The sequence below is a fragment of the Flavobacterium beibuense F44-8 genome (assembly GCF_000769915.1).
In the GTDB taxonomy this organism is placed as follows: Bacteria; Bacteroidota; Bacteroidia; order Flavobacteriales; family Flavobacteriaceae; genus Flavobacterium; species Flavobacterium beibuense.
In genome coordinates this window covers 173,015-230,685 of sequence record NZ_JRLV01000004.1, presented here as the reverse complement: position 1 = coordinate 230,685, position 57,671 = coordinate 173,015, and the positions used below count along the sequence as shown (strand labels likewise).

The 57,671-nt window shown below is 36.4% G+C and carries 58 protein-coding genes and 1 tRNA gene (2 of these 59 running past the window's edge); 50 read left to right on the top strand and 9 right to left on the bottom strand.

Going from position 1 to position 57,671, the window contains the following annotated elements; genetic code table 11:
* Both folB and Q763_RS04700 read left to right on the top strand, forming a co-directional pair.
* Positions 1 to 278, top strand: the 3' portion of a protein-coding gene (folB, locus tag Q763_RS04705; RefSeq protein ID WP_035131715.1) for a dihydroneopterin aldolase. 82 nt of this gene lie to the left of the window's left edge; 278 of the gene's 360 nt are visible here — the last part of the coding sequence; the start codon falls outside the window, past its left edge; the stop codon is at positions 276 to 278.
* 135 nt (positions 279 to 413) lie between these two features.
* Positions 414 to 488, top strand: a tRNA-Cys gene (locus tag Q763_RS04700).
* A gap of 57 nt (positions 489 to 545) precedes the next feature.
* On the opposite strand, the gene Q763_RS04695 is transcribed toward Q763_RS04700, so the two are convergent.
* The 4 genes from Q763_RS04695 to rnr all read right to left on the bottom strand — a co-directional run bounded on the left by Q763_RS04695 (position 546) and on the right by rnr (position 4,978).
* The gene (locus Q763_RS04695) at positions 546 to 1,232 is read right to left on the bottom strand and encodes a LysE family translocator (protein WP_035131714.1); all 687 of its coding nucleotides are present in this window, start codon (positions 1,230 to 1,232) and stop codon (positions 546 to 548) included.
* Positions 1,233 to 1,323: 91 nt separating this feature from the next.
* Positions 1,324 to 1,974, bottom strand: a complete 651-nt coding sequence (locus Q763_RS04690; protein ID WP_035131713.1) for a head GIN domain-containing protein — start codon at positions 1,972 to 1,974, stop codon at positions 1,324 to 1,326.
* 130 nt (positions 1,975 to 2,104) lie between these two features.
* A complete protein-coding gene (locus Q763_RS04685; protein ID WP_035131712.1) occupies positions 2,105 to 2,767 on the bottom strand; it encodes a head GIN domain-containing protein in 663 nt (220 codons plus the stop codon).
* 21 nt (positions 2,768 to 2,788) lie between these two features.
* Positions 2,789 to 4,978 carry a ribonuclease R gene (gene rnr / locus Q763_RS04680; RefSeq protein ID WP_035131711.1) on the bottom strand — a complete coding sequence of 730 codons (2,190 nt, stop codon included), beginning with the start codon at positions 4,976 to 4,978 and terminating at the stop codon, positions 2,789 to 2,791.
* A 118-nt stretch (positions 4,979 to 5,096) separates the two neighbouring features.
* Between rnr and Q763_RS04675 the strand changes: the two genes are divergently transcribed.
* From Q763_RS04675 to Q763_RS04665, 3 genes are all read left to right on the top strand, one after another.
* The gene (locus Q763_RS04675) at positions 5,097 to 5,336 is read left to right on the top strand and encodes a DUF2007 domain-containing protein (RefSeq protein WP_035131710.1); all 240 of its coding nucleotides are present in this window, start codon (positions 5,097 to 5,099) and stop codon (positions 5,334 to 5,336) included.
* A 626-nt stretch (positions 5,337 to 5,962) separates the two neighbouring features.
* The gene (gene rpiB, locus Q763_RS04670; RefSeq protein ID WP_035131708.1) at positions 5,963 to 6,391 is read left to right on the top strand and encodes a ribose 5-phosphate isomerase B; all 429 of its coding nucleotides are present in this window, start codon (positions 5,963 to 5,965) and stop codon (positions 6,389 to 6,391) included.
* 15 nt (positions 6,392 to 6,406) lie between these two features.
* Positions 6,407 to 7,321 carry a cation diffusion facilitator family transporter gene (locus tag Q763_RS04665; RefSeq protein ID WP_035131706.1) on the top strand — a complete coding sequence of 305 codons (915 nt, stop codon included), beginning with the start codon at positions 6,407 to 6,409 and terminating at the stop codon, positions 7,319 to 7,321.
* Position 7,322: 1 nt separating this feature from the next.
* Here Q763_RS04665 and Q763_RS04660 read toward each other — a convergent pair whose 3' ends face one another.
* The gene (locus Q763_RS04660; RefSeq protein WP_035131704.1) at positions 7,323 to 9,116 is read right to left on the bottom strand and encodes a DUF6119 family protein; all 1,794 of its coding nucleotides are present in this window, start codon (positions 9,114 to 9,116) and stop codon (positions 7,323 to 7,325) included.
* Between the two features lie 207 nt (positions 9,117 to 9,323).
* Here Q763_RS04660 and Q763_RS04655 point away from each other — a divergent pair, with 207 nt between their 5' ends.
* Both Q763_RS04655 and Q763_RS04650 read left to right on the top strand, forming a co-directional pair.
* The gene (locus Q763_RS04655; RefSeq protein WP_035131702.1) at positions 9,324 to 9,890 is read left to right on the top strand and encodes a helix-turn-helix domain-containing protein; all 567 of its coding nucleotides are present in this window, start codon (positions 9,324 to 9,326) and stop codon (positions 9,888 to 9,890) included.
* Between the two features lie 33 nt (positions 9,891 to 9,923).
* Positions 9,924 to 12,044, top strand: coding sequence for a Tex family protein (locus Q763_RS04650; RefSeq protein ID WP_035131699.1), 2,121 nt, complete (start codon positions 9,924 to 9,926; stop codon positions 12,042 to 12,044).
* Between the two features lie 58 nt (positions 12,045 to 12,102).
* Here the strand turns inward: Q763_RS04650 and tatA are convergent, their stop codons facing one another.
* The gene (tatA, locus tag Q763_RS04645; protein WP_084596007.1) at positions 12,103 to 12,309 is read right to left on the bottom strand and encodes a twin-arginine translocase TatA/TatE family subunit; all 207 of its coding nucleotides are present in this window, start codon (positions 12,307 to 12,309) and stop codon (positions 12,103 to 12,105) included.
* Between the two features lie 187 nt (positions 12,310 to 12,496).
* Between tatA and Q763_RS04640 the strand changes: the two genes are divergently transcribed.
* From Q763_RS04640 to purD, 19 genes are all read left to right on the top strand, one after another.
* Positions 12,497 to 13,363 carry a M23 family metallopeptidase gene (locus tag Q763_RS04640; protein WP_035131696.1) on the top strand — a complete coding sequence of 289 codons (867 nt, stop codon included), beginning with the start codon at positions 12,497 to 12,499 and terminating at the stop codon, positions 13,361 to 13,363.
* A gap of 6 nt (positions 13,364 to 13,369) precedes the next feature.
* The gene (locus tag Q763_RS04635; protein WP_035131695.1) at positions 13,370 to 14,848 is read left to right on the top strand and encodes a GH3 family domain-containing protein; all 1,479 of its coding nucleotides are present in this window, start codon (positions 13,370 to 13,372) and stop codon (positions 14,846 to 14,848) included.
* A gap of 85 nt (positions 14,849 to 14,933) precedes the next feature.
* Positions 14,934 to 16,625: a DUF6909 family protein gene (locus Q763_RS04630; RefSeq protein WP_035131694.1), complete on the top strand. Its 1,692-nt coding sequence runs from the start codon at positions 14,934 to 14,936 to the stop codon at positions 16,623 to 16,625.
* A 3-nt stretch (positions 16,626 to 16,628) separates the two neighbouring features.
* A complete protein-coding gene (locus Q763_RS04625) occupies positions 16,629 to 17,609 on the top strand; it encodes a hypothetical protein (RefSeq protein ID WP_035131693.1) in 981 nt (326 codons plus the stop codon).
* On the top strand, positions 17,602 to 18,618 hold the full coding sequence (gene rfbB / locus Q763_RS04620; RefSeq protein ID WP_035131692.1) for a dTDP-glucose 4,6-dehydratase: 1,017 nt from the start codon (positions 17,602 to 17,604) through the stop codon (positions 18,616 to 18,618). Before Q763_RS04625 ends, rfbB begins: the two co-directional genes overlap by 8 nt.
* 6 nt (positions 18,619 to 18,624) lie before the next feature.
* Positions 18,625 to 19,485 carry a glucose-1-phosphate thymidylyltransferase RfbA gene (gene rfbA / locus Q763_RS04615; RefSeq protein WP_035131691.1) on the top strand — a complete coding sequence of 287 codons (861 nt, stop codon included), beginning with the start codon at positions 18,625 to 18,627 and terminating at the stop codon, positions 19,483 to 19,485.
* A 4-nt stretch (positions 19,486 to 19,489) separates the two neighbouring features.
* Complete coding sequence (gene rfbC, locus Q763_RS04610) at positions 19,490 to 20,041, top strand: dTDP-4-dehydrorhamnose 3,5-epimerase (protein WP_035131690.1); 552 nt, start codon at positions 19,490 to 19,492, stop codon at positions 20,039 to 20,041.
* Positions 20,035 to 20,874 (top strand): dTDP-4-dehydrorhamnose reductase, encoded by an 840-nt coding sequence (gene rfbD / locus Q763_RS04605; protein WP_035131688.1) that lies wholly within the window; start codon positions 20,035 to 20,037, stop codon positions 20,872 to 20,874. The genes rfbC and rfbD overlap by 7 nt, the downstream gene beginning before the upstream one ends.
* A 6-nt stretch (positions 20,875 to 20,880) precedes the next feature.
* Complete coding sequence (locus Q763_RS04600; protein ID WP_035131686.1) at positions 20,881 to 21,807, top strand: glycosyltransferase; 927 nt, start codon at positions 20,881 to 20,883, stop codon at positions 21,805 to 21,807.
* A 33-nt stretch (positions 21,808 to 21,840) separates the two neighbouring features.
* Positions 21,841 to 23,685, top strand: coding sequence for a glycosyltransferase family 39 protein (locus Q763_RS04595; protein WP_035131684.1), 1,845 nt, complete (start codon positions 21,841 to 21,843; stop codon positions 23,683 to 23,685).
* A 1-nt stretch (position 23,686) separates the two neighbouring features.
* On the top strand, positions 23,687 to 24,940 hold the full coding sequence (locus tag Q763_RS04590; protein ID WP_035131682.1) for an oligosaccharide flippase family protein: 1,254 nt from the start codon (positions 23,687 to 23,689) through the stop codon (positions 24,938 to 24,940).
* Between the two features lie 39 nt (positions 24,941 to 24,979).
* Positions 24,980 to 25,657, top strand: coding sequence for an acyltransferase (locus Q763_RS04585; protein WP_035131680.1), 678 nt, complete (start codon positions 24,980 to 24,982; stop codon positions 25,655 to 25,657).
* A 3-nt stretch (positions 25,658 to 25,660) separates the two neighbouring features.
* On the top strand, positions 25,661 to 26,899 hold the full coding sequence (locus tag Q763_RS04580) for a hypothetical protein (RefSeq protein ID WP_035131678.1): 1,239 nt from the start codon (positions 25,661 to 25,663) through the stop codon (positions 26,897 to 26,899).
* Positions 26,899 to 28,041: a glycosyltransferase family 4 protein gene (locus Q763_RS04575; protein WP_035131676.1), complete on the top strand. Its 1,143-nt coding sequence runs from the start codon at positions 26,899 to 26,901 to the stop codon at positions 28,039 to 28,041. Before Q763_RS04580 ends, Q763_RS04575 begins: the two co-directional genes overlap by 1 nt.
* A 55-nt stretch (positions 28,042 to 28,096) precedes the next feature.
* Positions 28,097 to 29,191: a DUF1972 domain-containing protein gene (locus Q763_RS04570; protein ID WP_035131674.1), complete on the top strand. Its 1,095-nt coding sequence runs from the start codon at positions 28,097 to 28,099 to the stop codon at positions 29,189 to 29,191.
* A complete protein-coding gene (locus Q763_RS04565) occupies positions 29,145 to 30,461 on the top strand; it encodes an O-antigen ligase family protein (protein WP_084596004.1) in 1,317 nt (438 codons plus the stop codon). The genes Q763_RS04570 and Q763_RS04565 overlap by 47 nt, the downstream gene beginning before the upstream one ends.
* A 2-nt stretch (positions 30,462 to 30,463) precedes the next feature.
* On the top strand, positions 30,464 to 31,447 hold the full coding sequence (locus Q763_RS04560; protein ID WP_035131670.1) for a UDP-glucuronic acid decarboxylase family protein: 984 nt from the start codon (positions 30,464 to 30,466) through the stop codon (positions 31,445 to 31,447).
* 3 nt (positions 31,448 to 31,450) lie between these two features.
* Positions 31,451 to 32,818, top strand: a complete 1,368-nt coding sequence (locus tag Q763_RS04555) for an undecaprenyl-phosphate glucose phosphotransferase (RefSeq protein WP_035131668.1) — start codon at positions 31,451 to 31,453, stop codon at positions 32,816 to 32,818.
* Positions 32,819 to 32,847: 29 nt separating this feature from the next.
* Complete coding sequence (purD, locus tag Q763_RS04550) at positions 32,848 to 34,119, top strand: phosphoribosylamine--glycine ligase (RefSeq protein WP_035131666.1); 1,272 nt, start codon at positions 32,848 to 32,850, stop codon at positions 34,117 to 34,119.
* On the opposite strand, the gene Q763_RS04545 is transcribed toward purD, so the two are convergent.
* Positions 34,114 to 34,344 (bottom strand): DUF6341 family protein, encoded by a 231-nt coding sequence (locus Q763_RS04545; protein WP_035131664.1) that lies wholly within the window; start codon positions 34,342 to 34,344, stop codon positions 34,114 to 34,116. The two genes, purD and Q763_RS04545, sit on opposite strands and share 6 nt — an antisense overlap.
* 48 nt (positions 34,345 to 34,392) lie before the next feature.
* Between Q763_RS04545 and Q763_RS04540 the strand changes: the two genes are divergently transcribed.
* A complete protein-coding gene (locus Q763_RS04540; protein WP_035131662.1) occupies positions 34,393 to 35,322 on the top strand; it encodes a DUF6427 family protein in 930 nt (309 codons plus the stop codon).
* On the opposite strand, the gene upp is transcribed toward Q763_RS04540, so the two are convergent.
* On the bottom strand, positions 35,317 to 35,970 hold the full coding sequence (upp, locus tag Q763_RS04535) for a uracil phosphoribosyltransferase (protein WP_035131660.1): 654 nt from the start codon (positions 35,968 to 35,970) through the stop codon (positions 35,317 to 35,319). The two genes, Q763_RS04540 and upp, sit on opposite strands and share 6 nt — an antisense overlap.
* A gap of 69 nt (positions 35,971 to 36,039) precedes the next feature.
* Here upp and Q763_RS04530 point away from each other — a divergent pair, with 69 nt between their 5' ends.
* Both Q763_RS04530 and Q763_RS04525 read left to right on the top strand, forming a co-directional pair.
* Positions 36,040 to 36,645: a DUF4254 domain-containing protein gene (locus Q763_RS04530; RefSeq protein WP_035131658.1), complete on the top strand. Its 606-nt coding sequence runs from the start codon at positions 36,040 to 36,042 to the stop codon at positions 36,643 to 36,645.
* Positions 36,646 to 36,657: 12 nt separating this feature from the next.
* The gene (locus Q763_RS04525; RefSeq protein ID WP_035131656.1) at positions 36,658 to 37,704 is read left to right on the top strand and encodes a glycosyltransferase family 9 protein; all 1,047 of its coding nucleotides are present in this window, start codon (positions 36,658 to 36,660) and stop codon (positions 37,702 to 37,704) included.
* 33 nt (positions 37,705 to 37,737) lie between these two features.
* On the opposite strand, the gene Q763_RS04520 is transcribed toward Q763_RS04525, so the two are convergent.
* Entirely contained in the window at positions 37,738 to 38,790 is a 1,053-nt protein-coding gene (locus Q763_RS04520) for a ferredoxin--NADP reductase (RefSeq protein ID WP_035131654.1), read from the bottom strand.
* A gap of 128 nt (positions 38,791 to 38,918) precedes the next feature.
* Here Q763_RS04520 and Q763_RS04515 point away from each other — a divergent pair, with 128 nt between their 5' ends.
* The 21 genes from Q763_RS04515 to Q763_RS04415 all read left to right on the top strand — a co-directional run.
* Positions 38,919 to 39,266 (top strand): PadR family transcriptional regulator, encoded by a 348-nt coding sequence (locus Q763_RS04515; RefSeq protein WP_035131652.1) that lies wholly within the window; start codon positions 38,919 to 38,921, stop codon positions 39,264 to 39,266.
* A gap of 2 nt (positions 39,267 to 39,268) precedes the next feature.
* Positions 39,269 to 39,898: a hypothetical protein gene (locus tag Q763_RS04510; RefSeq protein WP_035131650.1), complete on the top strand. Its 630-nt coding sequence runs from the start codon at positions 39,269 to 39,271 to the stop codon at positions 39,896 to 39,898.
* Complete coding sequence (locus Q763_RS04505; RefSeq protein ID WP_035131648.1) at positions 39,888 to 40,595, top strand: hypothetical protein; 708 nt, start codon at positions 39,888 to 39,890, stop codon at positions 40,593 to 40,595. Before Q763_RS04510 ends, Q763_RS04505 begins: the two co-directional genes overlap by 11 nt.
* A 58-nt stretch (positions 40,596 to 40,653) precedes the next feature.
* Complete coding sequence (locus tag Q763_RS04500; RefSeq protein WP_035131646.1) at positions 40,654 to 42,126, top strand: DUF5687 family protein; 1,473 nt, start codon at positions 40,654 to 40,656, stop codon at positions 42,124 to 42,126.
* Between the two features lie 25 nt (positions 42,127 to 42,151).
* The gene (locus tag Q763_RS04495) at positions 42,152 to 42,847 is read left to right on the top strand and encodes an ABC transporter ATP-binding protein (protein WP_035131644.1); all 696 of its coding nucleotides are present in this window, start codon (positions 42,152 to 42,154) and stop codon (positions 42,845 to 42,847) included.
* Positions 42,848 to 42,973: 126 nt separating this feature from the next.
* Positions 42,974 to 45,706, top strand: coding sequence for a type IX secretion system periplasmic lipoprotein PorW/SprE (gene porW, locus Q763_RS04490; RefSeq protein WP_052123220.1), 2,733 nt, complete (start codon positions 42,974 to 42,976; stop codon positions 45,704 to 45,706).
* A gap of 2 nt (positions 45,707 to 45,708) precedes the next feature.
* Complete coding sequence (locus Q763_RS04485; protein WP_035131642.1) at positions 45,709 to 46,104, top strand: bactofilin family protein; 396 nt, start codon at positions 45,709 to 45,711, stop codon at positions 46,102 to 46,104.
* Positions 46,082 to 46,306: an AtpZ/AtpI family protein gene (locus Q763_RS04480; protein ID WP_035131640.1), complete on the top strand. Its 225-nt coding sequence runs from the start codon at positions 46,082 to 46,084 to the stop codon at positions 46,304 to 46,306. Before Q763_RS04485 ends, Q763_RS04480 begins: the two co-directional genes overlap by 23 nt.
* On the top strand, positions 46,306 to 46,698 hold the full coding sequence (locus tag Q763_RS17345) for a hypothetical protein (protein ID WP_052123219.1): 393 nt from the start codon (positions 46,306 to 46,308) through the stop codon (positions 46,696 to 46,698). Before Q763_RS04480 ends, Q763_RS17345 begins: the two co-directional genes overlap by 1 nt.
* A gap of 119 nt (positions 46,699 to 46,817) precedes the next feature.
* Positions 46,818 to 47,993: a F0F1 ATP synthase subunit A gene (atpB, locus tag Q763_RS04470; RefSeq protein WP_035131826.1), complete on the top strand. Its 1,176-nt coding sequence runs from the start codon at positions 46,818 to 46,820 to the stop codon at positions 47,991 to 47,993.
* 34 nt (positions 47,994 to 48,027) lie between these two features.
* Entirely contained in the window at positions 48,028 to 48,228 is a 201-nt protein-coding gene (gene atpE, locus Q763_RS04465; protein ID WP_026727281.1) for an ATP synthase F0 subunit C, read from the top strand.
* A gap of 101 nt (positions 48,229 to 48,329) precedes the next feature.
* Positions 48,330 to 48,830: a F0F1 ATP synthase subunit B gene (locus Q763_RS04460; RefSeq protein ID WP_035131638.1), complete on the top strand. Its 501-nt coding sequence runs from the start codon at positions 48,330 to 48,332 to the stop codon at positions 48,828 to 48,830.
* Positions 48,831 to 48,834: 4 nt separating this feature from the next.
* Positions 48,835 to 49,368: an ATP synthase F1 subunit delta gene (gene atpH, locus Q763_RS04455; protein WP_035131636.1), complete on the top strand. Its 534-nt coding sequence runs from the start codon at positions 48,835 to 48,837 to the stop codon at positions 49,366 to 49,368.
* Between the two features lie 38 nt (positions 49,369 to 49,406).
* Positions 49,407 to 50,981 carry a F0F1 ATP synthase subunit alpha gene (gene atpA, locus Q763_RS04450; protein WP_035131634.1) on the top strand — a complete coding sequence of 525 codons (1,575 nt, stop codon included), beginning with the start codon at positions 49,407 to 49,409 and terminating at the stop codon, positions 50,979 to 50,981.
* 75 nt (positions 50,982 to 51,056) lie between these two features.
* On the top strand, positions 51,057 to 51,923 hold the full coding sequence (atpG, locus tag Q763_RS04445) for an ATP synthase F1 subunit gamma (RefSeq protein WP_035131632.1): 867 nt from the start codon (positions 51,057 to 51,059) through the stop codon (positions 51,921 to 51,923).
* 154 nt (positions 51,924 to 52,077) lie between these two features.
* The gene (locus tag Q763_RS04440; RefSeq protein ID WP_035131630.1) at positions 52,078 to 53,535 is read left to right on the top strand and encodes a lipopolysaccharide biosynthesis protein; all 1,458 of its coding nucleotides are present in this window, start codon (positions 52,078 to 52,080) and stop codon (positions 53,533 to 53,535) included.
* Between the two features lie 66 nt (positions 53,536 to 53,601).
* Positions 53,602 to 54,036, top strand: a complete 435-nt coding sequence (gene dut, locus Q763_RS04435; RefSeq protein WP_035131628.1) for a dUTP diphosphatase — start codon at positions 53,602 to 53,604, stop codon at positions 54,034 to 54,036.
* Between the two features lie 106 nt (positions 54,037 to 54,142).
* Positions 54,143 to 55,153, top strand: coding sequence for a sugar phosphate nucleotidyltransferase (locus Q763_RS04430; protein WP_035131627.1), 1,011 nt, complete (start codon positions 54,143 to 54,145; stop codon positions 55,151 to 55,153).
* A gap of 3 nt (positions 55,154 to 55,156) precedes the next feature.
* On the top strand, positions 55,157 to 56,512 hold the full coding sequence (locus tag Q763_RS04425; RefSeq protein ID WP_035131625.1) for a tetratricopeptide repeat protein: 1,356 nt from the start codon (positions 55,157 to 55,159) through the stop codon (positions 56,510 to 56,512).
* A 3-nt stretch (positions 56,513 to 56,515) separates the two neighbouring features.
* Complete coding sequence (locus Q763_RS04420; RefSeq protein WP_035131623.1) at positions 56,516 to 57,292, top strand: DUF4292 domain-containing protein; 777 nt, start codon at positions 56,516 to 56,518, stop codon at positions 57,290 to 57,292.
* Between the two features lie 21 nt (positions 57,293 to 57,313).
* A protein-coding gene (locus tag Q763_RS04415; protein ID WP_035131621.1) for a murein hydrolase activator EnvC family protein crosses the window boundary here: on the top strand, positions 57,314 to 57,671 show its 5' end (the start). The gene runs 896 nt beyond the window's last position; 358 of the gene's 1,254 nt are visible here — the first part of the coding sequence; it begins with the start codon at positions 57,314 to 57,316; the stop codon falls past the right edge of the window.

Below are 57,671 nucleotides of genomic sequence, written 5' to 3'. Positions count from 1 at the left end.
ACAGTGTTGATCTTGAAATAAAAGCCGACCTGAGAAAATCAATGGAGACTGATGAACTGGCTGATACCGTTGATTATGTTCATCTTAACAAAATAGTTATTGAAGAAATGGCTATTCGATCTAAACTTTTAGAACATGTAGCTAAAAGAATTGTAAAACGTGTTTTTGATGAAATACCTTCGGTTTCAAGAATTGTTGTGGGAGTTTCAAAGATCAATCCCCCTATTGGCGGGGATGTACAGGCGGTAACTGTACAAATTGAAGAGTACCGTACCTAAACTTTTCAGTAATAATAACTTATAGTAAAATAAAACATTATATATTGCGATAACTTTGTATAAAGTTTAATTTTACTGGTAAATTTTCTTGCGTTACTGCAAAATATATGTAAATTTGCCAACCATAACCAAAAGGGCATCGTGGCCGAGGGGCTTAGGCACAGGTCTGCAAAACCTGCTACAGCGGTTCGAATCCGCTCGATGCCTCCACAAAAAAAGCTATCATTTTCATGATAGCTTTTTTTATTTTATATCGTTTTTGATTTATTACTTCTTATTCTCCAGCTTATCAAAAGCCTCGTCCATTAGTTTCTTTTCTGCGGGGAACCAACCCTGTATTAATAAAGCAAATCCAAATACCATAAGGATAATACTGATAGCTTTTTTTATTTTAGAAATGTTACTAATGGTAAGTTTACTTCTTAGCTGTTTAGCCAGCATAATTTTACCAATATCTATTAAAAGATAAGTACATATAATGGCGGTAAAGAATATAAATATTCTCGTTGGATCTAAATCCAATTGCGGCCCCCAGGTAATGATAATTGCCAGCCAGAAGCCCAATACGCCTATATTGATAAAATTAAGCAGGAAACCCTTTGCAAACAGGCTGAAATAGTTCTTCTTAATAATATCGCGGGAGGCATCATCTATAATCTCATTTTTAGCCGATTTATTAATCTTTATAAATGAAATGATACCGTATGTAATCATAATGAGCCCGCCAAATGTAAATAAGGCAGGCTCATCTTTAATATTCTGAAGTAATTTATAACTACTGAAATAAGCTATAAGAATAAAAATAATGTCTGAAAATATAGCACCAAGATCAAATGCCAATGCAGCCCTAAAACCTTTAATAACACTGGTTTCAAGCAGTACAAAAAAAACTGCTCCCGGCATAATACTTAAAATGAAACCAATAGATACGGCGCTTAAAATATCCTGTAACATCAACTAAAATTAGAGTGATGCAAGTTAGTATTTTAAATTTTTAAATAAAAACAACCGTGCTAAAGATAAATGTAAATCAATGGGATACTAACTATTTTACAATAGTAATTTCGGCATTGTTAGCCTTAGTTTCATTTATCTTATCGGGGTTACCATGAATAGCAAGTTCTGCACCCGATGCTACCACTGCATTTACCACACCGGTAGCATAAACAGAAACCTCGGCGCCCGATGCAATATAAACTGTAGTGTTTTCTGTTTTCAGCTTACTGGCATTTAGTTCACAGCCGCTTGCTGCATGAATTTCAAGTTGTTTTGCATTACCTTTTAATACAATTTCAGATCCTGAAGAAGCTGCCACACTCATATTTTCGGCATAAACAGAACAGTTCAGTTCGGTACCGCCATCAACACTTAATTGTAAGTATTTTGAATTAATAGTACCTTTTACTAACATTTCTATTGGTCCCGAAAGAGCTATCTGATTAATAGGTCCGTTAAAATGGATAATAACCTCAGCAGTTGAGGCCGAATTACTTAAAACAAGATTACCCTCTTCAGAACTTACCTGTAATGTATCTTCTCCTTCACCAATAATTAGCTTGTTTTCAGAAGATTCAACCATATACACTTCTACATTTCCACTTATGGCAAGCTTATCAAAGCTTTTAATTTCTACTGTTTTTTGTGCAGTGGCTAACTGAAATACCGCAATAGCTGCTATTAAAAATAACTTTTTCATGTCCTTTAAAATTAGTTGATCATTTACATAAAGACAGGTTTGTATATCAAACTGTTACAGTTAAAGTAAAAAAAATCCCGATAAACCTTACCGGCTTATCAGGACATCTAATTTTTAATCAGGTAATTAATTACATAACATTGATATTACCACCTATATTATTGGTTTTGTTTACCTGCTTAGGATCGCCATAAATATCAATATCACCGCCCCCTGTAGTTTTGGCATCTACAAAATCAGTAGCAAAAACATCGGCCTCTCCTCCTGCTGTTATACTTACAGAAGTTTGTGCCGTATTAAGATCTTTAGAGTTTAGAATTCCTCCCGAATTAATACTTACATCATGGTTAGAAGCCTTACCGTTAATGGTTAATATAGCACCCGATTTGATTTTACTTTTAAGTTTATCAACATCCAGATTCAGTTTAATTTGAGCTCCTTCTTTAGCATTAAGCTCAAAGGCAACTGCTTTAAAAGTATCTTCAGATGAAACATAAGCACCTTCACTGGCTTCCACCTGGTCTACATATTTGTAATACAATGTAACCGATATATCATCACCCTGAAGGAGTTTGGAAAACTTCATTCTTATTTTTACTTCATCTTTCTTGTTTACAACTTCCACATCCTGAGAATCATGACCTGATATAACAATCTTGTTCTCATTTGATTTCACCATTAAAACATGAATCTGGTCAAATACCTTTACAGTAGAAAAATCCCCCAGATTCCTGGTTTCCTGAGCAAACAGGCTACCCGAAAAAAGCAATAATGCCACAATTAGTTTTTTCATGATATATTAATTTTTGATTGATTACTCTTTCTTACCGAGGTACTGAAAATCAAGCTGCTTTTTAACCAGATCGGCATTTTTTACCTTAACGTAAACCTCGTCACCCAGCTGTAATAAATTGTGGGAAACCTGCCCTACCAAAGCATATTGCTTTTCATCAAAAGTGTAATAATCATCATTTATTTCTCTTATGCGGCACATGCCTTCACATTTGTTTGAAACGATCTCAACATAAATACCCCATTCGGTAACACCCGATATTACACCTAAGAACTCCTCGTCTTTATGATCCAGCATGTACTTAACCTGCATGTACTTAATACTATCACGCTCGGCATTAGCTGCAAGGTTTTCCATGTCAGACGAATGTTTGCATTTCTCTTCATACGCCTGCTCATCTACAGATTTGCCTCCATCCAGATAATGTTGTAACAATCTGTGTGCCATAACATCAGGATAACGACGAATTGGTGAGGTAAAATGCGAATAATAATCAAACGCAAGTCCGTAATGACCTATGTTATCAGTAGAATATATTGCCTTACTCATACTACGAATAGCCAATGTATCCACAAGATTCTGTTCTTTTTTACCCTGAACTTCGGCTAAAAGATTATTCAGTGATTTTGATACCGAATCTTTAGACCTGAAGTTGATATTATAACCGAATTTTGATATAACCGACTGTAAGTTAAATAGTTTATCTTCGTCCGGTTCATCGTGAATACGGTATACAAAAGTCTTTTTAGGCTGTTGCTTACCAATAAACTCTGCCACTTTCCTGTTGGCCAACAGCATAAATTCCTCAATAAGGTGATTAGCATCTTTAGCTACTTTAAAGTACACACCGGTAGGTTCGGAAGCTTCATTAAGATGGAACTTTACTTCTACCTTATCAAACGAAATTGCACCATGCTGCATACGCTTTCTGCGTAATATTTTAGCCAGCTCATCAAGCTTAATAACAGCATGCCGTATATCACCGTTTATTTGGTACTCCTCCCCTGTTAACGATATTTCCTGAGGGATGGTATTTCCTTTGGTTTCAATAATATGCTGGGCTTCCTCATAAGCAAAACGCTGATCAGAATAAATAGCAGTACGACCAAACCATTGGTTAACAACCTCTGCTTTCTCATTAATTTCAAACACTGCAGAGAACGTATATTTCTCCTCATGTGGTCTTAGTGAACAGGCAAAGTTAGACAGTACCTCCGGTAGCATTGGTACTACCCTATCTACCAGATATACTGATGTTGCCCTGTTAAAAGCCTCTTCATCCAGTAAGGTACCTTCTTCAAGATAATACGATACATCGGCAATATGAATACCTACCTCATAGTTACCGTTTTCAAGTACCTGGAACGATAAGGCATCATCAAAATCCTTAGCATCCTTAGGGTCAATGGTAAAGGTTAATACCTTTCTCATATCTCTCCTGTTGGCAATTTCCTCTTCCTTGATGGAAGTATCAATTTTTTGGGCATACGCCTCAACATCTACAGGGAAATCGTAAGGAAGCCCGTATTCGGCCAAAATAGCGTGTATCTCGGTATTGTGTTCACCAGGGCGTCCAAGTACCCTTAAAACCTCTCCAAACGGGCTGTCTGCCTTCGCAGGCCAGTCGTCTATCTTTACCAGTACCACATCCCCGTCCTGAGCATTGCCCAGTTTATTTTTAGGAATAAAAATATCGGTATACATTTTAGGGTTTGCCGTACTCACAAAAGCAAAATTCTTCTGGATGTCTATAACACCCACAAATTCTACCCTTGCCCTTTCAATAATCTCAACTACCTCACCTTCAGGTCTTCGTCCTCTCCTACGGTTATAAATATATACCTTAACCTTATCGCCGTCTAGGGCTTTGTTAAGGTTTGCGGTAGGGATAAATATATCGTCTTCAAGTTCATCACTCACAAAGTAGGCAGTCCTTCTGCTGGTCATATCTATCACACCTTCAATATAATCGGCTTTAGATACAACCCTGTATTTGCCTCTCTCTACTTCTTCAATCGTTTCTTTAGAGGCAAGAAATTTCAACTCTTTAATAATCTCGTTTCTGCTTTTGGTATCGTTTAGTTCCAGTGCAGCAGCTATCTGCTTGTAGTTAAATAGTTTATTTGGATCTTTAGAGAGTATTTTAAAAATTTTCCTGGAAAAGTCTTTTTCTCTTTTCACAGACGGTTTTCCGTTTCTTTTTTTACTCATATATAGTTTAAATATTGCTGAAAATTACGAATTACTTATAGAATAGTTAGTACAATTAATGAAATAATAACTATTTACTTACTAAATTTATACGGAGAATACTGAATCTCATTTACGTATGAAGGACTTTATCACAGCCGCCGTGTTTAGCTATCCGCACGAAATAGCTATCCTGAGGCACTTATTAACAGAAGCCGGAATAAACTTCTATTTCGAGAACGAAACCATTACAGCCATAGCTCCGCTTTACTCCCATGCCCTGGGCGGAATCAAACTCAAAGTTCACACTAACGACTTAGATACCGTAAAAGAGATACTCAAAAACTTAGAAGACTCAAATAATCTCAAAATTGTATAGCGTAAAAGTTATTAAGGTTTTCAACATACATTAAAAACAATAAATCCTTTTTAAAAATTTTAAAAATTAAATGATGGTTATTATTGCTTGTTAATAGTAGGAATAACTTTTGGCTAATTTGTTTTTTCAGCGAGTTATACAATTTTATACAAAGGTATTAACAAAGTTAAGAAATTGTAAATAATTAGTAATAAAGGTTTTCCTAAAAATAGGGTATAGGTTATTAACAATGGTTAATTACTGTTTTTTAATTATTTTGTTTGAAAACTTACCCTGTTGATTACTGTTAATAACCCCTGTTAACCTTTTCATAACTTTCAAAGAAATTCTAAGAAATAAATTTGGTTTTAAAAGTTAGGTTTTTGATTACAAAATTTATCGTTACAGTTTTAAAAAACTTTCTTTTTTCTGTTGTTAACTTATTAACAATAACTGTTAAAATTTAACTACTTAGTTTTCAGTACACTTACATATTCTATTAACAATTCAATATTTTAACATATTTATAAAACGTAAGGGTACTGAAAATCAGGCATAAAACATAAAAACCCTTTTAATAATATTACAGATGCTTAAATCTTGGTAACTTTGCAGCAATAAGTTTATTTATAAATACATTTTAAAGTATGAAAATTTCAATAGGTAACGACCACGCGGGTCCTGATTACAAAAAAGCTATTGTAAAGCACCTGGAAGAGAAAGGTATAGAAGTTATTAACCATGGTACAGACACTTTTGACAGTGTAGACTATCCTGATTTTGTACACCCGGTTGCCAATGATGTTGAAAACGGTACTGCCGATTTTGGTATTATTATATGTGGTAGCGGTAACGGTGTTGCCATGAGTGTTAACAAACACCAGAAAATTAGGGCTGCACTTTGCTGGATTAAAGAAATCGCGGCGCTAGCGCGCCAACATAATGATGCTAACATTATTAGTATACCGGCACGTTATACTTCTATACAGCAGGCTGTTGAAATGGTAGACACTTTTTTAAATACCGAATTTGAAGGCGGCAGACACCAAAATAGAGTAAACAAAATACCTTGTTAATAACATAAAGTTGTAGTGAGCAGGCACCATCATAATCATAGAATACATAAACATGAAATTGAAGGGAAAAATCTGCTTTTTTCCATACTGCTCAATACACTAATAACAATAGCCCAGGTTGTGGGAGGAATAATTTCCGGCAGCCTGGCTTTACTTTCAGATGCGCTGCATAACTTTAGCGATGTTCTTTCGCTGTTAATTAGTTATGTGGCACATAAACTTTCCCGTAAAAAAGCCACCATATCCCAAACCTTTGGGTTAAAACGATCTGAACTGGTTGCAGCTTTTGTCAATTCGCTTACCCTTGTTATTGTTGCTTTTTACCTTATTTATGAGGCTATTACACGCTTTTTTGATCCGGTTATTATTAAGCCGGGGCTTGTAATTTGGTTCTCCATACTGGGTATTGTGGCAAACGGACTCTCGGTACTGCTGTTAAAAAAGGATGCCAACCATAACCTGAACATGAAATCGGCTTACCTGCACTTATTAACAGACATGATGGCATCGGTAGCCGTGCTCGTAGGCGGACTCATGATGCATTATTTCGAAATGTACTGGGTAGATGCCGTACTTACACTTATTATTGCTATATACCTGGTGGTGGTAGGGGTAGACCTGTTAATAAAGTCGACAAAAATGCTGATGCTGTTCACACCCGAGTTTATAGACATTAAAGCTATAGTTAGGGAAGTACACAAAATTGAAGGTGTTAATAAACTGCACCATATACATGTTTGGCACTTAAATGAGGAGGAGCTGCACCTGGAAGCACATTTAGACTGTACGCACGATATTACATTATCGCAGTTTAACTTGCTGCTACAGGACATTGAAGATGTGCTGTATGATAAATTTGGAATTAACCACGTTAACATACAGCCCGAATTTAAAAAGGAAGATCCTAAGGATTTTATTGTGCAGGATTAAACTATAAATCAGAAATATCTATTAGGTTTATACCAAAATTATATGGTTGCATTTCTTTAATTACTTGGACTAATGAGTACTTAGCTATGTTAGATTGACATAAATCGATTCTTTCAAGAATATTTTTTCCTTTATAATGATTATTTTTGAAGGCCATTACAAAATTGATAGATAAATCTTTATCCCTTATTTTTTTAATAAAATTTTCAATATTAATCTCTTTATCCTCATTTCTTTTATTATATATCTTAAGAGTCTGTTTTAAATAGCTAATTCCCCTATTGTTTTTTAAATCATTCGATAATCTTTTAGCTGAAAGGATGACTTGAATATATAAATCTCTCATTTTTGTATTAAATCCATCTTTAACATGTATAAAGAAAACTTGATTGTCTTTAATATGTAAAATATCACATAGTTCAATATTATCGCTTATAACTTTATCTAATACATAATAATCAGCTAATTCGTTATAACTTTTATTATAACCATCTTCATCATCATCCTTTAACCAAGGTAAGAGAATATTTTCCTTAAGTTCATATTTTGAATAATATTCTTTGGCTTCATTATTCATTATTTTTAAGAATTCATCCTCAAGTAAATACCAATGACCATCAATTTTAAAATATTTTTTGAAATCATAATCAATTTCAGCAGTTATATGAGAGAAAAAGTTTCCATAGGTACTCTCTCTATCATTTATGTAACCAATAATATTTAACCTGAATAAATCTCCTCTAATATTAAACTTGTCATGCACGTTATTTGTATTTTCATAAATATATTTAGTACATTCAAAGTATAATTTAGATCTATCATCAATTAAAATATCTTTTTTACCTCTAGAAGATTTAAATCTGATTTTAAAACTATCACATTCATAAAATAATTCAAGTTTAGAAGGATGAACAACTTCTATTATATCATGTTGAATATATTTGACTCTATCAGGTGTGTTATGAGCCAGAACATCTTCAAAAACTATATCTACGAGCTGATTATCTAATTTATTTAGAAGATTATCATCATTTATTTTTGAGAATAGTGTTAGTTGTTTTACTTCGTATGTATTAATAATATTATCTATATCAATAATAAGAAATTTCAAATATTTAAAATCGATTTTTTTCCTTAAATAAAAATATGAACCCACTTCCATTAATGCTAAATTTTTCTCTAAATCATATTTTTTAAATTCTTTAAATTTTAATTCATCTCTAATCTTTATTTTAATCTTTATAGGGACTTCAGAATATTCCAATGTTTCAGATATTGTCTGATTTATGTTAAAAGTTTGCTTTTTGTGTGATATATTATTTGCAATACTACGAGTATCCAATTCTATTATTATATCATCAGTGGGTTTAGCTAATCTCTGATAGACTTCTATACCAAATAATGGATGTATATATTTTTTTATTACACTCATTCCACTTCCACTTATTACACAATAGATTTCACCTTTATATTTGATAAATAAAACAAAAGAAAACTCTACTATATCAAAGTTTTGACTTTCAGTAAGTTCATCGGGTAAAAATATTTTCCAATAAAATTTTTCTTTTGGTTGCCTATAACAGTAAGACCAAAAGGAAAACTCTTCTTCTTCTAGATAAGTAATTTTTGGATTTACTATTTTAATATCAAAATCTTTAGATTTACTTCTTAGTTTTTTGAGATGATTATTTTTTATGATTTCAATTATTTCATCATCTTTTTTTTCTCTTATTTCATAAAAAGATTTATCGATTTTAAAAATTTTTAAATCGAACTTCACATTATCTATTTTCATATCAGAATTGGGATTTGTAGTTAAATTTAAGAAAAAATAACCTACAAAATTTATATTAAAATCTTTGTATCAGTATTTTGCGATAAAGTCACAACTAATCTATTTCCAACCCTTTGACACAAATGCCGTAAAAATGCCGTAGTAAAACCGCTATCAAATGCCTACCTTGGTCAATAATTTTGTCCCATAACTTTAAATCAAAAAATTATGGAAACCATTGGAAAAAGAATTGCCGAAATCAGAAAGCAAAAAGGCCTAACTCAGGAGGAGGTAGCCGAGAGCGCTAAGATAAATTTACGCACACTACAGCGTATTGAAAAAGACGAAACCGAACCGCGCGGCAACAGCCTTAAAGGGATATGCGAAGCCCTTGAAATTAATATTGAGGACTTAGTAGATTACGGTAAAACCGAAGACAGAACCTATTTGGTATACATGCATCTTTCGGTAATGAGTTCGGTATTTATACCACTAGGTAATATAATCCTTCCGCTTATTTTATGGCTCAATAAAAAGGACAGGATTGTTTCCGTATCGGGTCAGGGTAAAAACATACTTAACTTCCAGATCGTTTGGACGGTTTGTTTTTATTTATTGATATTCATATTTGTATTTTTCAAAATAATGCACCTGCCGTTTAATGTATTTCTTTTTGTAGGGCTTATGGTAGCCATAGGGATTTTTAATTTCCTGTATCCGGTATATGCTGCCATTAGGGTAAGTAAGGGAGAGGTTAAAAACTTCTGGCCGGCACCAATTAAATTTATGAAATAAGAATACTATGTTTGTAGTTCATATTTTTGAATAATGACAAACATCCAATTCATTTCGGGGCAGGTTACCGCTCCTGTAAAAAGCATAGAAAATATATTACAACTGCTAAGTGAAGACTGTACTATTCCCTTTATTGCGCGTTACCGAAAGGACAGAACGGGCAATCTTGATGAGGTGGTAATAGAACAGATAGCCAAGCTAAACCAGGCCTTTGAAGCTATTGTAAAGCGAAAAGAAGCGATTTTAAAGAGTATTGAGGAGCAAAACGGGCTAACGCCCGATTTAAAGCAGAAAATTGATGCCAGCTTTGATATCACCGAACTGGAGGATTTTTACCTTCCGTTCAAAAAACGCAAAAAGACAAAAGCCGACACCGCCCGTGAAAACGGACTGGAACCGTTGGCAAAAATCATCATGGCACAAAACAGTGATGATATTGATTATATAGCATCAAAATACCTTAATGATAAAGTGGCAAATGAAGACGACGCACTACAGGGTGCCCGCGACATTATTGCCGAATGGGTAAATGAAAACCTGTACATCCGTAAAAACCTAAGGCGGATGTACAATCGTAAGGCGGAGATAACTACTAAAAAGGTTAAAGGTGCCGATGAGGAAAAGGCTAAAAAATTTGAACAGTACCTGGACTGGAGTGAAAATCTGGCTAAAGCGCCATCACACAGGGTACTGGCAATACTACGTGCCGAAAACGAGGGTATCATTAAATTTAAGGTAGATATAGACAGCGATGAGGCAATCGATTTTATGGAGCAGTCGGTTATCAAAAACAACCGCGAAACCGCCGGCCAGCTAAAGCTGGCAATAAAGGACAGTTATAAGCGCCTGCTGGCTCCGGCTATCTCAAACGAGGTATTGCAGGAAGCCAAAGCCAAAGCCGATGCCACCGCTATTGGTGTTTTTGCCGGAAATTTGGGTCAGTTGCTGTTAGCCCCTCCACTTGGGGAAAAGCGCATACTGGCTATAGATCCGGGGTTTCGTACAGGCTGTAAGGTAGTTTGTCTTGACGAGAAAGGCGATTTGTTGTATAACGAGACCATTTTCCCACATGCGCCGCAAAAGGATACTGCCGTTGCCATGAAAAAAATACGTTCCATGGTAAATGCCTATAAAATAGATGCCATTTCCATAGGTAACGGAACGGCATCGCGCGAAACTGAACATTTCATTAAAAAAATAGCCTTTGATAAGCCCGTACAGGTATTTGTAGTGAGCGAAGCAGGAGCATCGGTATATTCGGCATCAAAAATAGCAAGGGATGAATTCCCTAATTACGATGTAACCGTAAGGGGAGCAGTATCCATAGGGCGCAGGCTGAGTGATCCGCTTGCCGAACTGGTTAAAATAGAGCCTAAAGCCATTGGTGTGGGTCAGTACCAGCACGATGTGGATCAGGGTAAACTTAAAGACGAACTGGACACAGTGGTTATGCGCTGCGTAAACTCGGTTGGTGTAAATATCAATACGGCGAGTAAATCGCTGTTAGGTTATGTATCGGGTATTGGCGAAAAGCTTGCCGAAAATATAGTAAACTACCGTAGTGAGAACGGTCCGTTTGAAGACAGAAAACAACTTAAAAAAGTGCCAAGGCTGGGGGATAAGGTCTATCAGCAGGCGGCGGCTTTCGTAAGGATTCCAAACGCTAAAAACCCGCTGGATAATTCGGCTGTACACCCTGAGGCTTACAGTATAGTGGAAAAAATGGCTAAGGATATGAAACTTAAAACTGCCGATTTAGTTTCTAACAAAGAGGCTATAGCCAAAATTCCGGTAAACAATTATGTAACCGGAGATGTTGGGGTACTTGGTCTTAAAGATATTTTAAAGGAGCTTGAAAAACCGGGACTGGATCCAAGGAAGTCGGCAAAGGTATTTGAGTTCGATCCTAACGTAAGGTCTATTAACGACCTGCACATCGGGATGATATTACCGGGTATTGTGAATAACATTACCAATTTTGGCTGTTTTGTGGATATAGGTATCAAAGAAAGCGGACTGGTGCATATTTCCCAGTTAAAGGACGGTTTTGTGAGTGATGTGAATGAGGTGGTAAAACTACATCAGCATGTAGAAGTTAAGGTACTTGAGGTCGATGAGACCAGAAAAAGAATACAGCTTACCATGGTATTGTAAAAAAATAAAAAACCCTCTAAGCATTACTTAGAGGGTTTTTTATGTATAGAAACAAATATTATAATTTATTTTCTTCTTTTTGAGATTGCTCATTTTTTGAGTTTGCCGGCTGGTCATCCTTCGCTGCATCTTTAAATTCTTTAATACCAGATCCAAGGCCTCTCATTAATTCAGGAATTTTCTTTCCGCCAAACAATAGCACGATTAATACCACAACAACTGCTATTTGCCACGGACCAACTGCTCCTAAAAAAATTGCTAACATGTTCATAATTACAATAAATAAAATGATTATTTCGACAAAGTTAAATATAAAATAATTTACAATAACTATTTACGGCAAATATTTAGTATTGGTTTGCGTTAAAGTATAGAATTTTAAAGATTTTTAGCTAATATACCGTATTGCAGGAGGCTATGGTATTAGTATATTTGTGAATTAAACAGGAAATATGTCGGGTAAAAAGCGTAAAAGGCAGGTAATCAGAAAGAAACTCTTTACAAAAAACCGCCTTGTAATATTAAATGAAGATTCGTTTGAGGAAATATTTTCCTTAAAGCTTAACTTAATGAATGTTTTTGTGGGGCTAACGCTAATAAGTATCGTTATGATAGCCCTTACAACCTATATAATTGCATTTACTCCTTTAAGGGAATATATACCGGGTTATTCATCTTCAAAATTGAAGAAAGATGCTATTGATAATGCTATAAAGTCAGACTCGCTTCAAAAAGTATTAGATGAGAATAACATTTATCTGGCTTCGATAAGAAAAGTATTAACCGGAGATATTGAACATGCTGCCCTTAACAGGGATTCTATAATAGCTGCCGAACATAATGACGCTAATGTAGACCTGGCACCAAAAGAGGCAGAGCTGAAATTAAGGGAACAGGTAGCACTGGAAGACAAGTATAACCTGTTTGAAAAGGCGCAGCCAAAAGTAAACCTGGTATTATTCGCCCCGGCAAAAGGACATATTACCGAGAATTATAATGCTAAAGACAAGCATTTTTCTGTAGATATTATGCTTGCGGCAAATACACCGGTAAAATCGGTAGCGGCAGGAACAGTATTATTTTCAGACTGGACTCCTATACAGGGTAATGTAATTATCATTCGTCATAACGACGGTATTATCTCGGCATATAAAAAAGCTTCATCTCTAACAAAAGTACAGGGTGATGTAGTAAAATCGGGTGAGGTAATAGCTATGGCAGGAACATCGGAAGATGCTGATAAAGGAGCGCACCTACAGTTTGAATTATGGAAGGACGGTTATCCTATTAACCCAACCCAGTTTATTGATTTTGAATAATAACTTATGTCTATAAAATCGTTTGCAGCAAAACTGTTTGCTAAAAAAATATACAACGATACCCAAAAATGGGCTCAAAAACCTGTGGAAACCCAACAAAAGGTTTTAGAAATGCTCGTAGCAAAAGCAGCACAAACCAATTTTGGGAAAGATCATCATTTTGAAGGCATACGATCGCACGCTGATTTTGCAAAACATGTACCTGTAAGAGATTATGAGGACTTAAAACCTTATGTGGAAAAGGTGGTTAAAGGACAGGAAGATGTACTTTGGCCGGGTAAACCATTGTATTTTGCCAAAACATCAGGAACTACATCGGGGGCAAAATATATTCCGCTTACAAAAGAGTCTATGCCTTATCATATTGAGGCAGCCCGAAACGCCATACTGCATTACGTTCATGAAACGGGTAAAGCCCAATTTGTAGACGGTAAAATGATATTCCTGCAGGGAAGTCCTGAGCTGGAAGAGAAAAACGGGATTAAGTTTGGCCGGCTTTCGGGAATAGTAGCACACTTTGTACCAGCTTACCTGCAACGCAACCGCATGCCAAGCTGGGAAACCAACTGTATTGACGACTGGGAACAAAAGGTAGATGCCATAGTGGAGGAGACCTACAATGAGGATATGTCGGTTATTTCGGGAATACCATCGTGGGTACAAATGTATTTTGAAAGACTGGAGAAAAAAGGACATAAAAAGGTAGGCGAGATATTTAAAAATTTCAGCCTGTTTATATATGGTGGGGTAAATTATGAACCCTACAGGGCTAAGTTTGAAAATCTTATTGGAAGAAAGGTAGACAGTATTGAACTGTTTCCGGCTTCAGAAGGTTTTTTTGCCTATCAGGATAAACAAAATGCAAAAGGAATGTTGCTGTTGCTTAACTCAGGTATATTTTATGAGTTTATAAAAGCAGATGAGTTTTTTAATGAGCATCCTAAACGCTATACCATTGGCGAGGTGGAACTGGGTATTAACTATGTAATGATTATTTCTACCAATGCCGGTTTATGGGGTTATAATATAGGCGATACAATACAGTTTACATCTACAAAACCATACAGGGTTATTGTTAGCGGAAGGATTAAGCATTATATATCGGCCTTTGGAGAACATGTTATAGGCAAGGAAGTAGAGAATGCCCTTAAAGAAGCAATGGAAGGTACAGATGTACGTGTAAATGAATTTACTGTAGCTCCGCAAATTAATCCGGATAGCGGTTTACCATACCATGAATGGTTTATTGAATTTGAAAAAGAGCCTACAGATATGAATGCTTTTTCTCTGGCTATTGATAAGGCCATGAGAAAACAAAATGTATATTATGACGATTTGATATCAGGCAATATACTGCGTACAGTGGTAATTACTAAAGTGGGTAGAAACGGTTTTCAGGAGTACATGAAATCAATAGGGAAGCTGGGCGGGCAAAATAAACTGCCAAGACTGTCTAACGACAGAAAAATAGCAGATGCGCTGTAAACCCGTTTGTTAATTAACAGGATATACAGGCTTTAACATAAGTAAAAAATAAAATCCTACATTTGCCTTAAAACACTAAAAGATTATGCAGGGCATTAAGAATACATCCCGATCCAAGGCGCAGGAATCTTCTGCGGCAATTGAGCGTTTGTATATTACAATGCGCCATCTTTTAAACCGTGGTTTTTATAAACCCATGGGAGTATCGGGCGATACGCTCAGGGAAGCACTTTTGCTTTTAAGACCCGAAATTTACGGGTCGATAGCAGAGGAGAAGGCCGAACTTAACGGACTGTTATATGTTATAGAGCGTTTGCCTATAGGTATAGAGCAATGCCGTTTTATAAGCCTTACATCAGATGAAGGATATTCCAAATCACATTTTAAGGCCATAGTGCCGCCTAAAAGAAGAAGAAACTGCTACCGTATTGATGACGAGCAGATGAATGTGGAAATTACCCGAGGCAGATCGGATATATATGATATACTTACCCACCTTACTTTTATTTTTATAGAATCGCATAAAATAAAAGACAGGGTACTTATAGACGATAACGGCGAAATTACCCACGACTGGTTTAGACTCGAACAAATAGTGCTTCAGAAAAAAAAGAAGCTTACACTGGAAGAAAGGGAAAAAGCCATTTCGCATGTGTCTTCGGTATTGGGAAGAACATTTTCGGAAGTATTGGATATTTATGATGCTTTTGGTTCGGCAGAAATGCCCGACAGGTTTTTGCATATAATATACTGGTTGGGTAAACTGGCTATTGATGAGGCCATGGGCGGTGCAAAAAGAACCATAACTTTTAGTCCTATTTTAAGGGAACGGTTAGGGCATCATATTCATGGAGAGATTTGGGCCAATAATATAAAAACCATTCTTAAACAAAACGGACTTTTAGAAAGGCCTATTCACATTATAAGTGCTAATATGCACAGTGTGATGAATTCAATTTTTGCCGAAAAGGTATTGAGTAAAGAGTTTAAAGGTAAGCCTGATTACTTTATTTATGAAGAGTTAAGCAAAACCGGTAACGGAGAACAAAGAGCAAGAATTGAAGAAGAGGCTCTAAAAAACGGAATGATATTTATCCCCGATACATCGGGCACTAATATAGACGTACAGATATTTGATACGGCAGCTATTGATTTTACAGGTACACCGTTTAAAAATGGCGTACAGGGAGGGGTAAAACCGGTATTAATAGTTATGGATTATGCTTTTGGTGAGCAGGCTTATGAAACTATTGATGAACTGTTAAAACCATTTAAGGAGCATAAATCAAAAACCTTCCTTGATATAGAATCGGTTTCCATAATGGGTAAAGCCGGTATACTTGAAGGTAATAAGGGTGATATTATGATACCTTCGGCACATATAAACGAAGGTACAGGAGATAATTATCCGTTTGAAAACGAGTTAAAGGCAGCACTATTGGAAGGACACGGTATACCGGTGTATACCGGTGCTATGGTAACCGTTTTAGGTACATCACTTCAAAACAGGGACTTGCTTAAGTTTTTTAACGAGTCTACCTGGGGTGTTATAGGCCTGGAGATGGAAGGAGCCTATTATCAAAAAGCCATACAGTCGGCCTCAAAAATACGCAGGAGTATTAACCCTGATGTAAAGGTAAGATATGCCTATTATGCGTCAGATAATCCGCTTGAAACAGGTAGTACACTTGCTTCGGGTGGCTTAGGTACAACAGGAGTGAAACCTACTTATTTAATTACAATTAAAATTTTAGAACAAATATTTAATGTCAGATAAACTATGGCTGAAAACACAAATAGTCCTTATGATAAGGAATTAGATTTTAATTATGTTTCCGGAAAAGTGAAAGGTTATTTTTCTAAAACCGGAGATTCTTTTTTTAATGCAGTACAGTTTGTAAAGCGCAATATTATTGTTCTTGTTCTATTATTTATAGTAGGGGCAGGGTTTGGTTATTATAAAGACTATAAAAAAGGACCTTATTACAAAAATCAAATTTTTGTAATCCCTAATTTTAAGAGTGTGGATTATTTATATTCTCAGGCTGATTTTCTCAATTCAAGAGTTGGTGATTCTGTTTTTTTCAGTAATCTCGGAATTAAAAGTACAAAACAAATTAGAAAAGTAGAGGTAGAGCCTGTTGTTGATATTTATGATTTTGTAAGGGAAGAAGAAGATGAAACAAAATACATGATACTTAAACTTATGGCCGATAATGGCGATATTAATAAGATAATGGAAGATAAGACTACCAGCAAGAACTATAAGTTTCATGTTATAAATTATTTTTCTTCTGAATGGTCTAATCAACAAACAGTTGATGGGATAATGAAGTTTTTAAACAATGATCCATTTTTAGAATCCATGCAAAAAGAATGGACAAAAAATATGGAAATAAAGATTGCTGCAAACGATACACTTTTAAAACAGATAGATGGTATTCTGGACAGTTATGCTAATAAAATGTCGGGTAATTCTGTTGTATTCAATGAAGAAAAAGCACTTGATGAGGTTTTAAAAGAAAAGCAAAGACTGGTAGATGAACAGGCAAGAAACCGAGTTGATCTTGTTAACTACTCTAAGATAATTAAAGACGGAAGCGTAGTACTTAATGTTAATGAACCAACAGTTTTAAGAGGAAAGATGAAAATAATTTATCCTGTTATATTTATAGGGGTATTTGTGCTGTTAGCATGGTTTGTATCGTTTTATAAAAGACAGGTAAACAAAAGAAAGATTCTAATAAAAGAGAATGAATAAAGCGATACTAGTAACAGGAGGTGCCGGATTTATAGGTGCTAATTTTGTTGAATATTTTTTACAGGCCAATAACGATGTTTTATTGGTTAATTTAGATAAACTTACCTATGCCGGAGATTTAGCTAATCTCACCGAGGCAAAAAACAATCCAAACTACAAGTTTGTACAGGGGGATATTTGTGACAGGGAGCTTATAGAGCAACTGTTTAAGGAGTATGATTTTAGGGGGATAATTCATTTTGCTGCCGAATCACACGTAGACAATTCTATATCGGGACCTGAGGCATTTATACAAACCAATGTTATGGGAACCTTTGTTTTGATTGATGTTGCCAGAAAGCACTGGATGGAATCCCCAAATCAGTACAAAGAAGCCTATAAAGACTGTCGTTTCCATCATATCTCTACTGATGAGGTGTATGGTACACTGGGCAAGGAAGGGTTGTTTACCGAAGAAACCCCGTATGCGCCAAATAGTCCTTACAGTGCTTCAAAGGCATCAAGCGATATGGTGGTGAGAAGTTATTTCCATACCTATGGAATGAATGTTGTTACTACTAACTGTTCTAATAATTACGGACCAAAACAACATCAGGAAAAGCTTATACCAACTATAATAAGAAAAGCCATATCAGGAGAAAACATTCCTATTTACGGAACCGGAGAAAATGTAAGGGACTGGCTTTATGTGCTGGATCACTGTAAGGGGATAGAATTGGTTTACAAAAAAGGTGTAGCCGGGGAAACCTATAATATTGGTGGAAGAAACGAAAGAAACAACCTGTATATAGCCAATAAGATATGTGATTTACTGGATGAAATACATCCTCGTGAATCGGGTAAATACAACGAGCTTATAACTTTTGTAAAAGACAGGCCGGGGCATGATATGCGTTATGCTATCGATGCAACAAAAATTGAGAACGAACTGGGCTGGAAAGCCGATGAGAATTTTGAAACAGGTATTGTAAAGACCATAGAATGGTATTTGCATAAACTCACAAAATAAACAACTATGAAAGGAATAATATTAGCCGGCGGATCGGGAACCAGGCTGCATCCGTTAACCTTAGCGGTAAGTAAGCAGCTTATGCCTATTTATGATAAGCCGATGATATACTATCCCTTATCAACACTTATATGGTCGGGAATAAGGGAAATACTTATTATTTCCACTCCTCATGATTTGCCATTGTTCAGGCAGCTTTTAGGTGACGGATCGAGTCTCGGCTGTAACTTTGAATATGCCGTACAGGAGTATCCTAACGGACTGGCAGAAGCCTTTATAATAGGTAAGGAATTTATAGGTAATGATAAAGTAGCCCTTATACTGGGCGATAATATATTTTATGGTACAGGCCTTTCTGATTTATTGCAGGCCAATAACGACCCAAACGGAGGGATTATTTATGCCTATCATGTGCACGACCCTGAGCGTTATGGCGTAGTAGATTTTGATGCTCAGGGCAATGTGCTGTCTATAGAGGAGAAGCCTCAAAACCCTAAGTCACATTATGCAGTGCCTGGTATTTATTTTTATGATAATGACGTGGTTGAAATAGCGGCAAACATAAAGCCAAGTGCCCGTGGTGAACTGGAAATTACCGATGTGAATAAGGAATACCTTAAACGCGGTAAGCTAAAGGTAAGTATACTGGACAGAGGGACGGCATGGCTGGATACAGGGACGTTTAACTCCCTTATGCAGGCAGGACAGTTTGTACAGGTAATAGAGGAACGCCAGGGACTTAAAATTGGTGCTATAGAAGAGGCTGCCTATAAAATGGGCTTTATAAACAGAGAACAATTAACTAAACTTGCCGAACCACTTTTAAAAAGCGGATACGGTACACACTTATTAAGTATACTAGATTAAATAAATGACGGCAATACCTACAAAACTTGAAGGATGTTTTATAATAGAACCTAATGTTTTTTATGACGACAGGGGCTATTTTATGGAAAGTTATAATGAAGCGCGTTTTGAGGAACAAACCGGGCAAAAGGTACACTTTGTACAGGACAATCAGTCGCACTCAACAAAGGGAGTATTAAGAGGACTGCATTACCAAACCGGCGAACATGCTCAGGCTAAACTGGTAAGGGTACTGGAAGGAGAGGTACTGGATGTTGCTGTAGATGTAAGACCGGAATCGGCTACCTACGGTGAGCATGTTACTGTATTACTAACAGCCGAAAATAAAAAACAGCTTTTTGTTCCCAGAGGTTTTGCACACGGTTTTATAGTATTGAGTGAAACTGCATCGTTTTTTTACAAATGCGATAATTTTTACAATAAGGAATCAGAAGGGGGAATACTGTTTAATGACCCCGAACTGAATATAGACTGGCAACTGCCTACAGAAAACCTGATTATATCCTACAAGGATCAGGTACTTCCTAACCTTAAAAATGCAAGGCCAATATGGTAGTATTAGTCACGGGAGCATCAGGTCAGTTAGGGCAAAGTATTAAGCATATAGCGGCTAGTCATAGTTCGCTTTCTTTTTATTATGCTGATAGTAAAGAGGGTGATATTACAAATAAAGCAGCGCTTGAAAAACTGTTTAAAGAAGTAAAGCCTGATTATTGTATTAACGCGGCAGCTTATACAGCTGTTGATAAGGCTGAAACGGATAAGGAACAGGCTTATGCCGTTAATGTTACCGGAGCTAAAAACCTTGCTGAAGTTTGTAATGCAGGAGGCGTTAAGCTAATACATATTTCTACCGATTTTGTTTTTGACGGAACAAAATCAACACCCTATACTGAACTGGATAGTACAAATCCGCAGGGGGTATACGGGCTTACCAAAAGGCAGGGCGAACAGGAAATTGAAAAAGCACTTAAAGAATATTACATTGTAAGAACTTCATGGCTGTACTCTCAGTTTGCCAATAACTTTATGAAAACCATGTTAAGGCTGGCTGCCGAAAGGGATTCTCTTGGAGTTATTGATGACCAAAAGGGAACCCCTACCAATGCGGTTGATTTGGCCGAAGTAGTGCTAAGAATTATAGAAAGCGGTAAAACGGCTTATGGTATTTATCACTACAGTAATGAAGGAGAAACCAGTTGGTATGGTTTTGCCAAACAGATTTTTGAGACTAATAATGTGAGTATAGATTTAAAACCTATACCAACAGAAGCATATCCTACTCCGGCAAAACGCCCGCAGTATAGTGTTTTGGATAAAAGTAAAATAAAGAATACATTTGATTTACAGATAAATAACTGGCAGGATTCATTGCAACCTTATAACTAATCGCCCATGCAAAAAGTTTACTGTGTTACGCCTTTATACAACGATTGGACCAGCTGTGTTGTTTTAGCCGATAAGATTAGGCAGTTGGAAAAAGAACATAGTGGATTTATGTTTAATTTGGTTATAGTCAACGATGGGTCTGTAACATTGCCGGAAGAAGATATTTTTCGTTCAGAAAACATAAAAATACTAAATCTTAAGGTTAATGTTGGTCATCAAAGGGCAATAGCTATAGGGTTACAGTATGTGTATAATGAAGTTAATGATTGTGATGCCGTAGTGGTTTTAGACAGTGATGGCGAAGACAGGCCTGAAGATATACCCTTACTTCTTGAAAAGACCCTTAAAATCCAAACTATAGTTTTTGCCGAAAGAAATAAAAGGGAAGAATCTCTGATGTTTAAAACCGGATATTGGTTTTATAAGGTTCTTTTTAATACCCTGACAGGCAAAAAAATAAGCTTTGGTAATTTTAGCGCTATGCCTGTTAATCAATTGAAAAAGGTAGTAGCATTAAGTAATATATGGAATCATTATTCCGGAGCTGTTATGCATTCCCGTCTGCCTTACAGTAAGGTTTTATTAGACAGGGGTAAAAGGTATTCTGGCCAGTCTAAAATGAACTTTACCAGCCTGGTATTACACGGGCTTAGCTCAATTTCAGTTTATTTTGATTCAATTTCGGTAAGAATATTAAAGTTTTGCTTTTATGGTATTGCTTTATGTTTTACAGGAGTTTTTTATATACTGTTTCAAAAGTTTTTTACCGAAAAAGCTATACCCGGTTGGGCATCAAGCCTTATAATGATAATAACGGGTATTATACTTCAGTTATTCTCGGTTACCCTGATAGTATTGCTTTTACAGCTTAGTTCCAGAAAAAATATAGATGCACCTAACACTAAAAAGTATCTCGATTTTTTAGAAGACTAATTGTCCTTCTCAAAAACAAGTTGTTCTTCAGGTATGAAAAAAATTAAAGCATATATACAACAAAACTACTGGCTATTGGCAATACTGTTATTGGCCTCGTTTTTACGTCTGTTTCATGTAGATTATCAAAGTGTTTGGGTTGATGAAATCCATACCATGATTGAATCAGATCCTTCTATGACTTTTAGGGAAATGAATCATATAATTCTTTTTAGGGAAGGTATAGGTCACATGTATTTTTTGATAGTTAAGGGGCTTAATGCAATATTTGGATACTCAGCACTTACGGCAAGGCTCTTTTCGGCATTTATTGGTATAGCGAGTATATATGTCATTTATCTGTTAGGCAAGGAACTACATAATAAAAGAACAGGGCTTATAGCAGCATTACTTTTAACGGTAAACCTGTATCATATAACCTATTCGCAGGAGGCAAGATCGTATATTCTTTTAGTTTTATTCTGTACACTGGCTTTTTATAAGTTGGCAGTTTTTCTTAAAAGGCCATCGGTTAAAAATGCGATATGGTATGGCGTGTTTGCTGCTCTTATGTTTCATGCCCATATAGTATCGGCCCTTACCCTGTTTGGACAAGTATTACTTACCCTGTTTGTACTATATACTCAACCTAAAGAAGAAAGAAAAGCTTTTTTCAAAAAGTGTGTTGTAGCAGGTACAACTCTATTTTTACTGTTACTTCCCGCTTACAGTTTAATATTAAAAGTATCTAAATACAAATCAGGTTGGCTTACGTTACCGGGTCCCGATGGTTTTTCGAATATAGTAAAGGCATTAACCGGTGATACGGAACTATTATGGTTCCTGTTTCTTCTTTTGGCAATATTCTACTTTGTAAATCTTTTTAGACAAAAGGAGAACAGGCTGTGTGCACATGCTCTGCTTTCCAATAATATTATATTCTCGGCACTCATCTTTTTCTGCTGGATATTTTTTGCCATACCGTTGTCCATAATCAAGTCTTATATGGACGAGCCCATGATTCTGTCTAGGTATTTTATACATATGCTTCCGGCATTGATAATACTATTTTCCATTGCCATAGAGCAAATACGCAACAGGATTTCTCAGGTACTTATTGTATCAATGATAGTCATACTTTCCTTAACCGATATTTTTATTGTAAAAGACTATTATTATAAGCTTTCCAAATCACAATACAGGGAACTGACAACCGAAATAATGAATAACAATCCGCAGGGAGATAAAGTGGTTTCCTCGTGGGGATGGCTTATGAGTTATTTCTTTAAGCCTACTGGGGAGCCGGTTTTAGAAATGAAACTGCGTGATTATGTGAACGCAATAAAAGAGGGTAAAGTCCGAAAAGAATCTTTTTGGTATCTTGACGGTAACTCTAGGTCTTATAACTTAACACCAGAAGATGAGGCGTTTTTAAATGAAAACTTTATGATGAGAGAAAGTTTTGAATTGTATGATTGCTGGGCAAGGCATTATATATCGAAAACAGAGCAGGATTTCCCTTTGCGATTATCTGCCGATAGCTTTATCCCTAAAAATATTGATGATAACGGGAACTTATATCTCTTTGAAAATGGAGGGCTAACATCAGAAAGTTTTAAACTGGAAAAAGGACAATATAATCTTGTTATAAAAGCAAACAGCCTGCCTAAAGAACCCATAAAAGGAGAGCACGCACACCTACAGGTAAAGTTAGGAGATGAAAAGATAGGGGATTACTATTTGAATGGCGATGATAATAATAATGAGATGAAACTGCCTTTTGAGATAAAGGCAGATACCAAAACTAAAGCACAGTTTATTTTTGATAATGATACTTTTACAGAAGGCAAAGACAGAAATCTTGTAATATATTCTGTTCAGATAGAAAAAAAGGAGTAAAATGGGGGTACTTAAAGTACTTAAGGAAAAATCAATAATCAATCTTATGGTTTATGGTGTTGGGCAGGGTTTTAACCTTGTTACTCCCCTATTGGTTGCACCTTATCTCATATCTGTTTGCGGAGAGGATGGTTTTGGTAAAATCAGTACTGGTCTGGCTATCTCGTTTCTGTTAATCGTTATTATTGATTATGGTAGTGATATAACAGGAGTAAAGGAAGTTGCCGTAAACAGGGAAAATAAACAAAAGCTTGAAAGTATTGTAAGTACAACCTATGCGGCTAAAGCACTATTTGTAATGATGGTTTTAGCTTTTATGAGTACCCTGTATAGTCTAGTACCCTACTTCAGTAAAGAGAAGGATTTATATCTTTTGGCTCTTCCTATTTTGATAGGTCAGCTTATAAATCCAACCTGGGTTTTTCAGGGTGTTGAAAATTTTAAATGGATTACCATACTTAATATTCTTTCAAAAGTAATTTATGTTGCGGGGGTGTTTTGTTTTATTAAAACTTCTGATGATTATATTTATGCTAATTTATGGTGGGGCTTAGGGATGATAATAGCTAATACAATAGCATTTTTATATCTTAAAAACCATTATGAAATAAGTTTTAGAGCCACTTCTTTTAAAGAGGTTAAGGAGTATCTAAAAGATAATTTTTCCATTTTTACCTCTCAGGCTGTGTTGTCGCTGCAAATGTACAGTCCTGTAATATTGGTAAAACTCTTTATGGGAGATGCTGCTGCTGGTATGTATGCCATTGTAGAAAGGATAGTAGTAATGTTCAGGACTTATATACTACTGTTCTTTAACTATGTTTTCCCGAGAGTATGTTATTTACTGGATAACAATGCTAAGAAAGCAATACGTTTTTGGAAACTGTTTAACGGAGCCAACTTTGTATTTATAGTAATAGCAATGTTGTTGCTGTTTGTTTTATCAAAACCGATTGTTATTTACTTTAAAGCGGAATCGGTAGATGAAATTTCCGGCCTGTTACGATTAGGGGCAGTAATACCAATAGCATTTGCATTATCGGTACCATTAAAGCAGCTCGTTTTAGGGTGGAATTATAACAGGCAATATACCCGTATAACAATGATTATGGTGATAGTTAATCTTGTAGCCATAATAACAGTAATGCCTTTTTATAAATTACAGGGAATTTTAGTTACGTTTATAGCGACCGAACTTATAACAGGCCTTTTATTTTTAAGCGTTATTAAAAACAGGCTCAAACAGGCAGATTAGAAAAACTATTGTACTTTTGAGACCATATCAGCATTAGGAATGACGAAAAAACTATTTCAGAAGCTTTTGCACAAATCGGGTAAAAACTACACCGTAGATCCTGCCATACCCGATGGTTTTTTCCGAAAGATATTATCCCAAAGAATAACAATGCTCATAAGAGGTTATTTAAAACTGGGCAAAAAGGTATACATAGGCCCAGGTTGTACTATTACCAATAAAAGGAATATTGATTTTGGTAATAATGTAACCATTGCCCATAATACAAAAATAGACGGATATGCCAGTGAGAGGCTTTCTATAGGAAACGGAAGCAGTATTGGTGCTTATTCGCTTATTCGCTGTACCAGTCATCCCTCTAAATATGGTAAGGGATTAACAATAGGGAATAATTCGGCCATGGGGCGTTTTACTGAATTTGGTGCTGCGGGAGGAATCGAAATAGGCAATGATGTTATAATGGGATCTTATGTAAGTTTTCATTCCGAAAACCACAATTTTGCCAATACAACAAAACTGATAAGAGAGCAGGGCGTTACCTCAAAAGGTATTAAAATAGGCAACAATGTATGGGTAGGAGCTAAGGTTACTTTTTTAGATGGGTGTGTGGTTGGCAATCATTGTGTAGTAGCAGCGGGAGCTGTTGTAAATGGTGTTTTTCCGGATAATTGCGTGATTGGTGGAGTACCGGCAAAAATTATTAAGAATATAGAATAGTATATGGGACTTAAGATAAAGAAACAGCGTATTTATGAGTTATTATTTATGGCTTGTATTGTTGTGCCTTATTTTAATGTATATGAGGCGACCTTTTTTATATGGAGCCTAACTGCTTTAATAACCTTAAGAAAAAAATACAGTTTTACTATGGTAAAGCAGCTTGCCTGTTTTACAGGGATACTCATAATTGCTCTAATAGTTAGCTTTTTTGATTTTCCGGAACCTTATCCTTTTGTAAGAGATTTTGCTTATATGCTTAAACCCATACTAGGGTTGTTAATAGGATACCAGATATGTAAAGATTATTTTGATAACCCTTTTATTATAATAGTAAAAACAGGCGTAGTTATTGCTGTTTTTCATATGTTTAACCTGGCTTATGCTTTTACATTTTTACATATAAGAGATATGCCTACACTTCGTATGCATACAGGGTATTTTAGCGATTTTGAAGTATATACTATTATAATATTAATTTTTAGGAAACAGCTTGGTTTAGAAATATCAGACAAGAGGGTTAAATTGTTTCTTCCGTTATTAATATTTTCTACAATTCTTTATCTGGCAAGGAGTAACTTTATACAGTTTGTAGTTTTGTACATAGCAATGAAAGGGTATTTTGTTGCAAACAAACGTTCAATAACCATACTTGTATTTTCAGTACTTATATTAGGAGGAGGCTATACGGCTATATATTATTCAAATCCCAGCAGAACCAGAGGTATAGAGGCTTTTTTCTATAAAATTAAAAATGCTCCTAAAGAAGCGTTTAAAACCCACGTAAACAAATACGACTGGAAAGATCTAAATGATAACTACCGCTCTTATGAAACGATAATGACTTATAAGCAGGTAACAGATAAAGGTCCTGCTACAGTTGCTTTCGGGAAAGGCCTGGGCTCAACAACAGACTTAAAGAAAAAAATGTGGCTACAAAGTAGTTATATGCGTTTTATCCCGTTTTTACATAACGGATTTACAACAGTTTTCTTAAAATCAGGATTGGTTGGATTAATATTATTATTTATATCCATTTTTCTACTCTACAAAAACAAGCCTTTTGACAGCCCGATAATAACAAATATTAATTTTTTAATAGTAGGTACGGGAGTGTATTTAATAGTTTCATATTGGGTATTTATGGGCTTTTACTTTACTGTTGATACCAAGGCTGTAATTTTTGGATTTCTGGTGAGATATAGAGAAAATATAGCTAGGGCAATGACAAACCACGTGTAATGAAAAACATTTTGGTAATACATCAGTCGGCCGAATTATATGGCTCAGATAAAATGCTTCTCCTGCTGCTTAAAAGTATGGATAAGGCAAATTTTTATCCGGTTGTTGTACTTCCCGGTGAAGGCCCTTTAAAGCAGGAACTTGAAAAAGAAAATATTAAGGTTGTAACAGCTCCGGTATTAAAAGTTTATCGTAAAATGTTCACCCCAAAAAACCTGTATCGTTTTTTTAAGGACATAAAAAAAGGGGTTAACCTTTTAGATAAATTAAATGGTGAGTATAGGTTTGACCTGATTTATTCTAATACGCTGGCTGTTTTATTAGGTATGTTCTATGCCCGTAAAAGAAAAATAAAACATGTATGGCATGTACATGAAATTATAGCCCATCCTAAAATTTTTGCTGAAGCCTATCCAAGACTTTTAAACAAAACGGCACATAAGGTAATTTGTAATTCATTTGCCACCAGAGATAATTTATTACAAAGGGTTCCAGCGCTGCAATCTAAAACGGTTGTGGTATACAACGGTCTGGATGAATCACAAAGGGTCAGTAATGTGGCTGCAAAAGCCGATTTCGGTTTCACTCAGGAAGATATCGTGATTACACTTGTAGGAAGAATAAGCCGTTTAAAAGGTCATAAATGGACGGTATCGGCATTTGCTAAATATTTAAAAACAAGTAACGCTAAGTTGTTTTTTGTGGGCTCTCCAGTACCGGGCCAGGAATATTATGAAACAGAGCTAAGGGATATTATTAAATACGAGGGGCTGGAAAACAAGGTAACAATACTGCCGTTTACAAAGAACCTGAAGCAAATTTGGGATGTTACAGATATTGCCCTTATGCCTTCGACAGAGGCAGAATCTTTTGGTTTGGTAGGACTCGAGGCCATGCTGGCAAAAAAACCGCTTATAGCCTCAAACCTTGGCGGATTAAAAGAAATAGTACTGAATAACGAAACAGGTTATCTGGTAGACCCGTTAGATGATAAAGCCCTTGCAGATGCACTTATCAAACTTATGGATAACCCGCAACTGCGAAAAGAATTTGGAGAAAGCGGTTATAACAGGGCTAAACAGCAGTTTTCGCTTCAAAACTACCTTAACGGGATCAATAGCGTATTGGAAGCTGAAAGCTAAACAATTAGAAAAGCGTAACGGAAAGGCTTATATTTGCCAACCTTAAAAAGTGATAATGAAAGTAGCCATACTAGGTACAAGAGGTGTTCCCAATTACTATGGGGGGTTTGAACAGTTTGCAGAATACTTTTCGGCATATCTGGCCGATAAAGGGCATGAGGTATATGTATATAATTCTCACAATCACCCGTATCAGGAAAAAATGTTTAAGGGAGCACACATTATCCATAAACATGATCCGGAGTATAAAATGGGTACTTTCGGTCAGTTTATATATGACTACAACTGTATAATGGATTCCCGCAAAAGGGATTTTGATATTATTCTTCAGCTGGGGTATACCAGTAGTTCCATATGGTTTTTCCTGTTACCTAAAAAATCGGTTATAATCAGCAATATGGATGGTTTGGAATGGAAACGTTCCAAATATTCGGCACCGGTAAGGCAGTTCCTTAAGTTTGCCGAAAGACTGGCAGCTATAAGCAGTGATTATTTAGTAGCCGATTCCCTGGGTATACAGAAATCACTAAAAAACCGATACAACAAAGAGTCAGAATATATTGCCTATGGCGCATATCCTTTTGAAAACCCTGATGAAGGGGTGATTAAAGAGTATGGTGTAGAGAAAGGCAATTATAATATGGTGATGGCCCGTTTTGAACCCGAAAATAACATCGATATGGTACTTGAGGGTGTGGTACAAAGCGGAAACAAAACCCCAATACTGGTTATTGGTAAGCATGAAACAAAATATGGAGCCTATTTAAAAAACAAGTTTGAAGCTCACAGCCATATCCGTTTTATGGGAGGTATATACAATATAAACCACCTGGATAACTTAAGGTATTACTCTAATCTTTACTTTCACGGGCACTCAGTTGGCGGTACTAATCCGTCACTTTTAGAAGCTATGGCATCAAAGGCTTTTATAATAGCAAACAACAACGATTTTAATAAAGGAGTTCTTAAAAACAATGCTTTTTATTTCTCAAATCCACAAGAAGTCGCAAATATTGTTAATACGTTAAAAAAAAGTGATAATTTGCAGGCCATCGAAAACAACTATAAAGCAATAATAGACGAGTTTAATTGGGAAAAAATTAATGGGGACTATCTTCACTTCTTCGAAAAATGCCTTGCCAAAAAATAAACGACCTTCAGCAAGTCCTAAAATGCTGGTTTTTCTGGTAGTTACCATACTGCTTGCTATCCCTTTAAATTATGCATTTAGTAGTATAGCAACCATATTACTGGTGGTTTATACCCTGCTTACGGCAAAAAAAGGGCATTTTAATTTCAGCCTTAGTCTTGCCTTGCCTGTATTGTTGTTCCTTATTATGTGCACTTCCCTTATATGGTCTGTTGAATTTAAATGTACACTAAAGGCGCTTTCCAAAGAAATTCCGTTACTGGTAATACCGGTAGTATTTGCTTTTACAAGACTATGGCCCAAACAGCAAAAAGATATTGTAAAGTTTTACAGCTGGGGCATGGTTGTATATGCCCTGTTTTATATAATAAGAGCTTTTAGTAAATATTTCAGCACGGGAGATGCTTCGGTGTTTTTTTATCACGAACTGGTAACTAAAGACGTAAATGCCATATATGTCTCGGTATTCCTGTCGGTAGCGCTGTTTTATTTCCTTGTAAAAAAATATAAGAAGAGAATTGACTATATGGCATTTGGATTACTGTTTATAATGGTTTTCCTTTTGTCGTCAAAAAATATACTTCTGGCCGATATTTTTCTTATTCTGATTTATGTGCTTTTTTGGTCGGGAATTACCAAAAAAGCCAAGTGGACAATAGGAGTTGCCTTTGCGACATTAGTAGTCATAGCGGGATATTACACGAAAATAGGAGAAAGAATAAAATCAGAACTGGAACCGGGAACAGAAATGACCGTAAGGGAATCGGGCACCAATGCCATTAGTATACAGGAAGCCTGGAAGAAAGATACCTTTACTCAAAACGATTATTTTAACGGAACTTCCTTCAGGGTTTACCAAATAAGGATTTTTACCGAAATGATGAGTGAAGATCCTGTTTTGCTTACCGGTTACGGACTTAATGCCTCTCTTAACAGAATTAAGGAAAAGGGAGAGGAGCATAATGTATACAAAGGTGACGAAACCCACAGGGGGTATAACAGCCTTAACTTTCATAACCAGTATATTGAGGTTTTTGCCGATTTGGGCCTTATAGGTTTTTTAGTTTTAATAGTAATGTTAGGTATTAACCTTAAAAACGGTTTCAGCAATAAAGATTTTGTTCATATTGCTTTCGCATTTCTAATGATAGCCTTATTTTTGACCGAATCTTTTTTATGGAGGCAAAGAGGTGTTATTTTCTTTATCGTTTTGTATTGCCTGTTTAATAAAGAATTGTATTCCAGTATTATAGAAAAAGAAAGAAGTTAAAGATGAAAAGAATACTTATTACAGGAGCAGCCGGTTTTTTAGGATCTCATCTATGTGACAGGTTTATTAAGGAAGGCTATTATGTAATTGGTATGGATAATCTTATTACCGGTCATCTTAAAAACATAGAACATCTTTTTAAACTTCCTAACTTTGAGTTCTATCACCATGATGTAACCAAGTTTGTAAACGTACCCGATAAGCTGGATTATATCCTGCACTTCGCATCACCGGCAAGCCCTATTGATTATTTAAAAATACCTATCCAAACACTTAAGGTTGGATCATTAGGAACACATAATCTTTTAGGATTGGCAAGGGTTAAAAAGGCAAGAATACTTATCGCATCAACGTCTGAGGTTTATGGTGATCCGTTAGTACATCCGCAAAATGAGGATTACTATGGTAATGTAAACACCATAGGGCCAAGAGGTGTATATGATGAAGCAAAACGTTTTCAGGAATCCATAACCATGGCTTACCATACGTTTCACGGTGTTGAAACAAGGATTGTAAGGATATTTAATACCTATGGACCAAGGATGAGGTTAAACGACGGAAGGGTAATTCCGGCATTTATCGGTCAGGCGCTAAGAGGTGAAGACCTAACTGTTTTTGGAGACGGTATGCAAACCAGGTCGTTTTGTTATGTAGATGATCAGGTAGAAGGTATTTTCAGACTATTACATTCTGATTATGTATATCCGGTTAACATTGGTAACCCGGACGAGATTACCATTAAGGATTTTGCCGAAGAGATAATTAAACTTACAGGTACAACACAAAAGGTTATTTATAAGCCGTTACCAATTAATGATCCTTTACAAAGACAACCGGATATAACCCGTGCAAGAGAAATTTTGGGATGGGAGCCTAAAGTAGATCGTGCCGAAGGTATGAAAATAACCTACGAATACTTTAAATCGTTAACACACGACGAACTGCTTAAGGAAGAACACAAAGATTTTTCAGGATATATATACTAATTAATGACTTCATCCGGAAAAAGGAGATATTCAAAATATATAAGACCAATAAATATAGCATTTGATGTATTGGTCCTAACCCTGTTGTTCCCTTATTTCTTTTGGGAACTGGGCATTAACCAGTTTTATTTTGGAGTTTATCAGCTGGCTACATGGTTTATAATAGCCTATATATTTGGCTTTTATGAAATTTACCGATTTACCAGCCTAACCGATATAATTGTAAAAATTGTAAGGCAGGGTATAGTGTTCCTGCTGGTGGTAATTGCCTTTTTTCCGTTTTCAAAACAAGCCATATTTAGCGGTCAGGCTATAGCAAAATATCTTATTGCTGCATTTATAATCATAATACTGTTTAAATTTGTATTGTTTTATTACTTAAAGAGATACAGGGTGGTTACGGGTAGTAATTACCGCAAGGCAGTAATAATTGGTTACACGCCCGATGCTTTAAGGTTAAAAGAGCTTTTTGAACAAAAGGGCGAGTATGGATATAGGTTTCTTGGATTCTTTTCCGACAGGAAGCATAACGATGAAGTAAAAGGAAAAATAGCTGAAGTAGAAGCCTTTGCGATAGATAATAACATAGACGAGATTTACTGCTCGCTTAATGAAATTACCAATTACCAGATTAAAAGACTGGTAGAGTTTGCCGATATTAATGACAAAGTTGTAAAGTTTATCCCTGATACCAAGGAGATATTTACCAAAAACCTAAGGGTAGATTACTATGAGTTTTTCCCGGTACTGTCGTTAAGAAAAACACCGCTACATGAACCGGTGGCAAAAGTAGCCAAAAGGTTATTTGATATTGCCTTCTCGCTATTCGTTATAGTTTTTGTGCTAACATGGCTAACACCTATACTGGCACTTATAATAAAGCTGGAATCACCGGGTCCTGTATTTTTTAAACAGGGAAGACCGGGTATAAATGAAAAAGAATTCTTTTGTTATAAGTTCAGGTCTATGAAGCTGAACAAAACGACAGAAGAGTCGGTTATAAAAAATGACCCAAGGGTTACCCGTATAGGACGTTTTATGAGGAAAACGAGTATTGACGAAATGCCGCAGTTCCTAAATGTACTTATTGGGGAAATGAGTGTAGTGGGGCCAAGGCCACACCTATGGTCACAAAACAACCTGTACAGCAAGCGTATAAAAAAATACCTTATAAGGCTTTATGTAAAGCCGGGTATTACAGGCCTTGCACAGGTAAAGGGTTACAGAGGGGAAATAAGCACCGATGAAGATATGATAAACAGAATTAAGTATGATGTTTTTTATATTGAGAACTGGTCGCTTTTACTGGATTTAAAAATTATAGTACAAACGGTGGTAAACATTTTTCAGGGTGAAGAAAAAGCCTATTAGTGTTTATCATAATAATTAAGCAATAACATATGAATATTTTATTACTGGGATCTGGAGGTAGAGAGCACGCGCTGGCCTGGAAAATGCTGCAAAGCCCGCAGTGTTCTAAATTATTTGTTGCACCTGGTAACGCAGGTACATCGGCCATTGCAAATAATGTAAACATAAACCCGACTGATTTTGAAGCTGTAAAAAAACTGGTACAGCAGGAAAACATCGGTATGGTGGTAGTAGGTCCGGAAGACCCACTGGTAAAAGGTGTATATGATTATTTTAAAAACGACAGTGAGCTTAGCAACGTTCCGGTTATCGGTCCGTCAAAGTATGCTGCACAGCTTGAGGGAAGTAAGGAGTTTGCTAAAAAGTTCCTTGTAAAAAACAACATTCCTACAGCAGCTTACGAGAGTTTTACAAAAGAAACCGTAGAGCAGGGGTGTGAATTCCTTACTACATTAAAGGCACCATACGTACTTAAAGCAGACGGACTTGCAGCAGGTAAAGGTGTACTTATTATAAACGACCTTGCAGAAGCACAACAGGAACTTAGAAACATGCTTGTAGATGCAAAATTCGGTCAGGCGAGTACTAAGGTAGTTATTGAAGAGTTTCTTGACGGTATAGAGCTTAGCTGTTTCGTTTTAACAGACGGAGAGAGTTATAAGCTATTACCAATGGCTAAAGACTACAAACGTATTGGAGAAGGCGATACAGGCCTTAATACAGGCGGTATGGGAGCTGTTTCACCGGTGCCGTTTGCAGATGCCGAATTCCTTGAGAAAATAGAAACACGTATTGTTAAGCCAACTATACAAGGATTTAAAAACGAAAAGATTGATTACAAAGGTTTTGTTTTCATTGGTCTTATAAAAGTAGGTAACGATCCTTATGTTATTGAATATAATGTAAGAATGGGTGACCCGGAAACTGAGGTAGTAATGCCAAGGGTAAAATCAGATCTTGTTGAAGCTTTCAAAGCACTACATAATGGTACGCTTGCAGAAACTGCTTTTGAAATTGATGAAAGAAGTGCTGCTACAATTATGCTGGTTTCGGGCGGATACCCTGAAGATTATGAAAAAGGTAAAGTTATAACAGGACTTGATAAGGTAGAAGATTCTCTTGTTTTCCACGCGGGAACAAAAGATGATAACGGAAACGTGGTGACTAATGGCGGACGTGTAATTGCCGTTACCTCATATGGTGCTGACTTTAATGAAGCCATAAAAAAATCTTATCAAAATATAGACAAGCTAAATTTTGATAAGATATATTTTAGAAAAGATATAGGTTTCGATCTATGATAAGAAAGAGTGTGCTGTGGTATCCTGGTCATCTTCGTGATTCGCTTTGAAAATTTTCAGTTGCTGAATCCAGTACCAGGTTGCCCCGCAGCAGATAAGGATAAAAATCCAGGTAATAATGTTTGCTACCCACCAGTTTTCAAGCTCTAGGGCTCTAATAAAGTCAAGCGGTGCAAATAGTATGTGTACAAACAGATAATCTATTCCTTCAAAAAATGCTCTCATCTTTAAACAAGTATTATATTTACAATCACAAAAGTATAAAATATTCACATGCTGGCAAGTGTTTTTAATAAATCAAAGCCGATAAATTATGCTTTAATAGGTGTACTAATAACTTTATTTTATTTTTTATACCTGTTTAAAGATACTTACTGGGTAGAATATTTCTCGCTCATACTACAAAAAGTGGGGTTATATTTGCTTTTGGCCTTTTCGGTTTTCCTTGTAAATTTTATTACCAGAAAGAACTCATTAAGCAGGGATAACACCTATGCTATGTTCTTATTTACCATGTTTTTAGTGCTCTTTCCTACTATACTGGTAAACACAAAAATCATAGTGGCAAACTTCTTTTTGCTGTTGGCTTTAAGGAGGCTTATATCACTACAGTCACTCATTACTCCTAAGGAAAAAATCTTTGATGCCTCCTTTTGGATATTTGTGGCAAGTTTTTTTCATTTTTGGTGTATAATTTATATACTACTGGTATTTATTTCGATAGTTTTCCATGTTTCAAGAGATTATCGTAACTGGATAATACCTTTTATAGCCTTTTTTTCGGCAACTACACTTTACGTTTTAACGGTATTACTGTTTGGTAATGATTTGTTTTATGACCTGTATGCCGATATGCAAACCAGTTTCGACTTTACGTATTTTGAAAATATTTACCAAAATATAGCCCTTGCCCTGTTTTCATCAATAGCGGTGTTTTTTGTTGTGGCACAGGTTGCTATGCTTTCGGGAAAACCCATTAACCTGCATTCCTCTTATAAAAAAGTGATTTTCTCTTTCTTAATAGGGGTAAGTATATATGTACTTTCGGCCAATAAAAACAATAGTTTCCTGGCGTTTACTTTTGCGCCACTGGCCATAATGGGAGCTAACTTTATAGAAAGCCAAAAGGTAAAGTGGATAAGGGAGAGTATACTAATACTGATTGTATTAATATCGATAGGGTTATTTTTAGCCCAGTTATAAACGCTCTCCATAAGCAAGATCTCCGGCATCTCCCAGCCCGGGAACAATATACTTGTGAGAGTTAAGATATTCATCTTTATCGGCAACCCATAAATGTACATTATCCGGCAGGGTTTCCTGTAAATGGGCTATGCCCTCTGGTGCTGCGATTACTACTGCAATATGAATTTCTTCGGGCTTATTTGTTGCCATAAGTTTTTTAAATACAGCTTCCAGTGAGAGACCTGTAGCCAGCATTGGGTCGGCGAGTAGTAGCGTTTTCCCTGTAAGGTTTGGCACAGCCTGATACTGGGTTTGTATAACAAACTCATCGTCATTATTAGGGTGATAACGATAAGCTGATACAAATCCGCTATCTGCGTCATCAAAAAAATTGAGTAGTCCGTTATGAAGGGTAAGCCCTGCTCTCAATATGGAGCAAACTACCACAGGTTTTTTTACAAATTCGGTTTCCTTTTTTCCAAGGGGTGTGGTAATACTAACAGGAGCATATTCAAGTGTTTTACTTATTTCATAAGCCATAATCTCTCCTACACGCTCTATATTCTTCCTAAAACGCATAGTGTCTTTTTGAACTTTTACATCGCGTATTTGCGCCAAAAAATGGTTTAATATACTGTTGTTTTGTGAAAGGTAGTGAATATGCATAGTGCTGTAAATTAGTATTAGCAGGATAAAAGTATTAAAACTATATTTGTAAAATAAAATTTTAACCCTATGTTTTCTAAAATAGCATTTCCCATTTTTAAGCAAAGTATAAACGATTATCACAAATTTGATAATGTTGACCAGCCTGTTAACAATCCTTACAGTAAGGATCAGATAGAGCATTTACTATATGCCAAAAACTGGATTGACACTGTACAATGGCACCTTGAGGATATTATTCGTGATCCGCAAATTGACCCTGTAGCGGCACTTGCATTAAAGAGAAGGATTGATGCCTCTAACCAGGACAGAACTGATATGGTAGAATATATTGACAGCTACTTTTTAAATAAATATCAGGATGTTACAGTAAAAGATAATGCTAAAACAAACTCTGAGAGTCCGGCATGGGCTATAGACAGGCTTTCTATCCTTGCCCTTAAAATATACCACATGCAGGAAGAGGTGAACCGTACAGACGCTTCGCCGGAGCACATTGCAAAATGTCAGGAGAAACTTAATGTTCTTTTAGAACAAAAAACAGATCTTTCTACCGCTATTGATGAGCTTTTAGCAGATATTGAAAGCGGAGATAAATTCATGAAAGTGTACAAACAAATGAAAATGTACAACGACGAAGAATTAAACCCTGTTTTATACCAAAACAAAAAGTAAAACCTGCACAATATGGCGGGTATAAAACATATACTTGTAATAAGGCTCTCTGCAATGGGTGATGTCGCTATGACGGTACCGGTGCTGAGAGCCTTAGCTTTACAATACCCTGAGGTTAAATTCACAGTATTGTCCAGAGGCTTTTTCAAACCTTTTTTTGAGGGTATTCCTAATGTAGGTTTTTATGAAGCCGATGTAAAAGGCAGGCATAAAGGTTTTGGCGGACTGCTAAAACTATATCGCGAACTTAAAAAACTGAATATTGATGCTGTTGCCGATTTACACAACGTACTTCGCTCTAAAATAGTAACCAAACTATTTACCTTTAGCGGAATAAAAACGGCTACTACTGATAAGGCAAGGCAAGAGAAAAAAGCCTTAACCCGTGCCGAAAACAAAATATTCAAACAGCTTACCCCAATTGTGGAAAGGCATGCACAAACGTTTGCCCAACTTGGTTTTCCTATAGATATTAGTGTACCTGTTTTCCCTGAGAAACACGAACTGACACCCGATGTACTAACAGTAACAGGAGAAAAATCAGGACAGTGGATAGGTATAGCACCTTTTGCCCAGCATGAAGGTAAGGTATATCCGCAGGATTTAATGCAGGAAGTTATAAACGGTTTAGCCGAAAATAAATCGTATAAACTGTTCCTTTTTGGCGGAGGAGCAAAAGAGATAGAAGTACTAAATTATTTTGCTAATAATATTAGCAACGTTGTAGTGGTTGCAGGAAAATTAAAGTTACAACAGGAACTACAACTTATTAGTAACCTTGATGTTATGCTCAGTATGGACAGCGGTAATGCCCACATGGCAGTCATGCAGGGAGTGGCAACCGTAACACTATGGGGAGCTACACACCCTTACGCTGGTTTCGCTCCTTACCATCAGCCACAGGAAAACCTGTTGGTTTCCGACAGGGAGAAATATCCGTTACTGCCAACATCCATTTACGGTAATAAAAAAGTAGAAGGCTATGAGGATGCCATGCGGACTATACCCCCTGAAACAGTAATAAACCAGATTAACCATATACTAAAAAAGGATGCCTAAGCATCCTTTTTTTTATGGGTTTGAGACTGTTAATTAAATATCGTCATAATCTATATGAATTTCCGGAGAGGTTGGGTGTGCCTGGCAGGTAAGTATGAGTCCTTCGGCTATTTCACCATCTGTAAGTATGGCGTTTTTTCTCATTTCTGCAGTACCACCTGTAATTCTTGCCATACAGCTACTGCAAATACCCCCTTGGCAGGAGTAAGGAGCGTCTACTCCTTCTTTTAATGCTGCATCAAGAATGGTCATTTTTTGAGACATTACAAAAGTAGTCTCCTCATCATCTACCAAAACGGTGATTTTGGTCTGTCCTTCCAGGCTTTCATCAATTTTGTTCTCTTCAACCGGAGTGGTAAACAGCTCAAATTTGATGCTCTTTTCAGGAACATTATTTTCTTTCAGTACCTCGCTTACCGTTTTAATCATTTCTTCCGGTCCGCACAGGTAAAACTTAGAGAATTCTTTTTCCTTGTGTTTGTTTTTAAGCACAAAGTTTACGGTAGAACGTTCTATTCGTCCGAAAAGAGAATCTTCTGCCCTTGCCTGGCTGTATACCATTTGGATAAACAAACGGCCTACATATTTTTGTTGCAGGTCGTGCAGGTATTGGTGGAAAATAGTGTCTTCCGGTGTTTTGTTACCATATACCAGTACAAACGTACTTTCAGGTTCATTTTCCAATACCGAATGTATGATGGAAAGTACCGGTGTAATACCGCTACCTGCCGCAAAGGCTGCATAGTTTCTCTGGCGGTCAGTTTTAGGTTCAAAAGTAAATTTACCTTCAGGAATACCTACTTCAACAGTATCGCCAACAGCAAGCTGCTCATTAGCAAATACAGAAAAGCCTCCGTTTTTAACCGCTTTTATGGCAACCCTTAGCTCGTTACTGTTAGGGCTTGAGCATATAGAGTAAGCCTTGCGGTATTCTTCACCGTTGTATATACTTTTAATGTTAATATACTGACCGGCAATAAATTTATATTCGTTTTTCAGATTTTCCGGAATCTCAAAGGCAATAGAAACCGCATTAGGTGTTTCTCTCCTTATATCCTTTATTGTAAGTGAGTGAAATGTTGACATATTTTGTGTTTTTCAATGCAAAAATAAGCAATCCTTTAACGGTATAAAACAACATTAAACAAATAAAAAATACATAAAACTATTATGCATAAGAATTTTATGTATTTTTGCTGTACAAAATTCTTAAAATGAAAAACTCCCAATTATATAAAGGCAGCCTTACCACCATTATTATGAAACTGCTGGAAGAAAACGGGCGCATGTATGGTTATGAGATTACCCAAAAGGTAAAGAGTATAACCAAAGGTGAACTTAATATTACCGAAGGTGCTCTATACCCGGCACTGCACAAACTGGAGGGCGAAGGCTTGCTGGATGTTGAGGTAGAGAAAGTGGGTAACAGACTCCGCAAATACTACAAACTAACAGAAGATGGGCAAAAAGAAACGGTAAACCGACTGGCGGAACTGGAAGAGTTTATAAAGAACATGCAAACACTGGTTAACCCAAAAATAAATCCCGATTTACAATTTTAAACATGCAGGTAACAGACAATCAAATAAAATTTATAGACCAATATCTTGAGAATTCGGGGATAAAATATTTGGACATACGTTATGAAATGACTGACCATGTAGCAACAGTTCTTGAAGAAAAGGAAGGAGATTTTTATGATGAGTTTAAGGCTTATATGGTTTTACATAAAAAAGAGCTTTTAGAGTCTAACAATAAATTTTCAAAAATTGCCAGAAACAAAGCCATTAAACTACTGTTTGGTAATTTGTTAAGTGTTAAAGGTTTACTTATTACAGGGAGTTTGTTCGGATTATCATTATTAGGGCTTAATCATATGAATTTTGAAAAATTAGTTTACGTTTTTTATCTAACATATTTTGTTTTAATACTGGTAATATCAGGGTTTAATATTTATCATAAACGTACAAAAAAGGAGAAACTTTGGTCGGGTACACATAAGTTGATGGAGGTGGTTAGTTTTATAATAAACGGGATAATGATTTTTGGGATAAATACTTTTAAAGTTCCTAAAGAAAAAGGAGATGATTTTTATTTTATTATATATCAATGTGTTATAGTCTCTATTGTTGTTATGACAATAGTTACGTCAAGGCAATTGATGAAAAAATATAAACTGAGATATGAAGGATGATAAGATAAAAAGAATATCTGATGAAGAAGTAGAGCAGCTTTATGCTTTTACCCGTAAGCATTTTGTAGAATACTACGACCTGCAAACCGAACTGGTAGATCACCTGGCGAATGCCATTGAGGAGAAATGGCAACAACAACCGGATCTGTCGTTTGATGATGCCCTGAAGCAGGAGTTTAAAAAGTTTGGTGTTTTCGGTTTCATGGATGTTGTTGAAAAAAGACAGCTGGCATTGACCAAAAAATATCGAAAATTACTTTGGACTTATTTTAGGGAATACTTCAAATTGCCTAAAATACTACTCACTATTGCATTAACAGTACTCGTAGCAAAATCAATACAGCATATTCATGCGGTTATAGCCCCTGTACTATTATTTTCAATATTGATTTTCAGTCTGTTTCGTTTTTTTGTGCTTAACCATAGGTACAGGAGAAAAGTAAAACAAACAGGCTATCGCTGGATGCTTGAAGAAATAATATTCCGTTGTGGTAGTATACCCGTATTTATATTCATACCCTATCAGGTAATAGAGTGCGTGTATGATAAAGAATATTCGGCAGTAGGACAATGGATACTGGCAGCGGGAGTGGTGCTGTTTGCTATATATCAATACATAATTTTATATGTAATAATAAACAGGGCAGAAGTGCATTTAAAGCAAACATATCCTGAGTATAAGGTGTTAAAGCAATAGTAAATTGTAACGTTTTTACATTTTATACTACTAATCGGGTAAACCAAACCGAAATACGATGTTTAAAAAATTTATAAAGCTCGAATGGAAAGCATTTACCAGATCGGCAGCTTTTAGTACCAATCTTGTTGTTAAGATAATCGTTTTACTATATGCCATAATGATGGCTTTCTTTCTCCTATTACTGGGAACAGGAGCCTTTTCAATACTAAAAAAAGCAGGAGCTAGTGACCCAATGCTTTGGGTAAACAAATACCTTATTTACTATATAATTGTAGATTTAGGGATTAGGATTGTTTTTCAAAATATTCCGGTTAGTAATATAAAACCACTATTAACCCTCAATATTAAAAAGAAAACCATAGTAAACTTTATCATAGGGAAAAGTATGGCTACTTTTTTCAATATAATACATGCTTTCTTTTTTGTTCCTTTTTCAATTGTACTGTTAGTAAAAGGATATAACCCTGTAAATGTTGTATTATGGCATGTAGCTATTATGGCGCTGGTATACAGTAATAACTTTTTAAACATATTACTGGAGGGTAAGAATTGGCTTTTTGCCGTTTTCATTGTTTTACTGGCAACCTTTGGAAGCTTACAGTATTATGGCTATTTTGACATTACAACATATACAGAAGTTTTCTTTACCTCACTATACAGTACTTATTTTATGGCGTTGCTGCCTATAGCTCTGCTTGTTATTGTATGGAGAGCAACATTTAAATTCTTTTATGAGTACATGTTTCTGGATGCCGGTTTGAAAACCAAAGAAGAGGAAGCACGTACTGAGAATTATGCTTGGCTGGATCAGTTTGGTTCCATGAGTACCTACCTTAAAAATGATTTGAAACTTATACTTAGGAATAAAAGGGCAAAAATGACGGTAATATCGAGTGTATTATTTTTGTTTTACGGACTATTGTTTTTTAGTAATAGTATTGAGGTATATAATACACCAACCTGGAAAATGTTTGCTGCCATAATGCTTACCAGTGGTTTTATGTTCACTTTTGGGCAGTTTGTACCAAGCTGGGACAGTTCTTACTATCCGCTTATGATGAGCCAAAACATACCATACAGGGAGTATATAGCTTCAAAATGGTGGCTTATGGTAATTGCTACGGTTATAACTACAGTACTGGCTTCTTTTTATCTTTATTTTGGTGTCGATGTATACCTTATGATTCTTGCCTGCGCAGTTTATAATATAGGTATCAATGCTTATATGGTACTTTTAAGCGGAGCTTTTGTAAAAACTCCGGTCGATTTAACCAAAGCCAGGCAGGCAATGGGAGGTAAAAAATCCTTTAACCCTAAAATGATACTTTTAGGGATCTCTAAACTCATTATTCCAATAGCGTTATATGCTGTAGGTCATTACATTTTTAATGATACCATAGCCTACATTCTTATTGCCGGTACAGGAATAATAGGTCTTTTATTCAGGAATTTTGTTTTCAACCAAATAGCTAAGCTGTATAAATCGGAAAAGTATGATACGCTTGCGGCATACAAACAAGTAAACTAATCATCCAATCAAAAAATTATATATCATGATCAAAGTAAGTAATCTTCAAAAAACATATAACAATACAACAGTACTTAATATACCGGAGCTTGAAATCCCAAAAGGGGAAAGTTTCGGACTGGTAGGAAACAACGGTGCAGGTAAAACCACATTTTTCAGCTTATTACTGGATTTGATAAGACCTACACAGGGAAATATTACATTAAATAACATAAGGGTAGACGAGAGTGAAGGCTGGAAACCTTTTACATCGGCCTTTATTGATGATAGCTTTTTAATAGGTTACCTTACGCCCGAAGAGTACTTTTATTTTATAGGAGAGCTTCGTGGATGGAATAAAGCCGACGTTGATGCTCTTTTAGAAAAGCATGAAGACTTTTTTAACGGAGAGATACTTAAAAGAAAAAAGTACTTAAGGGATCTTTCAAAAGGAAACCAAAAGAAAGTAGGTATTGTTGCAGCTCTTATAGGAAACCCTGAGGTTGTTATACTGGACGAACCTTTTGCAAACCTTGACCCTACAACACAAATAAGGCTGAAGCGTATTATTAAGGAACTGGCCGAAGACGGTAATACCACAGTACTTGTTTCCAGTCACGACCTTGCACATACTACCGAAGTAAGTAACCGTATAGTAGCACTGCACAAAGGCGAAATTGTAAAAGATATTAAAACATCGCAGGAAACGCTCCAGGAGCTCGAAGCTTTTTTTGCTGTTTAACTTTATTATAAATCCCCCGAAGCTTCGGGGGATTTTTTTGCATAAAATAAAAAAAGAAACGTATTTTTACGACTCCTTAATACTAAAACATCAATTTAAAAGTTAAGGATAAAAACATGTTTTGCCTTGAAAACCAGTACTTATAAATATATACTCCTAACAGGAACCTTTGCTTTTTTGATAGCCTGCTCTACCAAAAAAGACAGCTTTGTTAACCGTAATTATCATGCGGTCACTACCGAATATAATGTGCTGTATAACGGTAACATTGCTCTTGTTAATGGAGTGGAGGAATTAAAAACCACCTATAGCGATAATTTTTGGGAGCTTTTACCGGTAGAAAGAATGCAGCCTGTTGCACAACAACAGGAGGAGCAAAAGCCGGCAGCAGGAAAAGCCGGGGCTGAGAAGGAAGAGAAACAAAGCAACCCAAACTTTGACAGGGCAGAGGAAAAAGCTACAAAAGCAATCCAAAAACACTCCATGTATATAGGCGGTACCGAAAGGAATCCGCAAATGGATGAAGCCCACCTTTTATTAGGAAAGGCGAGGTATTATGAAAACAGGTTTATACCGGCACTCGAGGCTTTTAACTATATATTGTATAAATATCCGTCAAGTGATAAAATATTTGAAGCCAAGGTATGGAGGGAAAAAACCAACCTTAGGTTAGAGAATGAAGCCATTGCTATAAAAAACCTTAAAAAGCTTTTAGACGAAAAAGAAAAGATAGAGCCACAAATTTTTGCTGATGCAAATGCCATGTTGGCTCAGGCATATATAGCTACAGGCTCTAAAGACAGTGCTGTTGTTGTACTTAAAAACGCAGCCGAATTTACAAAGCAAAGAGAGGAAGAAGCCCGATACCATTTTATATTAGGTCAGTTATACGAAAGTCTGGAATATCCTGATAGTGCTTATGCAGAATTCCAAACGGTGATTGATATGAAAAGAAAATCACCAAGAATGTATACTATACAGGCGCACGCAAGGCAGGCGGCTCAGTTTGATTATAAAAACGGGGACACACTTGTTTTTATGGAAAAGTACAGGAAACTTTTAAAAGACAGGGAGAACAGGCCTTATCTGGATGTGATTAACCATCAGGTAGGATTATTTTACGATAAGCAGGATCTTGATGATAAAGCGGTTGAGTATTATAATAAGTCATTAAGACAAAATCCTAAGGATAAATATTTAGCAGCATCTAACCACAGGAATATTGCCGAGATTTATTTTGAGAATGCAAAATATCCTACAGCCGGTAAATATTACGACAGTACTTTGGTTTTCCTTAATCAGAGAACAAGAGAGTACAGGGCTATAAAAAAGAAAAGGGATAACCTTGATGATGTTATTAAGTATGAAGGTATAGCACAAACCAATGACAGTATTCTTAATTTGGCAGCTATGACCGATGATCAAAGGATTGCTTATTTTAAAGAGTATATAGTAAAACTTAAGGAGGCCGACGAAAAAGAGAAAGAAAGACTTGAAAGAGAAGCACAAATCGCCGAGAACATGAGCCGCGGTCAAAATGCCCAGTCTATGGGAATGCCAATGAATAATGGTTTAACCACAATGGGGGGTACTACTAATACGGCTGCCGACAAAAATAAATTTAACGGGCAACAAGGTAATAGCAGTATGTCTCAAAAAGTAGCGGCAAAAACAAAAGGTAACAGTAATGCTTCCGGACAAACACAGCAATCTGGTGGCGGAACGTTTTATTTCTATAATAATTCAATCGTTTCTTATGGTAAGCTTGAGTTCCAGAGAAAATGGGGAGGCAGAAAACTTGCTGATAACTGGAGGTGGTCTGCAGAGCAGCGTGGCTCACGAAGTGAAGAGGAAGAAACGGTTAATGACAGTACCGCTGTAGCTTCAAATGAAGATGAATTTAATCCAAGATACAGTCCTGAGTTTTATATAGGGCAGTTACCAACTTCACAGGTGGTACTGGACAGCCTGGCGAAAGAAAGAAACTTTGCATACTATCAGTTAGGTACTATATATAAGGAGAAGTTTAAAGAATACCAAAGAGCTGCCGATAAGCTGGAGAAACTGTTAACCAACAGACCGGAAGAGAGGCTGATACTGCCATCTAAATATAATCTGTATAAAATATACCAGATTATTAACCCTGAGAGGGCAGAGTTATACAAAAACCAAATACTTAACGAGTATCCTGACAGTCGTTATGCTGAGATTATAAGGAATCCGGGTGCAGAACAAAATAACAATCAGAGTCCGGAAGCGGTTTATGCAAATCTGTTCAAACAATATGAAGACGGTAAACTGCGTGAAGTATATCCGTTAGTTGAAGAAGCTATAGATACTTATACCGGGGAAGAGACTGCTTCAAAATTTGAGCTTCTTAAGGCAAATATAGTTGCAAGGCTTAAAGGCCTTGAAGAATACAAAAATGCATTAAACTATGTGGCATTAAACTACCCTAACAGTGAAGAGGGTAAATCGGCAGAAGCAATGCTTAAAACAAATATTCCTACGCTGGAGAAAATTGATTTTGGTCGCCCTGCGGTAAGCTGGAAAATAATATTCAAATTTGATAATAACCAGGATGATCCTAAGGCAAAAGAATTAAACGATAAACTGAAAAAGTTTATTGAGGAAAGCTACAATAGGAGCTTAACCATATCAAGGGACGTATATACAATGAACGAAGACTTCATTGTTATGCACGGGCTTAACAGTAAAGAGGCTGCGGTAGATGCCGTGAGTATATTAAAGGATTACAAAGAATACAAAATTACCCAAACACCATATATAATATCGAGCGAAGATTATAAGGTAATACAAATCAAAAAGAATTTCACACAATTTTTAGCAATTGAATAAGCATGTTTGACAAATCTCAAAAACCAACCACAGATTTAGGTAAAACGAATAGGATTGTAGAGGGCACAATAATTAAGGGGGATATCATTTCGAAAACCGACTTTCGCCTGGACGGCGAATTAATAGGAAACTTTACAAGCCAGGGCAAAATAGTAATTGGCCCATCCGGAAGTGTAACAGGAGACATTAAATGTACTAATGCCGACATTGAAGGCCGTTTTGAAGGTAAAATTGAAGTTGCCGAACTACTTAACGTAAAATCAAAGGCACAAATTACCGGAGAGGTAAACGTAAATAAACTTTCGGTAGAGCCGGGAGCAGAATTTACTGCAACCTGTACCATGAAAAATTCGGTAAAGCCATTGTCTAAAAAAAATGAGCAGCAACAGGCCGGATAGAAATAACCGAACCAAATGGATCGCACTTATTAATATCCCCATACAAATGGGGATAATTATTTTTTTGTTTGGCTGGTTTGGTAACTGGCTGGACGAAAAATATGGCAATACCTCAAACCCAAACACTATGCTGTTTACACTAATAGGTGTTGCAATTGCCTTGTATAATGTTATAAGGCAGGTTAACCAGTTAAATAAATAATGAAAAAAGACTATATTTCAGCCTTTCTTTTATTAACGGTGTTTGCCGTTATACTACTTGTTTTAAATTCACTATTCTACATAATTCCGGGTGTAGGGGTATCTGTTTCAGATTTTGTATACCCAATACCGGTAACCTACCTGTTTTTTTATGGCTGCTCTATAGCTATACTTGCCGTGCTGGTATTTGTTTCCCATAAAAGTAAAGAACAGTTAGGGTACGTATTCCTTTTTTTAACCGCAGCAAAGGCCGCCATAGCTTATGCCTTTGGTTCACCGGTCATTAATGGGGTGGAGGGAAATAGTCCTGAAAAAATCAATTTTTTTGTGATTTTCATTTTGTTTTTGTCAATAGAGGCCTATTATACAGCACGTTTATTAAACAAAAAATAATAATAAACCCTATAATCTGAAATTACGGTAAATTTTTTTGCCCAATAACATTGGAATATTAATTAAAAATGTACCTTTGCACAAAATTTAAGGACCGTAAAATTAAGATTTTTAATAAGATGGTGTTTTCCGTAAAATCACTTAAAATCGCGTTAGCGACCCTATTTGCTGTAGTTCCGTTCATGGCCATGGCTAATTCTGTACAGGATTCCTTACAGGCTCATAATCAGGAGGCTGCTCATGCAGTTGAACATCATGCGACAGAATCGCATGAGCCAGCATCAAAAAAAGACGAAGTAGCTGCATTTATTGACCATCACTTACAGGATGCTCATGATTTTGTTTTCTTCTCTGACAAAGCAGAAGGTAAACACTATGGTTTTCCGCTTCCGGTTATCCTTTTCGATAACGGACTGAAAATTTTCTCATCTTCAAAATTCCACCACGGTAAAGAGATTGCAGAGGTAGATGGTAACTACTATGCATTACACCACGGTAAAATATACAAAACAGATGCTCAGGGTACTTTAAATTTTGATGAGCATCATCACCCAACAAACGAAAAACCTCTTGATTTTTCTATTACCAAGAATGTTTTATCTATGCTGGTTGTAGCTGGTTTAATGTTCTTCATGTTTGTTAGTATGGCTAAGTCGTACAAAAAAGGACCTATACCTACAGGATTCGGAAGAATACTTGAGCCGCTTATCATTTTCGTAAGAGAAGAAATTGCTATTCCTAATATCGGAGAAAAGAAATACAGAAAATATATGGGTTACCTGTTAACTGTATTTTTCTTTATCTGGATTCTTAACCTTATAGGTATGACTCCTATAGGTATTAACGTAACGGGTAACATCTCTGTAACGGTATGTTTAGCATTATTTACTTATTTCATTACTCAATTTAGTGCAAACAAAGATTACTGGAAACACATTTTCTGGATGCCGGACGTTCCTGTAGCTATGAAAATTATATTAATGCCTATTGAGATATTAGGTACACTTACAAAGCCATTTGCATTGTTAATTCGTTTATTCGCAAACATTACAGCGGGTCACGTTGTAATTATGAGTCTTATTGCAATGATATTTGTGGGGCAAAACCTAGCGGCAGATATGCCAATTTCTATAGGTCTTACATTGTTTATCTCTGTAATTGAATTACTGGTAGCGTTCTTACAGGCGTTTATCTTTACAATGCTTTCGTCACTATTTATTGGTATGGCGGTACAGGAGCATCATCATGCTGAGGATCATGATCCTCATACAGAAGAAGAACCGATTATCATTTAATTATTTAGAAGTTTAATTTTTATATTATATAGTCATGGGTACAATACCAACTTTAGTAGGAGCAGGTTTAGTAGTAATAGGTGCAGGCCTTGGTTTAGGTAAAATCGGTGGATCTGCAATGGACGCTATCGCTCGTCAGCCTGAGGCTGCTGGAAAAATCCAAACTGCGATGATTATTATCGCGGCTTTATTAGAAGGTTTAGCATTCGCTGCTTTAATCCTTGGAAAAAACTAATAAAGAGTAAACTTGTAAAAACAATACCTGTAGCGGTTGGCTACAGGTGTTGTTTTAAATTAAAATTTGACTTTAAGTAATTTATATATAACATATATAAGATGGATAAATTAGTAAACGATTTTTCATTTGGTTTGTTCTTTTGGCAGGCAATAATTTTATTAGTATTAATTGTACTACTTGTTAAATTTGCCTGGAAACCTATTATGGATTCTATCACTGCAAGAGAAGAAGGTATTTCTAACGCTTTAGCTGCTGCTGAAGCTGCACGTAAAGAAATGCAAAACTTACAGGCAGATAACGAAAGAATTCTTCAGGAAGCAAGAGCTGAAAGAGATGCTATGATGAAAGAGGCAAGAGAGATCAAAGAAAAAATGATCGCTGATGCTAAAACTGAAGCTCAGGTTCAGGGAGAGAAAATGATTGAGCAGGCTAAGGCTACTATTAACAGCGAGAAAAACGCTGCTATGGCAGAACTTAAAGCTCAGGTTTCAGGCCTGTCACTTGAAATTGCAGAGAAGATACTTAAACAAGAATTATCTAACGACGCTGCTCAGACTACTTTAGTTGAGAAAATGTTAGATGACGTAAAATTAAACTAATCTTATGACAGGTTCAAGAGCTGCAGTAAGATATGCAAAGGCAATCCTTGAAATGGCTCAGGCTTCTAACGTGGCTGAGCAGGTAAACGGGGATATGGCTCTTATAGCATCTACAATTAAAGAAAATAGCGAGCTTAACAGCTTTATTGAAAGCCCTACCATTAAGGCAGAGGTTAAGGAAAGTGCTTTAAACGAAGTGTTTGCTTCTTCACAAAACATTACAAAAGGATTATTCCGTCTTTTATTAGAAAATAAGAGATTTGAAATTCTTGATAATATTGCTGTGGAGTATGCAAGACAATTTGACGTAGCAAGCGGTATAGAACATGCTACTGTAACTACTGCTTTCCCTATAACCCCCGAGCTTGAAGCTAAGGTAATGGCGAAAATAAAAGAGTTTTCAGATAAAAAAATCACCATTAAAAATGTGGTTGATCCATCTATAATAGGAGGGTTTATCCTAAGGGTTGGTGATAAGCAGTTCAATGCATCTGTAGCAAACAGGCTGCTAACCTTAAAAAGAGAATTAAGTAATTAAGTATTTATCACACTAAAGTGTCTAAATTATAAAGTAAGATGGCAGAAATTAAACCTGCTGAAATTTCAGCAATATTAAAGAAACAATTGTCCGGTTTTGAATCGGGTGCTACATTAGAAGAAGTAGGAACTGTTCTTCAGGTAGGTGATGGTATTGCCCGTGTATACGGATTGTCTAACGCTCAATATGGTGAGTTAGTACAGTTTGATAACGGGTTAGAGGGTATTGTATTAAACCTTGAAGAAGACAATGTGGGCGTAGTATTGCTTGGCCCTTCTACCGGAATCAAAGAGGGATCAACTGTAAAAAGACTACAGCGTATTGCTTCACTTAAAGTAGGTGAGCAAATGGTAGGTCGTGTAGTTGATACACTAGGTAACCCAATTGATGGTAAAGGTCCTATTGGTGGTGATCTTTATGAGATGCCTCTTGAGCGTAAAGCTCCCGGAGTTATCTTCCGTCAGCCGGTAACAGAGCCGCTACAAACAGGTATTAAAGCTGTTGATGCCATGATTCCTGTAGGTCGTGGACAGCGTGAGCTTGTAATTGGTGACCGTCAAACTGGTAAAACTACAGTTTGTATTGACACCATTCTTAACCAAAAAGAATTTTATGATGCAGGTAAGCCTGTATTCTGTATATATGTTGCTGTAGGACAAAAAGCTTCTACTGTGGCAGGTATTGCAAAAACATTAGAAGAAAAAGGTGCAATGGCTTATACAGTTATTGTTGCTGCTAACGCTTCTGACCCTGCTCCTATGCAGGTATATGCACCATTTGCAGGTGCTGCGATAGGTGAGTACTTCCGTGATACAGGTCGTCCTGCACTTATTATCTATGATGATTTATCTAAACAAGCGGTAGCTTACCGTGAGGTGTCTCTTCTACTTAGAAGACCACCGGGACGTGAGGCTTACCCTGGTGACGTTTTCTACCTTCACTCAAGACTACTTGAGCGTGCTGCAAAAGTAATTGCAGATGACGATATCGCTAAAAATATGAATGACTTACCTGAGTCATTAAAACCAATCGTTAAAGGTGGTGGTTCGTTAACGGCTCTTCCTATTATCGAAACTCAGGCAGGTGACGTTTCTGCTTATATCCCAACAAACGTAATTTCGATTACAGACGGTCAGATATTCCTTGAGTCAGATTTATTCAACTCGGGTGTACGTCCTGCAATTAACGTAGGTATCTCTGTATCACGTGTTGGTGGTAACGCTCAGATCAAATCAATGAAAAAAGTATCGGGTACTCTTAAGTTAGACCAGGCACAGTTCCGTGAGCTTGAGGCTTTCGCTAAGTTTGGTTCTGATCTTGACGCTGCTACTTTAAATGTAATTGAAAAAGGTAGAAGAAACGTTGAGATCCTTAAGCAGGCAGTAAACGATCCTTTCACTGTAGAGAATCAGGTTGCGATTATTTATGCAGGTACTAAAAACCTACTTAAAAACGTACCGGTATCTAAAGTTAAAGAATTCGAGAAAGATTATATCGAGTACTTAAACGCTAAGCACAGAGATACTCTTGACGCTCTTAAAGCCGGTAAATTTACCGATGAGCTTACAGACGTTTTAGAGAAAGCTGCTGCTGAAATTGCTGCAAAATACTAATTAGATTTTAGACTTAAGTATTGAGAGCTGAGCTATTGAAGCCTCACTCTCAATACTCAAACTATATAAATAACAATGGCTAACTTAAAGGAAATACGTAACAGGATTGCTTCGGTTTCATCCACTATGCAAATTACTAGTGCGATGAAAATGGTTTCTGCTGCTAAGCTTAAAAAAGCTCAGGATGCTATTACGGCTATGAGACCTTATTCTGAGAAGCTTACAGAGCTATTACAAAACCTTAGCGCTACTCTGGAAGGAGATACAGGAGGTGCGTTTGCAGAACAGCGTGAAGTAAACAAAGTACTTCTTGTTGTAGTTACTTCTAACAGAGGTTTGTGTGGTGCCTTTAATGCTAATGTGCTTAAACAAACAAAAAACCTACTTACCCAGTATGCTGGTAAAACGGTTGATGTTTTAACCATTGGTAAAAAAGGTAATGATGCCTTACAAAAAAGCTGTAACATTATAGCTAACCAAAGTTCGTTGTTTGACGGCCTTACGTTTGAAAACGTAGCAGATGTGGCACAAACACTTATGGATAAGTTTGCAGCTGGTGAATATGACAAAATCGAGTTAGTTTACAACCACTTTAAAAATGCAGCTACTCAGATTGTAATGGCAGAACAGTTTTTGCCTTTAGCTCCTGCTCAGGCTACAGAGGAAGTAAATAGTAACGGTACTGATTATATTTTTGAACCTTCTAAAGAAGAAATCGTATTAAGCCTTATACCGCTTTCGTTAAAAACTCAGCTTTATAAAGCAGTTCGCGATTCTTTTGCTTCAGAGCACGGTGCACGTATGACAGCAATGCATAAAGCAACCGATAATGCTACTGAACTTAGAAACCAGTTAAAATTAACTTACAACAAAGCACGTCAGGCTGCAATTACAGGAGAGATCTTAGAGATTGTAGGTGGTGCAGAAGCTTTGAACAATTAATAATACTGAACACAGCACACAACTATATAAAGAGCCACGCATTGCGTGGCTCTTTTTTATTAAATTCGTAAAAAGTAAAGCGATTATTATTCAGTCGCTTTTTTTATTTCTATATTTTATATAGTTATTTTTGTTTTACTAAATCGACTAACTTTTGAGTCTCTTTAAAAACCTTTTCAAACAAACCGCTATTTACGGACTGGCAACGGTAGTGCCAAGGATGCTTAGCTTCCTTTTGGTAGGACTGTATACCAAGTACCTTCCGGATGATGAGTATGGTGATGTAAACGTAATTTTTTCGTGGATTGTATTGTTCAATGTGATACTTGCCTATGGTATGGAAACCTCTTTTTTCAGGTTTTACAGTACAGATAATTCACGGGAGGTAGAGAGTACTTCAACCATATCACTTTTCTGGTCATCTATTGGTTTTTTGTTTCTGGCGCTTTTAGGACGAACTTACCTAGCAAACTGGTCGGGTATTGAAGAGCAGTATATTACTTATACCATATGGATACTGGTGCTGGATGCATTGGTCATAATACCTTTTTCTAAATTACGGGCACAGGGCAGGCCTCTGTATTATACCGCCATTAAGGTAGGTAATGTAGTTGTAAACCTTGGGCTTAATGTGGTGTTTATAGCGTTATTACCGGCTTGGGCTGCGGCAAAGCCAAGTAGTTTTTGGGGAATGATATATATAGATAATTTCCAGATAGGCTATATTTTCGTCTCTAATCTTATAGCGAGTTTCCTAACGCTTTTAGTACTGGCTCCGCATTATTTTAAAATAAACTGGAGTTTTGATAAGGTACTCTGGAAAAAAATGATGCGTTACAGTCTACCGGTTTTGGTCGCCGGTATAGCATTTGCCATTAACGAATCGTTTGACAGGATATTATTGGAAAACCTCTTACCTGAAGATATTGCCAAGGCCAAAGTAGGGCAATACTCAGCCTGTTATAAAATAGCGCTGTTCATGACGCTCTATGCCACAGCTTTCAGACTGGGAATTGAACCTTTCTTTTTTAGTTATGCTAAAAACGAATCGGCACCAAAAACGTATGCCATGATAACCAAATACTTTATAATTTTTGGTAGCCTTATATTGGTTGGTGTAGTTGTTTTTGCCGATGTTATAAAGGTGCTTCTAATAAAAAGTCCGGAGTATTGGGAAGCGATGAAGGTAGTTCCGCTTATTATCCTGGCTAATTTCTTTTTGGGTATTTACCACAATCTTTCGGTATGGTACAAACTTACCGATAAAACCAAAATGGGTGCCTACATATCTATCGTAGGTGCATTGGTTACTTTGGGGCTAAACTTCCTGTTAATTGAAAAATACGACTACATGGGGTCGGCTATAGCAACCATTTCGGCCTATGGTACCATGATGATTATTTCATACTTTTTGGGTAACAAGTACTACCCTATTCCTTACGACCTAAAAAAAATAGGAGGTTATCTGGGGTTATCCATATCCATGTCCCTGGTTTACTTTTATTATTTTAGAGAAAACTACTACGTTGGTGCAGCTGTTATAATTGTTTACAGCCTATTTATTTACCAAAACGAAAAAGAAACCCTTAACAGAGTGCTAAAACGGAAATAATACACCATAAAAACAGCACTTTTACCCGCTATTTTTGATATATTTGAAATATAAATATTTACCGTAATGACAATAAAAATTATCAATAAATCCAATCACGCTTTACCTAATTATGAAACAGAAGCCTCTGCAGGTATGGACCTTAGGGCAAATATAGATGAACCTGTAGTATTGAGTCCGCTGGGAAGGGCTATAATAAAAACAGGATTGTTTATGGAATTGCCTATAGGTTATGAAGCTCAGGTAAGACCACGAAGCGGACTGGCAGCTAAAAAAGGGATTACCGTGCTTAACAGCCCGGGGACTATTGATGCTGACTATCGTGGAGAAATTGGGGTTATATTAGTAAATCTGTCTAATGAACCGGTAACTATAGAAAACGGAGAAAGAGTGGCTCAATTGGTTATAGCAAAACATGAGCGTGCCGAATGGCTGGAGGCAGAAGTACTGACCGAAACGAGCCGTGGTGCGGGAGGTTTTGGTAGCACAGGTGTAAAGTAATAAGTAAAAATCAAATCATAAAACCAACTTTGTCCTGAAGTTTTGAGAATACCACTAAGTATACTACACTCATTAAACAGGACAACACAGAAATAACAGAATAAGAATGAAAATAATTGTTCCTATGGCGGGAAGAGGTTCACGCCTACGCCCACACACACTTACTGTACCAAAACCGTTAATACCTATTGCAGGAAAACCTATTGTACACAGGCTGGTTGAAGATATTGCAGGAGTGATAAATCAGGAAATAGAAGAGATTGCTTTTATAATACATAAGGATTTTGGTGTTCAGGTAGAGAAAGACCTGGTTGCCATTGCCGAAAAACTGGGTGCTAAAGGCACTATTTACTATCAGGAGCAGCCACTTGGTACTGCTCATGCTATTATGAGTGCTAAGGAATCTATGAGCGGACCTATAGTTGTGGCTTATGCCGATACACTTTTTAGAGCCGATTTTACGTTAGATACTACAGCAGACAGTGTTATTTGGGTAAAACAGGTTGATGATCCCAGTGCCTTTGGTGTTGTTCAGTTAAATGATAAAAAAGAGATTGTAGATTTTGTAGAGAAACCAAAAGAGTTTGTTTCAGATCTTGCAATTATAGGTATCTATTATTTTAAAAGTGGAGAAACCCTTCGTGAGGAGTTACAGTACCTACTGGATAATAACATTGTAAAAGGCGGTGAATATCAACTTACCGACGGACTTGAAAACATGAAGCAAAAAGGGCTGAAGTTTGTGCCGGGTAAAGTAGATGAATGGATGGACTGCGGTAACAAAAATGTAACTGTAGAAACCAATTCAAGAATGCTTAACTTTTTACATAAAGACGGAGAGCACATGGTATCATCATCGGTAGTGAATGAAAACAGTACTATTATCCCTCCGTGTTTTATAGGTGAAAATGTAGTACTTAAAAATTCTACTGTTGGGCCTAATGTATCGTTAGGTAATAATACAAGAGTAGAGAACAGTGAGATTAAAAACAGCCTGGTACAAACCAATGCGGTAATAACAAATGCTCATTTGGATAATGCTATGATAGGTAACCACGCTACATTTAACGGTAAGTTTACCAGTATAAGTATTGGAGACTATTCGGTTATAGAATAAAATATGAACAGAAAAATTCTTTTTTGCGGATTATTGCTTTCAGGGATGTTATTAGCCCCTGCAGTTTCCCGTGCCCAGGAGGAGCCCGATAAAATTGCATTGGCCAGTGATAAGTTTGAAAACAACTTTTATGAAGCATTAAAACAAAAAGGAATAGAAAATTATGATAAGGCGCTATTGGCCCTGGAAGTATGCAGGGTCGAAGAGCCAAACAATCCGGTGGTATACCATGAAATGGGCAAAAATTATCTTGCCCTTAAAAACTACCCAGAGGCCGAGAAAGCTTTTTTAAAAGCTACTCAGCTTGACCCTACCAATCGTTGGTACTGGGTGGGGCTTTATGATGTATATTACCAAACCCAAAATTATAACAGCGCTATACCTATAGTGCTTAAGCTTACCGAATGGCGTAAAGAGTATTATCAGGAAGATTTGGTATCGTTATACATGTATACAGATCAGTATGATAAGGCACTTGCGCTTATAAACGAACTGGAAGAAACGGTAGGGCATACTGAGCGCAGGGAAATGTATAAACTGCAAATCCTTAGTGATAACAGGTACAATAAACCTGAAAAGGAAGCTCTTGAGGAGGCCATAAAGAAAAACCCGAAAGAGGAATCCAATTATTTGGAACTGATTTATTTGTACTCTGAAAGTAACGAGGAGGAAAAAGCGGCAAAAGTAGCCGAGAAGCTGCAAAAGGAAATTCCGGAGTCAGACTGGGCTCAGGTAAGTCTCTTTAAGTTTAATCTTAATGACAATAAGGGAGACGAGGCAGCAAAGTCCATGTTCAGGGTTTTGGGGAGTGATAAAATTGACCGTAAAATAAAACACAGGGTACTTAACGAGTTTCTTATTTATACAAACAACAATCCAAAATATGAAACCGACCTGGACAGGGCGGTAGGTTATTTTGAAGATGATAAAGAGATTAATGTACCTAAAGAAGTTGCCAAGTTCTTTTTTACTAAAAGGAATTTTAATCAGGCTATTCATTACTTCCAAAAAAGTTTGGAAACCAGTGCCGATGATATAGAGACTATAGAATTACTGCTGTACAGCTATGCTGAAGATAATAATTTTGCCGAACTGTATAATATGGCAACACAGTATACAGAGCTGTATCCTACCCATGCCAGACTGTATTATTTTGCAGGATTAGCAGCAAATAAACAGCAGCAGTTTAAAAAAGCAAAAGAATGGCTTGAAAACGGAATAGACTTTGTTGTAGAGGATACAGAGCTTGAGGCAGGTTTTAACAGGCAACTGGGAGAGGCTTATGCCGGGCTTGGAGATGAAAAGAAAAAAGAGGCTTATTTTTCTAAAGCCAATAAATTGCTAAAACCCGGAGAATAATCCATGAAAAAAATAACAGCAGCCTTACTGCTTATTACTGTGCTTGTTTCCTGTAAATCAAAGCAGGGACTGGTATCTGAAAAAAACGCTGAAAAGGAAAAATCGGTTAAAGAAATAGTAAAAGGGCATTATGAAAACCCTTTGGAATTTGATAACCTGCAAATAAGAGCCGGAGCTCATTATGAAGGAGGAGGAGACTCGTATAACTTTACTCTTGATATAAGAGTTAAAAAAGATGAAATGATATGGGTTAACGCTACTGTAATGGGGTTCCCTGTTGCTAAGGCGTTAATTACTAAAGATAAGGTAAGCTACTATGTAAATACCCAAAAGGAATATTTTGAAGGCGATTTCCGGGTATTGAGTGACTGGCTGGGTACTGATCTTGATTATGATAAGGTTCAAAATATAATAACGGGTCGCGCCATGGATAATCTTGCCGATGGTAAATACAAAGCTTCACTTGAGGAAGGGTTGTATAAACTACAGGGTAAGGAAGACAACGGTGTTTTTAAAGAGTTTCTTTTTGAAGCGGCTAATCTGCTGTTAAAGAAACAGGTAATAGAATACAAAGGGTACGAGCCACAAAAGCTTACAGTGAATTACCCTGGATTCAGGAAACATGAAAAATCGGTTATGCCTACAGGTGTAATGGTAGAGGCCGAAAAAGCCGATAAGGTATACATTGAGATTGAATACAAGAATGTTACCTTTGACAATGAAGACCTGAGGTTTACCTACAAGGTGCCACAAGGCATGGATCGTATATTTATAGAATAGAGACTAACCGAAACGGAGAAAATGACAAGAGCGCTTTTTACTTTACTTCTTATCTGTACCACTGCTTTAAGCTGGGGGCAAAATACTGCCGAGCAAAAAAAGCTGGAACAGCAAAAAAACAAACTTCAAAAGGAGATAAAGGAATTCCAAAGTTTATTAAGCACACAAAATAAAAAAGAAAAATCGGTTTTAGTACAAATAAAGGAAAGCGAAGCTAAAATAAGGCTTACGCAAAACCTTATTAACACTATACAAAAACAAAGCAGGCTGCTTACAGATAATATTTACTTAAACCAGAAAAAAGCAAACAAGCTTGAAAAAGAGCTTGAAGTACTTAAGGAAGATTATGCTAACACGATTGTTAAATCATACAAAAGCA

What these genes read in the sequence shown, in the direction of transcription:
- Q763_RS04540 (WP_035131662.1), top strand. Translation starts at nt 34,393, where the DNA reads ATGCTGGCAAGTGTTTTTAATAAATCAAAGCCGATAAATTATGCTTTA.
- Q763_RS04565 (WP_084596004.1), top strand. Translation starts at nt 29,145, where the DNA reads ATGGGGACTATCTTCACTTCTTCGAAAAATGCCTTGCCAAAAAATAAA.
- rfbC (WP_035131690.1), top strand. Translation starts at nt 19,490, where the DNA reads ATGACGGCAATACCTACAAAACTTGAAGGATGTTTTATAATAGAACCT.
- Q763_RS04635 (WP_035131695.1), top strand. Translation starts at nt 13,370, where the DNA reads ATGTCTATAAAATCGTTTGCAGCAAAACTGTTTGCTAAAAAAATATAC.
- Q763_RS04495 (WP_035131644.1), top strand. Translation starts at nt 42,152, where the DNA reads ATGATCAAAGTAAGTAATCTTCAAAAAACATATAACAATACAACAGTA.
- Q763_RS04655 (WP_035131702.1), top strand. Translation starts at nt 9,324, where the DNA reads ATGGAAACCATTGGAAAAAGAATTGCCGAAATCAGAAAGCAAAAAGGC.
- Q763_RS04595 (WP_035131684.1), top strand. Translation starts at nt 21,841, where the DNA reads ATGAAAAAAATTAAAGCATATATACAACAAAACTACTGGCTATTGGCA.
- atpG (WP_035131632.1), top strand. Translation starts at nt 51,057, where the DNA reads ATGGCTAACTTAAAGGAAATACGTAACAGGATTGCTTCGGTTTCATCC.
- Q763_RS04505 (WP_035131648.1), top strand. Translation starts at nt 39,888, where the DNA reads ATGAAGGATGATAAGATAAAAAGAATATCTGATGAAGAAGTAGAGCAG.
- Q763_RS04525 (WP_035131656.1), top strand. Translation starts at nt 36,658, where the DNA reads ATGGCGGGTATAAAACATATACTTGTAATAAGGCTCTCTGCAATGGGT.
- Q763_RS04650 (WP_035131699.1), top strand. Translation starts at nt 9,924, where the DNA reads ATGACAAACATCCAATTCATTTCGGGGCAGGTTACCGCTCCTGTAAAA.
- Q763_RS04430 (WP_035131627.1), top strand. Translation starts at nt 54,143, where the DNA reads ATGAAAATAATTGTTCCTATGGCGGGAAGAGGTTCACGCCTACGCCCA.
- Q763_RS04545 (WP_035131664.1), bottom strand. Translation starts at nt 34,344, where the DNA reads ATGAGAGCATTTTTTGAAGGAATAGATTATCTGTTTGTACACATACTA.
- Q763_RS04500 (WP_035131646.1), top strand. Translation starts at nt 40,654, where the DNA reads ATGTTTAAAAAATTTATAAAGCTCGAATGGAAAGCATTTACCAGATCG.
- Q763_RS17345 (WP_052123219.1), top strand. Translation starts at nt 46,306, where the DNA reads ATGAAAAAAGACTATATTTCAGCCTTTCTTTTATTAACGGTGTTTGCC.
- atpB (WP_035131826.1), top strand. Translation starts at nt 46,818, where the DNA reads ATGGTGTTTTCCGTAAAATCACTTAAAATCGCGTTAGCGACCCTATTT.
- Q763_RS04510 (WP_035131650.1), top strand. Translation starts at nt 39,269, where the DNA reads ATGCAGGTAACAGACAATCAAATAAAATTTATAGACCAATATCTTGAG.
- atpH (WP_035131636.1), top strand. Translation starts at nt 48,835, where the DNA reads ATGACAGGTTCAAGAGCTGCAGTAAGATATGCAAAGGCAATCCTTGAA.
- rpiB (WP_035131708.1), top strand. Translation starts at nt 5,963, where the DNA reads ATGAAAATTTCAATAGGTAACGACCACGCGGGTCCTGATTACAAAAAA.
- Q763_RS04675 (WP_035131710.1), top strand. Translation starts at nt 5,097, where the DNA reads ATGAAGGACTTTATCACAGCCGCCGTGTTTAGCTATCCGCACGAAATA.
- Q763_RS04640 (WP_035131696.1), top strand. Translation starts at nt 12,497, where the DNA reads ATGTCGGGTAAAAAGCGTAAAAGGCAGGTAATCAGAAAGAAACTCTTT.
- Q763_RS04685 (WP_035131712.1), bottom strand. Translation starts at nt 2,767, where the DNA reads ATGAAAAAACTAATTGTGGCATTATTGCTTTTTTCGGGTAGCCTGTTT.
- Q763_RS04590 (WP_035131682.1), top strand. Translation starts at nt 23,687, where the DNA reads ATGGGGGTACTTAAAGTACTTAAGGAAAAATCAATAATCAATCTTATG.
- Q763_RS04695 (WP_035131714.1), bottom strand. Translation starts at nt 1,232, where the DNA reads ATGTTACAGGATATTTTAAGCGCCGTATCTATTGGTTTCATTTTAAGT.
- Q763_RS04530 (WP_035131658.1), top strand. Translation starts at nt 36,040, where the DNA reads ATGTTTTCTAAAATAGCATTTCCCATTTTTAAGCAAAGTATAAACGAT.
- Q763_RS04575 (WP_035131676.1), top strand. Translation starts at nt 26,899, where the DNA reads ATGAAAAACATTTTGGTAATACATCAGTCGGCCGAATTATATGGCTCA.
- Q763_RS04480 (WP_035131640.1), top strand. Translation starts at nt 46,082, where the DNA reads ATGAGCAGCAACAGGCCGGATAGAAATAACCGAACCAAATGGATCGCA.
- rfbA (WP_035131691.1), top strand. Translation starts at nt 18,625, where the DNA reads ATGAAAGGAATAATATTAGCCGGCGGATCGGGAACCAGGCTGCATCCG.
- Q763_RS04630 (WP_035131694.1), top strand. Translation starts at nt 14,934, where the DNA reads ATGCAGGGCATTAAGAATACATCCCGATCCAAGGCGCAGGAATCTTCT.
- atpA (WP_035131634.1), top strand. Translation starts at nt 49,407, where the DNA reads ATGGCAGAAATTAAACCTGCTGAAATTTCAGCAATATTAAAGAAACAA.
- rfbB (WP_035131692.1), top strand. Translation starts at nt 17,602, where the DNA reads ATGAATAAAGCGATACTAGTAACAGGAGGTGCCGGATTTATAGGTGCT.
- purD (WP_035131666.1), top strand. Translation starts at nt 32,848, where the DNA reads ATGAATATTTTATTACTGGGATCTGGAGGTAGAGAGCACGCGCTGGCC.
- dut (WP_035131628.1), top strand. Translation starts at nt 53,602, where the DNA reads ATGACAATAAAAATTATCAATAAATCCAATCACGCTTTACCTAATTAT.
- Q763_RS04570 (WP_035131674.1), top strand. Translation starts at nt 28,097, where the DNA reads ATGAAAGTAGCCATACTAGGTACAAGAGGTGTTCCCAATTACTATGGG.
- upp (WP_035131660.1), bottom strand. Translation starts at nt 35,970, where the DNA reads ATGCATATTCACTACCTTTCACAAAACAACAGTATATTAAACCATTTT.
- atpE (WP_026727281.1), top strand. Translation starts at nt 48,028, where the DNA reads ATGGGTACAATACCAACTTTAGTAGGAGCAGGTTTAGTAGTAATAGGT.
- Q763_RS04600 (WP_035131686.1), top strand. Translation starts at nt 20,881, where the DNA reads ATGCAAAAAGTTTACTGTGTTACGCCTTTATACAACGATTGGACCAGC.
- Q763_RS04485 (WP_035131642.1), top strand. Translation starts at nt 45,709, where the DNA reads ATGTTTGACAAATCTCAAAAACCAACCACAGATTTAGGTAAAACGAAT.
- tatA (WP_084596007.1), bottom strand. Translation starts at nt 12,309, where the DNA reads ATGTTAGCAATTTTTTTAGGAGCAGTTGGTCCGTGGCAAATAGCAGTT.
- Q763_RS04520 (WP_035131654.1), bottom strand. Translation starts at nt 38,790, where the DNA reads ATGTCAACATTTCACTCACTTACAATAAAGGATATAAGGAGAGAAACA.
- Q763_RS04460 (WP_035131638.1), top strand. Translation starts at nt 48,330, where the DNA reads ATGGATAAATTAGTAAACGATTTTTCATTTGGTTTGTTCTTTTGGCAG.
- Q763_RS04660 (WP_035131704.1), bottom strand. Translation starts at nt 9,116, where the DNA reads ATGAAAATAGATAATGTGAAGTTCGATTTAAAAATTTTTAAAATCGAT.
- Q763_RS04555 (WP_035131668.1), top strand. Translation starts at nt 31,451, where the DNA reads ATGACTTCATCCGGAAAAAGGAGATATTCAAAATATATAAGACCAATA.
- rfbD (WP_035131688.1), top strand. Translation starts at nt 20,035, where the DNA reads ATGGTAGTATTAGTCACGGGAGCATCAGGTCAGTTAGGGCAAAGTATT.
- Q763_RS04515 (WP_035131652.1), top strand. Translation starts at nt 38,919, where the DNA reads ATGAAAAACTCCCAATTATATAAAGGCAGCCTTACCACCATTATTATG.
- Q763_RS04425 (WP_035131625.1), top strand. Translation starts at nt 55,157, where the DNA reads ATGAACAGAAAAATTCTTTTTTGCGGATTATTGCTTTCAGGGATGTTA.
- Q763_RS04420 (WP_035131623.1), top strand. Translation starts at nt 56,516, where the DNA reads ATGAAAAAAATAACAGCAGCCTTACTGCTTATTACTGTGCTTGTTTCC.
- Q763_RS04560 (WP_035131670.1), top strand. Translation starts at nt 30,464, where the DNA reads ATGAAAAGAATACTTATTACAGGAGCAGCCGGTTTTTTAGGATCTCAT.
- Q763_RS04585 (WP_035131680.1), top strand. Translation starts at nt 24,980, where the DNA reads ATGACGAAAAAACTATTTCAGAAGCTTTTGCACAAATCGGGTAAAAAC.
- Q763_RS04580 (WP_035131678.1), top strand. Translation starts at nt 25,661, where the DNA reads ATGGGACTTAAGATAAAGAAACAGCGTATTTATGAGTTATTATTTATG.
- Q763_RS04625 (WP_035131693.1), top strand. Translation starts at nt 16,629, where the DNA reads ATGGCTGAAAACACAAATAGTCCTTATGATAAGGAATTAGATTTTAAT.
- Q763_RS04690 (WP_035131713.1), bottom strand. Translation starts at nt 1,974, where the DNA reads ATGAAAAAGTTATTTTTAATAGCAGCTATTGCGGTATTTCAGTTAGCC.
- rnr (WP_035131711.1), bottom strand. Translation starts at nt 4,978, where the DNA reads ATGAGTAAAAAAAGAAACGGAAAACCGTCTGTGAAAAGAGAAAAAGAC.